This window comes from Flavobacterium aquicola (genome assembly GCF_003385115.1).
In the GTDB taxonomy this organism is placed as follows: domain Bacteria; phylum Bacteroidota; class Bacteroidia; order Flavobacteriales; family Flavobacteriaceae; genus Flavobacterium; species Flavobacterium aquicola.
Genome location: NZ_QUNI01000013.1, coordinates 1 through 57,671, shown reverse-complemented (window position 1 = coordinate 57,671; position 57,671 = coordinate 1). Strand labels below are relative to the sequence as shown.

Genomic DNA, 57,671 nt, shown 5'->3' with positions numbered 1-57,671 from the left:
TCTCCTTGGCCCCCATCATGTGTGCAATCTGTCTGTCAGCAAAACCTTTTTGTTTCGCTTCAAGCAATAATTCTTTCGGTAAAGATTGTACGGTGTAGTTCGAAATTTCTTTTTCTAAAACATACAATTCCTCGTATTGTTTCAAGAACCACATATCGATTTTAGTAATTTCATGAATACGGCTCAATGGAATTCCCATTGCGATAGCATCATAAATTACGAAAACACGGTCCCAGCTGGCAAAAGTCAGTTTTTCGATAATCTGCTCGTAGTTGGTATATCCTTTTCCGTCAGCACCAAGACCATTTCTTTTGATTTCCAATGACTGTGTAGCTTTGTGCAATGCTTCTTGGAACGAACGTCCAATTCCCATTACCTCACCTACTGATTTCATTTGAAGACCTAAAGTTCTATCTGCTCCTTCAAATTTATCAAAGTTCCAGCGCGGTATTTTTACGATTACATAATCCAAAGTCGGCTCGAATAAAGCTGAAGTTGATTTTGTAATTTGGTTTTGTAATTCATCTAAATTGTAACCTAAAGCTAATTTAGAAGCAATTTTTGCAATTGGGTAACCAGTCGCTTTCGAAGCCAAAGCTGATGAACGAGATACACGAGGATTGATTTCAATCGCAACGATATCTTCTTTTTCATCTGGCGAAACTGCGAATTGTACATTACATCCTCCTGCAAAGTTTCCGATACTGCGCATCATTAAGATGGCGTAGTCACGTAATTTTTGGAAAGTTGTATCCGATAATGTCATCGCTGGCGCAACTGTAATTGAATCTCCAGTATGAATTCCCATTGGGTCCATATTTTCGATTGAACAGATAATCACAACATTATCATTTTTATCTCTCAATAATTCCAATTCGTATTCTTTCCACCCTATCAAAGCTTTATCAATCAAAACTTCGTGAATAGGTGACATTTCTAATCCATAAGTCAGTTTTTCGTCAAACTCTTCTTTAGTATGTACAAATGCTGCTCCAGTTCCTCCTAATGTAAATGAAGGACGAATTACTAATGGGAATCCAAATTCCTGCGCTATTTCTTTTCCTTCCAAGAAAGAAGTAGCCGTTTTTGCAGGTGCAGTTGGAACATCTATTTTTTGAAGCAATTGTTTGAACTGCTCTCTATCTTCAGTAATATTGATAGCATTAACATCAACACCAATCATTCTTACCCCAAAATCCTGCCAAATCCCTTTTTCATCAGCCTCCAAACATAAATTCAAAGCAGTCTGTCCTCCCATTGTTGGTAAAACTGCATCTATCTGCGGATGCTCCTTTAGAATTTCAATAATTGACTTTGTTGTTAAGGGTTTCAAATAAACATGATCCGCCATTGAAGGATCTGTCATAATTGTAGCTGGATTGGAGTTAATTAAAATTACTTCAATTCCTTCTTCACGGATCGAACGGGCAGATTGGGATCCAGCATAATCAAATTCGCATGCTTGACCAATTACAATCGGACCTGAACCTATTATTAAAACGGACTTAATGGATGTGTCTTTTGGCATTTTTTTTATTATTGTAGTTATATTTTTATCACTTATAATTTGAAATTTGTTAGGAAAAATCAAATATCAAACTTTTATACAGCAGTACCGCTTGGGTATAAAAAAAGGCGATACTAAAAAAAGTAACGCCTTATAGATGTTTATTCAAACATTATTTTTTGTGTCTAGGTTCGCTAGAAACAGTCAATTTATGTCTTCCTTTAGCTCTTCTGCGCGCTAGAACTTTTCTTCCATTAGCTGAAGCCATTCTATCCATAAATCCGTGTTTATTTCTTCTTTTTCTTTTCGATGGTTGAAACGTTCTTTTGCTCATTGCTTTGTATATTTAAATCTTAATTATAGTATCAGTTTGTTTTCGAGTTTTGCTTATTTCAAAACCGAGTGCAAATATACAAAGACTTTTTTCACTGGCAAGTAGTTTTTAAAAAATATTTTTAAATCCTTTTACTATATTTGCAGACACAAATATACATCAATTATGTTTAACAAAATTATAAAACTTATACTAGCCGGACTTCTTGTCGTTGCTGGTATTTACGAAATTGTCGACGACTCAGTCGGAAATGGAATCTTCCTTATATTATTGACTGCAATTCCAATTTTTCTTTATTTCAAAAACGAATTCATACTACTTGCGTTTTTAAAACTAAGAAAACAAGACTTTGAAGGAGCTAAAAAATGGTTAGCTTATATTAAAAACCCAGAAACTGCATTAGTTAGAAAACAACAGGGATATTTTAATTACCTGCATGGAATTATGCTTTCACAGACAAATATTAATCAAGCAGAGAAATATTTCAAAAAAGCAATCGAACTTGGTTTATCAATGGATATGGATTTAGCTGTTGCTAAATTAAATTTAGCCGGAGTAGCAATGTCCCGCAGAAGAAAACTTGAAGCTACCGCTTTATTAAACGAAGCAAAAAAGCTGGACAAACAAAACATGCTTAAGGATCAAATCACCATGATGAAAGAGCAGATGAAAAAAATATAATTTTACAATTTTATTTACAAAAGAGCGTTCTAATTAATTTTAGAACGCTTTTTTTTATACCTTTAAGTCATATAAACGGATTTATTTGTCGTTAATCGGTAAAGTTATCAAATTGTTATAAACATTATTTATTTTTGCCAACCTATTAAATTCTAACCATTTATGCAAAGAAAACTACTCATTTTATTGTTTCTTTTCAACTTATACTCTGTATATAGCCAAGATACAATTGTGTATTTCACCGATGCAATAAAAGAAAATATTACTCCTTATAAAAGAGCATCGAATAAAGCTTACGAGAGCAATGATATAAAAGAAGGAAAAAAACTTTTTGATTCTTTAGTTAAAACAAAACTTATTGGGACAAAATTTGATGATTTCAGCATTAAAGTTTATAAAGAAAAAAACGTTAAAATTAATCGAATCAACAAACCTATATTTATTATTACCTACGCATCTTGGTGTGTAATTCCCAAGGGCGAAATTCCCGCATTAAATATACTTGCCAAAGAACATCGAAATGACCTGCAGTTCATCGTAGTTTTTTGGGACAAAAAAAGTGATTTAAAAAATATTGCCAATAAATTCAATGATGTTATCAAAGTATGTTACGCTAACGAATATTATGCTAAAGATTCACACATAATTGCTACAATAAAACATACATTAGGCTTCCCTACTTCAATATTCATTGATGAAAATAAAAACGTAGTTAACGTTAAGCATTTTGAGAATAAAATTAAATTAAAAACACCAATTAAGGAGGCTATTATAAGCAGTTATAATTACTTTAGTAAAGATATTAACGAAAACCTAGTTAATGCAGTAACTAAAAACAGAAGTTTTACCACTAATTAATTTCTAAACATATTTTTCGCCTAAAATAATCTTAGGCAAATTAGAGTTCAGCCACCTGTATTTATTAAGAATCATAACATGAGTTCCTCCGGAGACTACAATACAGTTTTCAATATATTTAATTGGAAAAACATCATCCGTGTCTCCATGAACATGAATCACATCGGGATCAGCATCTGTTCTATCCCATAAAATCACCTGCTCGATAGCCCAATCCAAATATCGCCTATCCCTTACCGAAAGAAACTTTTCATACAGCTTAAGTCTTTCATTTACTTTTTTTCCAAATGAAAATTTAGCAAGGCTTTCAATATTTTGAACCAAACTTACAGGAAGCAGCTTATAGGCTTTTGTCCTTTTGGCCAAAACCATTCTTTTAGGAAATTCCAGATTACTTTTTACACTGGAAATAATTATGATTTTGCGTGTTGAAATAAATTTTGCCATTTCCTGAACCAAAATACCGCCAAAAGAAACTCCTATCAAAACTGAATTTTCATGTACAATCTTTTGAGTCATCCGTTTGGCATATTCCTGCAAAGACTCTTTCTCATTTGGAATTTCCCACTCCAAAAAAAACATTTCAAATTCAGATTCAGGAAGTTTTATTCTTTCAAAAATTGCAGTGCTAGCCGCTAAGCCTGGCATAAAATAAACCGGAATCTTATTCATATCACATATTTTATTGAGAGAAACCTAGACAAGTTGCCCCCTTACAATCCTTAAAGTTAATTTTTTTATTCTCATCTGTCAATCACTTATGATACTTTTAATAAAAATAAAATTGATTTTTTTATAAAATAACAAAACCGTTTTAATCATTAACCACATACTCTTTAAAAATTTAGTTTAATAAGTAAATGATAAAAATCATTGTCTCTGATTATCAAATCATTACCTTTGTGTTTTATTTAAGCATATTAAACTTCATAAATATTTACAAATCATTTTATCAATGCATCAAATGGAAACGATAACAAGATTAGAAATTAAAGACAATGCTTTTGCCAGACAATTTGAAACAAAAACTGAAAGCGGCATAATTACTTTAGAATATTCATTTCAAGAAAAAAAAATATTTTTAACCAAGATTAACACCCCCGAGAATTACAATGACGAAGAATTTATTTCTAATTTTCTAAAAAACATCATGGAAACCGTCATTGAGAAAAAGCTAAAAGTTGTGCCGATTCATCCAAAAATTGTCGCTTTCTTTAAAAAAAATCCAATTTACAAAGAGCTACTTCCTCCTGGAATACGCATATAAAAAAAGAGGCTGTTTACAAAACAGCCTCTTTCCTTTTTTTAACCTAAAATTTATTTTTCAATTTCTTTCATGCTGTCCATTTTCTTGTGAGCCAAGAAACCTGTAATATCTTCAAAATGCTCAACAACACGTTTATTTCCAAATTCAAAAACTTTGGTAGCCAAACCATCAAGGAAATCACGATCGTGAGACACCAAAATTAAAGTTCCGTCAAAATCACGCAAAGCATCCTTAATGATATCTTTGGTTTTCATATCCAAGTGATTCGAAGGCTCATCGAGAATCAGCAAATTCACTGGCTCAAGCAATAATTTAATCATTGCCAAACGTGTTTTTTCACCACCTGAAAGCACTTTAACTTTCTTTGTAATATCATCACCATGAAACATAAAAGCTCCAAGAATATTTTTTATCTGTGTTCTAACATCACCAACAGCAATATCATCTATGGTTTCAAAAATGGTAGCGTTTTCATCCAATAAAGCCGCTTGATTTTGAGCAAAATAACCAATTTGAGAATTGTGACCAATTTCTACCGAACCGCTGTCAGGAGCAAATTCTTTCATTATAGCTTTGATCATTGTTGATTTTCCTTCTCCGTTTTTCCCAACGAATGCGACTTTCTGACCTCTTTCGATAACGATATTAGCATCTTTGAAAACCACATGATCACCATACGATTTCGACATTTCTTTTACAATCACAGGATATTGACCAGAACGTGCTGCGGGCGGGAATTTTAATTTCAATGCAGATGTATCCACTTCATCCACCTGAACGATAACTAATTTCTCTAGCATTTTAACTCTCGACTGAACGGCATCAGTTTTAGAAAATGTCCCTTTGAAACGATCGATAAAAGCTCTGTTATCAGCAATCATCTTTTGCTGTTCATCATAAGCTTTCTGCTGATGAATACGACGGTCTTTTCTCAACTCTAAATAATGAGTATATTTTGCTTTGTAGTCATAAATACGCCCCATTGTCACTTCAATAGTGCGATTGGTAATATTATCTACAAAAGCCCTATCATGCGAAATTACCACAACTGCTTTCGCAGAATTAATCAAGAAATCCTCCAGCCATTGAATACTCTCGATATCCATGTGGTTCGTAGGCTCATCCAGCAAAATCAAATCTGGTTTTTTCAAAAGAATTTTAGCCAATTCTATTCTCATTCTCCATCCTCCCGAAAATTCAGAAGTCTGACGTGTAAAATCTTCTCTTTCAAAACCTAAACCGATTAAGATTTTCTCTACTTCAGCTTCATAATTTACTTCTTCAATAGCATAATATTTCTCGCTTAAGTCCGAAACTCTTTCGATTAATTTCATGTACGCATCACTTTCATAATCAGTACGAACAGTCAATTGTTCATTGATTTCATCGATTTCAGCTTTCATTTTAAAGATTTCGCCAAACGCTTTTGACGCTTCCTCCATCACTGTGGCACCATCTTTAGTCAATAAATGCTGAGGCAGATAAGCAACAACGGCCTCTTTTGGAACAGAAACACTTCCTGTAGAAGGCTTACCTTCTCCTGCAATAATTTTTAAAAGTGTTGATTTACCAGCACCATTTTTACCCATAAGGGCAATTTTATCATTTTCATTTATTGCAAAAGAAACATCACTAAAAAGTGTAGTTCCTCCAAATTGAACCGAAATATCGTTAATTGTAATCATCTTAAAGTTTAAAGGTTTATAAAGTTTAGAAGTTTAATTCTCAACTTTTTTTGAAAGCGCAAAGATAGATTAATTAGATAATTAGGCAATTTGAAAATTAGATAATTTGGAAAATGTATCAATTGAGGAATTTGATAATTAGAAAATTAGTCAATTAGATAATTCAAAACAAAAAACTCCGCAAAGTATCAACCTTGCGGAGCATTATCTAATTTTCTAATTATCAAATTAAAATCATTCCTTTCTCCATTTTTTTGATTCCTCAAAAATATGTTCCAAAATAGCAGCTTCTTTTTCATCAAAATCTACATTTCTACGGCTCATTACCAACCTTGCAGTTTCAAAAGCTTTTTTAGTCACATAAGTTGTAAACCCTGCTGCTCCGCCCCACGAAAAACTTGGTACAAAATTTCGCGGGAAACCGCTTCCGAAAATATTTGCACTCACTCCTACCACAGTTCCGGTATTGAACATGGTATTAATTCCGCATTTACTGTGATCTCCCATCATCAATCCGCAAAACTGAAGGCCTGTTTTAGCAAAGCTTTCCGTTTCATAACTCCATAATTTCACTTCTTCGTAATTATTCTTCAAATTAGAATTATTGCTGTCTGCTCCGATATTGCACCACTCACCTAATACAGAATCTCCAAGGAAACCATCGTGTCCTTTATTTGAATAAGCAAAAAGAACAGCATTTTTCACCTCGCCACCAATTCGAGAATGAGGCCCCACTGTAGTAGCTCCGTATACTTTGGCTCCCATTTTTACCTGCGCATTGTCGCATAAAGCAAATGGCCCCCGAATAATGGATCCTTCCATAATTTCAGAATCCTTACCTATATATATTGGTCCGGTTGAAGCATTCAGAGTTACAAACTCCAGTTTAGCTCCTTCTTCTATGAAAATATTTTCAGGCGCGATAGCGTTTACGCTTGCAGGAATGGGCTGAGATTTTCTATCTTCTGCTAAGAATTCAAAATCTTCACGGATTGCCAAGTCATTTTTAGAAAAAATATCCCAAGTATTCTCGATAGTTATACAGTCTTCATTGTATTCCAGAATCTCATAAGTATCGAAATCTACTTCCTGCTGATCATCCGCATAAAAAGCAACAACATCATCCCCCTTGAAAATAGCCTGATTAGGACCAAGATTACTAACCATTTCTGCCAAAACATTATTTGGCAAAAAAGAAGCATTAATCATTACATTTTCCTCCAGCTCAACCATTGGAAATTTCTCTGATAAATATTCTTCAGTCACCGTTGTGGTTGTGGATCTTAAATGTGCTTCCCATTTTTGACGAATTGTCATAATTCCAACCAAAATATCGGCTACAGGGCGTGTAAAAGTAAAGGGTAACAATGCATTTCGAGCGGGACCGTCAAAAAGTATATAGTTCATAAATTAGATTATAAATTGTTAAAATGTGATTTGGTTATCAGCGCAAAGTTACAATTATTTTTAAATTTTACTGAGCTATACCTTCTCATAACAAAAGAAAGAAAACGTAATTTTATAAAAAAAGCCCCGCAAATTGCGAGGCTTTTGATGTATTTGAAAACAGCTAAAATTATTTAGCGTGTTTAGCGTATTTAGTTTTGAATTTATCAATACGTCCTGCAGTATCGATAAGTTTAGATTTACCTGTGTAAAAAGGGTGAGAAGTTCTAGAAATCTCCATTTTTACAACTGGATATTCAACACCTTCGTGAATGATAGTTTCTTTAGTATCTGCAGTAGATTTAGTGATAAAAACATCTTCATTTGACATGTCTTTAAAAGCAACTAATCTGTAATTTTCTGGGTGTACACCTTTTTTCATCTTGAAATCTTTTTTATTTGTTTAGCTATAACTTGTCTTGAAGCTTTTCTTCTAACAGAAAAGGTATAAACCCGCTATAACTTTTTGTTTTACAATATTATTTTGAGTGTGCAAATTTACACTTATTTTTTAATATACAAACCTTTGCACTGTTTTTTTTATATAACCGTAAAAATCATTTTTTACGCCTCATTATATTGGGAATTGCTATATTTGTGGATTAATTTAAATCAACTACCAATGACAAACGAAATCGTTAAAAAAAACGGAATAACTTTCGGGGTACTAATCGGAATCATTTCTGCATTAATAACTGCAACAATATACGCTGTCAATATTAATCTTTTTATATCAGGCTGGCTTGGGGCATCAATTATAGGATTATATCTTGTTATTGCTATTATTTTACTTGTAAAAACAAAAAAAGATTTAAATGGAATTTTTCCATACAAAGAAGCTTTCACAACCTATTTTATAGCCGCTGCTATTGGCATAGCAATTTCAACTCTTTTCAACATTATTCTATTCAATTTTATCGACCCATCAGCAAAAGAAACTTTAAAAGACTTAACAGCAAAATACACTTCGGAAATGCTGCAGAAATTTGGAACACCAGCCTCTGCAATCAATGAAGCCATGAAAAAATTGGATGAAAGCAATCCTTATTCAATAGTTGAACTTTTAAAAGGCTTTGTTTACAGCCTTGTTGTTAATTCAATTTTCGGCTTGATTTTGGCTGCATTCTTTAAAAGCAACACTATACATCAAGAATACAAATAATGAATTTATCCATACTTATACCACTTCTTAACGAAGAGGAATCTTTACAAGAATTGTACACTTGGATCATTTCAATAATGAATTCTAACAATTACAGTTATGAAATCATTTTTCTGGATGACGGAAGTACAGATGAATCCTGGAACATTATATCAGGATTTGCCACTGAGAATCCCAATGTAAAAGGGATTCGATTCATGAAAAATTTCGGAAAATCGCAGGCTTTGCATGCCGGTTTTGCTAAGGCAAAAGGTGATGTAATTATCACTATGGATGCCGACTTACAGGACAGTCCAGACGAAATTCCGGCTTTGTATGAAATGATTACCAAAGAAAAATACGACTTGGTTTCGGGCTGGAAGAAGAAACGCTACGATTCAGTTGTGGCCAAAAACATCCCTTCGAAACTATTTAACTGGGCAGCAAGAAAGACATCTGGAGTGAAATTGAACGATTTTAACTGCGGACTGAAAGCTTACAAAAATGTTGTTGTAAAAAACATAGAAGTATCTGGCGAAATGCACAGATACATACCGGTTTTGGCAAAAAATGCGGGTTTTGGCAAAATAGGTGAGCAAGTTGTTCAGCACCAAGCAAGAAAATATGGAGAAACCAAATTTGGAATGGAACGTTTCATTAATGGTTTCTTAGATTTAATTACCATTTGGTTTCTTTCCAGATTTGGAAAAAGGCCTATGCACTTGTTTGGCGCCATTGGATCCTTAATGTTTATCATTGGTTTTTTATCCGCTGGTTACATTGGGATTTCCAAACTATATCATATGTATAATGGAATGAAATATACATTAGTTACCAATAATCCTTGGTTTTTTATCGCCTTGACAACAATGATTTTGGGAACCCAATTATTTTTGGCAGGATTTCTGGGGGAAATTATTTTGCGAACCAAGAACAATGAGGAACGATATAAGGTTGCAACTGAGGTAAATTTTTAACCCTCCTTCATATCTTCAAAAGAAGAACAAAGCAAGAATAAAGAGTGTTAAATTAACTCCATTTAGGACAAATAAGCAAAAAGTAAGAAACCAAAATAGGTTATAAAAAACTAATTTTCGAGTTTACCGCTATAGCCCTGATAGTAGCGGAAATCCTTTTTTGAATAAATCTATTTTTTCCTGAACGGGCAGAGCGACCGAAGGAAGCTCCTGACAGTTCTTGGAAAAAAAGATTTAAGAGAAAAAGATTATAGCGGATAGCAGGATTAGCTCCTGATAAAACAGATTAACAACTTAAACTAAATATATAATGCACATAGCACAAAACATTTTAGACGCAGTAAACGAATGGTTAACTCCTACGTTTGACAATGAAACTCAAGTTGCCATCAAAGAATTAATGACAACTTCCCCAAAAGACTTAGAAGAGAGTTTTTATAAAAATCTGGAATTTGGAACAGGTGGCATGCGCGGTGTAATGGGTGTTGGGAACAACCGCATCAATAAATATACACTTGGGAAAAGTACTCAGGGACTTTCAGATTATTTGAAAATTGCATTTCCAAACCAGCCTTTGAAAGCAGTTATTGCTTTTGACTGCCGTCATAACAGTAAATCATTAGCAAAAGTGGTTGCCGATGTTTTTTCTGCAAATGGTATTCAGGTTTATTTATTTTCGGATTTAAGACCTACTCCAGAATTATCTTTTGCTCTTAAATATTTAGGCTGTCAATGCGGAATTGTACTAACAGCATCTCACAATCCTCCAGAATACAACGGTTACAAAGTATATTGGGAAGATGGCGGACAGATTGTTCCTCCGCAGGATGGCGACATTATTAATACAATTGAAAAATTAAATTACAGCCAAATCAAATTTGATGCAAACGAAGATTTGATTCAATATATTGATACAGAAGTTGATCAGGCTTTTATAAAATCGACTATCGAAAACGCAAGTTTTGGAACTTCTCAGGAAGCAAAAGATAATTTGAATATTGTGTTTACTTCACTTCACGGAACTTCAATTACTGCTGTTCCTGAAACTTTTGCTCAAGCGGGGTATAAAAATGTAAATATTGTTGAAGAACAAAGAGTTCCAAATGGTGATTTCCCAACTGTAAAATCTCCAAATCCTGAAGAACCGGAAGCTTTAACACTGGCATTGGCATTGGCAGACAAAACTAACTCTGATATCGTTATTGGTACAGATCCTGACTGCGACCGCCTTGGTGTTGCTGTTCGAAATAACGAAGGCAAAATGATTTTATTAAACGGAAATCAAACGATGATTTTGATGACCGCATTTTTATTGGAAGAATGGAAAAAAGCTGGTAAAATCAACGGAAAGCAATTCGTAGGCTCTACTATTGTTTCTACTCCAATGATTATGGAATTGGCTTCGGCTTATGAAGTTGGGTTCAAAGTTGGTCTGACAGGTTTCAAATGGATTGCCAAAATGATTAAGGATTTCCCAGAATTAGAATTCATTGGCGGCGGAGAAGAAAGTTTTGGATATATGGTTGGCGACGCTGTTCGTGATAAAGATGCTGTTGCAGCCACTTTATTAATCTGCGAATTAGCAGCTCAAGCCAAAGCCAGCGGAAGCACCGTTTACAAAAAATTACTAGAGTTATATGTAGAACACGGTTTTTACAAAGAACATTTAATTTCGCTTACCAAAAAAGGAATGGAGGGATTGGCAGAAATCAATAAAATGATGATTTCTTTACGTGAAAATCCATTAAAAGAAATTAATGGTCAAAGAGTTGTAATGGTCGAAGATTACAAATCATCTATTGCTAAAAACTTATTTACCGGCGAAGAGGAAACTATCGATATGCCAAAAGCTGATGTATTGATTTATTATACAGAAGATGGTTCTAAAATTTGTGCAAGACCAAGCGGAACTGAGCCGAAGATTAAATTTTACATCAGTGTAAAAACGGAATTGGATTCGGTTGAAAATTTTGTAAAAGTTGAGCAGGTTTTAGACGAAAAAATTAAAAATATAATTACTGCCATGCAGTTAAACTAATGGACGAAAATTTAAGAAAAATATTTCCTTTTATAAAACCTTATAAATCACATGTCATTATGAATGTGATTTATAATGTTTTATATGCACTTTTCAGCACGCTTTCATTTATATCATTAATTCCAATGATGCAGGTGCTGTTCGATAAAACTGAAAAAATAACTGCAGAACCGGTTTACAAAGGCATTTTTGATATAACAAAATATGCAAATGATTATTTATATTATTACATCACTAAATTATCTGAGGCAAGCGGTCCTCAATATGCTTTAGTTCTAGTTGTTTCGTTAGTAATATCGACTTTTCTTCTTAAAAACCTCTTCAATTATTTGGCGTCAAATCATTTAATGCACTTAAAAAATGGTGTGTTAAAAGATTTAAGAAATACGATGTATAATAAAATTATCGAGCTTCCTGTTTCTTATTATTCCGAAAAAAGGAAAGGCGACATTATGGCTCGTATGCTGGGTGATGTTGGTGAAGTTCAGAACTCTTTCTTTGCTATTTTAGAATTAGTTGTAAAAGAACCAATGACAATAGTATTTACCATCATTGCCATGTTTGCGATTAGTATTAAATTAACGATTTTTGTCTTCATTTTTATACCTCTTTCCGGATATTTAATTTCAATTATAGGAAAATCACTTAAATCAAAATCACAACGAATTCAATCCGAAGCGGGTCACTTAATTTCAATTGTAGAAGAATCTCTTTCAGGTATGAAAGTAGTAAAAAGCTATAATGCTGAAAACAGCTTCAAAAGCAAATTTAATGATTCAGTTACGACGTTATTAAAACTCTCAAACAGTATTGGTAAAAAAAATAATCTTGCTTCGCCAATGAGCGAATTTATGGGAATTGTTGTTATTGCAATTTTACTTTGGTACGGAGGTAATATGGTGCTGGTTGAAAAATTAGCAAACGGACAGCCCTTATTAGAAGGCGCCAAATTCCTTGCTTACATGGGACTAGCCTATAATATTTTGACACCAGCCAAAGCAATTTCAAAAGCAACTTATTCTGTAAAAAGCGGTATGGCTGCAGCGCAGCGTGTATTTGAAGTTCTTGAAGTTGAAAATACAATTACTGACAAATCAGACGCGATAATTAAAAAATCGTTTGACAGCGTTATTACTGTTGAAAATATCAATTTCAAATATGAAGAGGAAAATGTGCTGCATAACTTTTCATTAGAAGTTCCTAAAGGTAAAACTGTAGCTCTTGTTGGTCAGTCTGGCAGCGGGAAAAGCACCATTGCCAACTTATTGACTCGTTTCTACGATGTGCAGGAAGGAAATATAAAAATTGACGGAATTGACATCAAAGATATGACGTTACATTCTTTACGCAGTTTACTGGGTCTGGTTACTCAGGATTCTATTCTTTTTAACGACACTATTAAAAATAATATCCTCATCGGAAAACCAGATGCTTCTGATGACGAAATTATAGAGGCATTAAAAGTTGCCAATGCGTATGAATTCGTAAAAGATTTGCCGCTTGGTTTTGATACAAATATTGGCGACAGCGGTAACAAACTTTCAGGCGGTCAAAAACAAAGACTATCAATTGCCCGTGCCGTTTTGAAAAACCCGCCGATAATGATTCTGGACGAAGCAACATCAGCATTGGATACTGAGAGCGAAAAATTTGTACAAGTCGCCCTTGAAAACATGATGCAGAACAGAACTTCAATCGTAATTGCTCACCGCCTTTCGACCATTCAAAAAGCAGATAAAATTGTGGTAATGAAAAAAGGAAAAATTGTCGAACAAGGTACTCATGAGGAACTAATTGAACTACAAGGAACCTACAACAAATTGGTAACTATGCAGTCATTTGAGTCGTAATTCGAATAAAACCATAAGAAATCTAAGTAATTAGGAAAACATATTTCTTGCCCACTTAAAAAATCTACATTATTTCATTTTTAAATTTCTTTAAATCTAAAAACAATGTACCTCAATAATCCTAACATAAAACTTCCACAAGATCCAGATACAGTTGTTTGGAAATATTTGGACTTGTCGAAGTTTTTGGATTTATTAATTTCGCAAAAACTATTTATGTCAAGATCCGACAAATTTGAGGATCAGTACGAGGGTACTTTTAGTGAACCTACTTTTGAAGAAATTAAAAAACTTTCAACAAACAATCCTGATTTCTTAAATTTCTACAAAACACATCGGGAGAAAGTCGCCGTCAGCAGCTGGCATATCAATGAATACGAATCTTTTGCAATGTGGCAGATTTTCACTCAAAACAGCGAAGGATTAGCTATACAATCTACTGTAAAAAGACTTCAAAATGCTTTAGCGCCCGAAAACAATCACAAACAATATATTGGCGAAGTTAATTACATCGACTACAAAAAGGAATATATCCCGTTTGATGATATGTTTTTTCCTTTTTTATTCAAACGTAAAAGTTTTCAGTATGAGCGAGAAGTACGCATCATCACTGACGTAGCCGACAGTAATATTAAACTAAATGATGGTCTAAAAATAAACATCGACATTAGTCAGCTAATAGAAAAAATTTACATTCATCCCAAATCTGAAAATTGGTATAAAAATTTGGTTATTCAATTGGTAAAACAACTTGGATTTGATTTTGAAATAGAAAAATCAGATTTAGAAAGTGATATTTTAATTTGAAATAGGATCATAGGTTTTAACTTCCAAGTCTTTTGAAGCCAAATCGATATAATTGTAATGCAGCACATCTTTACTATCAAAATTTCCATTTTTGTTGGTATCCTCAACTGTTCTAAAGTACAAACGATTTTGAGATTCAATTAGATTCCAATCTATCAGCTCTTGAAAATCAACTGAAACTTTGGTGAATTTTTCTCCGCTGATTTTACTTAAATACAATGTTGTAATATCACTGACATCCAGTTTTCCGTCTTTATTAGTGTCCATATCCATCAAAGTATAAACCATAATTTGTTTATTAATTTTATCTGAAACCGATTTCAAATAAGTAGCAGTTTGAATCAAAACGGGTTTGTCTGTCAATGCTTTTATAGAATCTGAGCCTATTTTTTGAAATTTAAAATTTTGCAGATAACCCGTAATCTGATATTCGGATGTATTTGATATTGTGAAACTCAAATCGTTCACACTCGAAGAACCATATTTATTTTTGGCTCTTTTTTCATAAACGTTCAAATCGCCGACAGGATGAATCAAATAATTTGTTCCCTGCATTTGTATGGGCAAATCTGCAATTTTTATTTGAGTAGAATCAGCTTTAGTAAGTTCTTTTCCAGCTTTTGAAGCATCATAAATCACTTTTGGCTTTTCTGTTTCTTCTTTACAGCTGGCTAAAAGTAAAAGCGAAATTCCAATACAAACAAAATGTGATGTTCTCATAATAATCTTAATATTAAAAAATAAACTCAAATGTAATCATTTTAAAAAATGAAAAAGACAATATACCACAGATTTATTAACCCAATTTTATCTTTCGAAAATTGTTACAGTCTTGCATTTAACTTCAAATTAAAGACCCGCTCTGTCATATAATTAGGAATACCGTATTCTGTTTTAGTATACACATCCCTAACCCAAGTATTTGTAATCGCATTTTGATTATTAAAAAGATTGAAAATTTCAAATCCTAAAGACAGCTCCTTAAAGTTTTTAAAAAATTTCTTAGTAGACATTCCTACCTTTTGATCAATAAAAACTTTAGAAAAACCAACATCTACTCTACGGTAATCATTTAATCGATTCTGGTACAAATACGGATCCGAATATGACGGCGATCCTCCAGGCAGTCCCGTATTGTAAACTAAATTAAGATACAGTTTTAGACTTGGAATCTTGGGCATGTAATCCTGAAACAAAAGACCAAATTTTAACCTCTGATCAGTTGGTCTGGAAATATATCCTTTATCATCTATATTTTCTTCCGTTTTTAAATAGCCAAAACTAATCCAGGAATCGGTTCCGGGAACGAACTCTCCATTAAGCCGAAGATCTAGTCCCTGTGCAAAAGCTGCTGCATTATTATTAGCTGCATATCGTATTCTGACATTATCAAGGGTATATGTATTTACATCCGTCATATTTTTATAATAGGCTTCGGTAACTAATTTAAATGGGCGCTGCCACATTTTGAAACTATAATCGTTAGCCAAAACAATATTCAGCGATTTCTGAGCTTTGACATCAGGCTGTACGGCACCATCATAATCTCGTAATTCCCTATAGAATGGAGGCTGATTATAAAGTCCTATAGTAAACCTGAAAAGCATATCCTTTTTCCAATCGGGCTTTATTGCAAATTGGGCTCTTGGACTAAAAACAGTTTGAACCTTTCCGCTGAGATTGTCTCCAGAAACTTCCCAGCTCTGCATTCGCATACCTAAATTATACCAAATTTCAGCTGTTCCTAAATTGTCTTTGTGGCTCCACTGTGCATAGGCAGAAAACCGATCAATATCAGTAAAATTAACAGCTTTGACAAACTGATATGGAAGCAGTAATCCAGAATAAGGCACATAGGGCTCATCATTTTTAGGCACTATAATTGGCGGTCTTATTGAAAATCCTGCCGAGTCAATTACTTCCCATTCTGAAATTCTATCACGAATGGACTCCTTTGTATATTTTACTCCCCATTCAATTTGGTTTTGTTTCCAATTGTTTAGCCCTTTTATTTCTAAATTAGCAATTAAAGCATCCAGATCGTTACGTGCATGATTGAGCTGAGAACCAATTCCTCTCGAAAACTGAATATCGCCATACGAATCAGACCCTATATTAGTATCTACTTCCCCCAAACGATATTGTGCATAAATATCAAAATATTCCTGTTCAATAGTATGGAAAACAGATCCAATAAATTTTAATGAAAAAGTATCATTTACTTGATACGTCGTTTTAATTGCTCCAAAGTAAGTATTATACAAATCCTTTTCTTTTCCCTGATAATAAACCGCAAGCACCATAGGTTCATTAACCGTACCAAAATTAGTCTGACGGGTAAGAGGCTGATATAAATATTTATTTTGAGAAATATTTCCTAAAAAACTCCATTGCCATTTGTCAGAGGCTTTATAATTAATATTAGTTTGAATATCTGCAAATGTTGGTGTATAATTTGTCTGCGTCTCTTGGCTATTGACAAGCAGACTGTTATTTCTATAGCGCACCCCAGTAATTGCAGACCATTTTTTGTCTTTAGAAACGGCATCAACAGCTAGGCTTCCTCCCAGAAAACTCATTTCAAGGGATGCGCCAAACTGTGTTGGATTTCTATAAGTGATATCCAAAACCGATGACATTTTATCTCCATATTTTGCTTGAAATCCTCCTGCAGAAAAATCAATATTCTGAACTAAATCAGTATTAATAAAACTCAATCCTTCCTGCTGTCCTGAGCGTATCAAAAACGGTCGGTATACTTCGATCTCATTAACATACACCAAATTCTCATCATAATTTCCTCCTCGAACACTGTATTGCGTACTTAGTTCATTATTTGAGTTAACACCAGGCAGCGTTTTCAAGATGTTTTCGATACCAGCATTTGCCCCAGGAATAAAACGAATATCTTTGGCCTCAAAAGTAAGAATGCCTTGAACTGATTTCTTATTATTATTGATGATTACCTCCCCCATCTGCTCTTCCTGATCACTCATGTACATATTAAATACGTATACTTCTTTAGATTTTAAAGATAATTTCAGGCTTGCTTTTTTTAAAGAAACATGAGTAAATTCGACGGTAACTGTTTCATCGGACGGAACTGCAATTTGAAAAAAACCTTTATCGTTAGTTTGAGCAGTATTATTGGCGCAGGATACATTGACACCTTCAACAGGTTTGCTTTTTTTATCCAAAACAACTCCTTTAACAAAAGCAGTTTGGGCAAAGGAAGTTATTCCTGTCAACAAAAAAATAAAACAGACTAGAGGCTTAAAAATATTCAATTGGTTTTATTTTTTACAGTTTTTGATTTCTTAGAAAATGTGTTTCAAAGGTAGAAGAATTCCCTACATTATCAACTACCACCACTTTTAATTCATTATCACCCGCTGCTGCTATCCCATCATTAAAATCATAGGTCAAAAGACTTGTTTTATTGTCATATTCCATCAAAATCCATTTCCCATTAAGGTAACCATTATAAGATTTTATCCCGGATAATCCATCTGAAATACGGACTTGAAGAACCTTTTGATTATCTAAATTTTTACCTTCAACTGATTTTAAAACCTTAATAACAGGCGGAATCGTATCCATTGCCAATTTAAATTGACCTAGGGTTTTAGTACGAATTTCATAAACATTGTTTTTTTCTCTCGTAGTGTTATAACTAACTCCGCTGCCGCTTATTCGACCTATAAAAACTTTATCTTTTTTAGTAGGATCAAACGCATCGCTTTCCATTGATATGGTGAAATTAGTATGTGCAGGAACGGTATCATCATGCACCGTTAGTACATTACTACTAAATTTAAAATTTAAATCAAAGTCATTGTAGAATGTTCCTGCTGGAAAAAAAACAGAATTTTTACTTTGTTCAAAAAAACAATCTTTTGAAGATTTCACAACATAATTAGCCATTACAGCTTCCTTTTCAATTACTGCAGTAAGAGAATCATACTCCACCGGAATTGCAATTGTTGTTTTATTTCCATAAAAATCTGAAACTTCCAAACGGCAGACATTCGCTAAATTTGGAGCTACAGTAATTATCCCATTCGATTCATCGGCTTTAATGATACTTAAATTGTAAGGCGGATCCATAAACAGCTTTTGAATCCTTTGACTTGTCTTTTTATAAAATGAATAATCAATTAATGCATTTATATAACGCATCTCATCAAAAGAGTACGTATTGAATTGATATCCGAAAATAGATTTTCCGTTGTTAAACAAATCTACATTGAAAGAACCATTTTTATTAAAAGAAAAATCATCATAGTCATATGTTGTAATGCCGAAACCAATTTTACCGTTAGCAATAATTTTGTCTGCTAGATAAGTCCCATCTTTTTGCAACGATAAATTAATTGGAATGCGCCGCTGCGAATGATTTACAGTTGTTTTTGAATCTAACGGATAAACATACAAATTAGACACAATTGGTCTTTTGGTATCCTGCAGTAAAGCATCAAAACCAAAAAAAATTGGATTAATTATTTTTTCAGTTTTGGTATCTCTAAATTCAAAATGCAGATGAGGCCCTTCTGATGCACCAGTATTTCCAGACAGTGCAATTAACTGCCCTTTTTTCACAGGCATTTGATTGGGTTTAAAATACATTTCGATCTCAAAAGACTGCTCTTTATAATGTGTTTTTTTTATATAACTTTCAATTGAATCCGTCGCTTTCTGTAAATGCCCATATACTGATGTAAAACCATTTGGATGGTCAATATAAATAGTTTTCCCGTTACCAAATGTCGAAATTTTAATCCTCGACACATATCCATCAGCAACTGCATATACATTTAAACCTTCCTTCTGAAGGGTTTTCATATCAAAACCAGCGTGAAAATGGTTAGGCCGTAATTCTCCAAAGTTTCCGGATAACTTCAACGGAATATCAAGAGGCGAACGAAAATAGTCTTTAGGATATTCAGTTTGCGCAAAAAGAGTTGTAGTCAATAATAATAAAAAAATGGAGAATTTCATGATATACATTTTTGCTAAGATAAAAAAAGCAAGCAAAACCCACAAATCATGCTATAAATTTCAAATAGCAGCAAGTAGTTCTCACTAATAATAACTCCCGCACTTAACTTTATCTTTTAATTTTTACAGAAGAAACAAAGGCTCTTAATTCTATCAGTGCAAAAGTTACATTAGTAATTATAACAATTACATTCAAATTAAGCCACAATTCAAAAAAACACAATAATTTGATTTACAGATGATTGATTATTTTAACGTAAAAAAATCAATAAAATATTGTAATAATAAAAAGGAATACTAACTTTGTAAGATTAAGTAATGAATAGGAATTATAATGAGTGTGATTGCAGAAATAATTGATACTCTTGAAAATAAGATAGGAAAACTTTTTCTAAAAATACAAAGTTTAGAGAAAAACAACCAAGATTTACGTTCAGAGTTAAAAAACACTGCAGTGCTATCGCAAAACCAGTCTAAAGAGATTGAAGAGCTGAAAACACAAGTAGAAACGCTCAAAATAGCCAATGCATTATTAGGCAGTGACGACAATAAAAGAGATACAAAGCTTAAAATAAATTCAATAATTCGTGAAATTGATTACTGCATAGCCCAGCTGTCAGATTAACAAAAGAACATGGACGAAAAGCTTAAAATTAAAATATCAATTGCTGACAGAGTTTATCCATTAACGGTAGACTTTTCTCAAGAAGAAGGGCTTAGAAGCGCTTCAAAAAAAATTGATGCAATGATTAAGCAATTTGAAGAAAATTATGCTGTAAGAGATAAACAAGATGTATTGGCTATGTGCGCTTTACAATTTGCCTCTCAAGTGGAGCAAAAACAAATTGACAATGTAATAAATGGTGATGAAACCATTGAAAAATTAAACAAAATCAATTTACTTTTAGACGAATATCTCGAAAATTAAACGTTCTTTACACAGACTAAGATACTGCCTACATTAGTTCATATTGGTAAACTCAACACTAACAATTTAGAATGAGCGAATCATCACTACTATAGTATGCCACGCTTCGGCGAGGAAACTTGAACAGTGAGTTAGCTCAAAACTTGTCTTTTCGAGTTTATACAACTTCTAATGTAGGCTTTTTTTATATATAAATTTTTAATAAACATGGACATTATAGAAATAGTTATTTCAGGAATTGCAGGAATTGCACTAGGATTTGGCATTGCCAAAATCATAGAAAAAAGCAATATCTCTAATTTAATTAAAAGCGCTAAAAAAGAAGCTGCTTCAATTTTAAAAGATGCCAATCTTGAGGCTGAGAACATTAAAAAAGATAAAATTCTTCAAGCGAAAGAAAAGTTTATTGAATTAAAATCGGAACATGAACAGGTAATTTTGGCCCGAGATAAAAAAGTTGCCGAAGTTGAAAAAAGAGTCCGTGATAAAGAATCACAAGTTTCAAATGAATTATCAAAAGCTAAAAAAGTAAATGATGATTTTGAAGCGAAAACTGCTGAATACAGCTCTAAAATAGAAAATTTAGAAAAAAAACAGGTAGAAGTTGACAGACTTCATAAAAGCCAGCTGCAGCAGCTGGAAGTGATTTCAGGATTATCTGCTGAAGAAGCTAAAGACCAGCTTGTTGAAGGGTTGAAAGCTGAAGCAAAAAGCAAAGCGATGTCTCATATTCAGGATACTATTGAAGAGGCTAAATTAACAGCACAGCAGGAAGCCAAAAAAATTATTATTAACACCATTCAGCGTGTTGGAACTGAAGAAGCAGTAGAAAACTGCGTTTCTGTTTTTAATATTGAATCTGATGATGTTAAAGGAAGAATCATTGGACGTGAAGGACGTAACATCCGTGCCCTTGAAGCAGCTACAGGAGTTGAAATTATCGTTGATGACACTCCGGAAGCGATTATTCTGTCCTGCTTTGATCCTGTACGAAGAGAAATTGCCCGTTTGGCATTGCATAAATTAGTTACGGACGGACGTATTCACCCAGCTCGTATTGAAGAAGTAGTTGCCAAAACAACTAAACAGATTGATGACGAAATTATCGAAGTAGGTAAACGTACCGTTATTGATTTAGGAATCCACGGATTACATCCTGAATTGATAAAAGTAGTCGGCAGAATGAAATACCGTTCTTCTTACGGACAAAATTTATTGCAGCACTCTCGCGAAGTTTCTAAACTTTGCGGTATCATGGCCGCTGAATTAGGATTGAATGTTAAACTAGCAAAAAGAGCAGGTTTACTTCACGATATTGGTAAAGTGCCGGATGCAGAAAGCGATTTACCACACGCATTATTAGGTATGCAGTGGGCTGAAAAATATGGTGAAAAAGAAGAGGTTTGCAACGCAATTGGAGCTCACCACGACGAAATAGAAATGAAATCTCTTTTATCTCCTATCATACAGGTTTGTGATGCTATTTCAGGAGCCAGACCTGGAGCTAGACGACAAGTTTTAGATTCTTATATCCAGCGTTTAAAAGATCTGGAAGAAGTAGCATACGGATTCAGCGGGGTTAAAAATGCTTATGCAATCCAAGCCGGTAGAGAACTTCGCGTTATCGTAGAAAGCGAAAAAGTATCTGATGATAATGCTGCCAATTTATCTTTTGAAATTTCTCAAAAAATTCAAACTGAAATGACATATCCTGGTCAAGTTAAGGTTACTGTAATTAGAGAAACCAGAGCAGTGAATATTGCCAAATAAAAGCTAACTATCCCTTCTTTTAAGAGGGACTAAAACATAAAATCCAAATTCCCTTTACATAAATTGGAATTTGGATTTTTTATTTGAGTGTCAAGAATTTAAAATTCTCTTTTATTTTTTCATGCCAAATGTACAAATTACTCTTTTTTAAAATAAACTTTAAAAGTTGATCCAAAATTAAGAGTGCTTTCTACCTCAATTTTACCGCCCATATTTTCAACTTGATTTTTTGTCAAATACAAACCAACACCTCTAGCATCATTGTTTCTATGAAATGTTTTATACAATCCAAAAATAGATTCTTTATGCTTTTCTAAATCGATTCCAAGTCCATTGTCCTTTACGTTCAAAATCACAAATTCATCATTTACTTCAGCGGTAAATATAATTTTAGACTCTTTATCGGGATCGGAATATTTTATTGCGTTAGTGACTAAATTCAGCATTATACTTTCTAAATAAGCTGGTATGCAAAGTATTTTAACCGAATTTGGAACATAATTCAATACTTGGATTCTTTTTAATCTAATAGACTCATATAAAACATCCAAAACTTTATCTATAAATCCATTGATTTTTAGAAGCTGCATATTATCTTCCCTCTCGGCATAGATACTTACTAAATCATTCAGGTTTTCAATGGTCGAAAACAATTCATCTGAGACAATTTGGATATTACTTAAAGTATCCGAATCAGACAAAAGATTTTCTTTGTGTAAATCTAACAATGATTTTATATTTCCGCTGTGTGTTCTCAAATTATGAGAAACAATATGAGCAAAATTAAGCAACTTGTTATTTTGAGTATTTACAATTTCGAGCATTTTTGCCAGCTCTATTTCCTTCTCTTTCTGCTCAGATATATCGGTATGAGTTCCTACAATCCGCAGTGGTTTTCCGTTGCCGTCTCTTTCAATAACTTTTCCTCTATCGAGAATCCATTTATATTTTCCCGAACATAAAACCCGGTGGCAAGTTTCATAAAAAGGGATTTTATTATCAAAATGCAGATTGATATTTCCGTAATACTCTTCGCGGTCATCAGGATGCACTCTTTCATCCCATTCTTCGGGAGCTGCTACCAAATCAGACTCGGTTATTTCCAATATCTTCATTGATTCCGAAGAATAATACACTTTATTAGTTATCAAATCCCAATCCCAAACCCCTCTATCTGAGGCCTGTACAGCAAAATGATACCTTTCATCGGCTACTTTCAGTCTAATTTCCTGTTCTTTGACTATTGTTATATCCGAAATTAGTCCATAAAAAACCATTTCTCCTTGATCATTTTTTTTAGGAGTTGCATCGATTCGAATCCATTTGTATCCGCTTTCAGGCATCAGCAATCTGAAATCAATCTCCCATTTTTCATTACTTGAAATAGCCTTTTCATAGGAATCCAAAAACATTTTGAAATCCGGCTCGTAAATTTTATAATTAGACAGCTTATACGAATCCTCAAGAAATTCATTAATTGAAAATTCATCCAGAAACTCAATTGGTTTACTTAAAAAATCGATTGCAATTTGTTTATCAGAATTCACTCTTATCTGAAAAATTATATTCGGGAGCTGTTTTATCAGACTTTCGTATAATTTATTTAAATCTTCGGGATTTTTATTGGCTGTAAAGATCATAATTTATAAATCCTTGGTGTAATTGCAAAAATATTGAATCTTAACTTGATATTATCATAAATCAATACTTTTATTACAATTATTACTTTCTGGGATGATAAGCATTAATAACTTCCGTTAAAAATTTCCTATCTAAATGAACATAAATCTCTGTAGTAGTAATTGATTCATGTCCCAGCATTAATTGAATAGAACGCAGATCGGCTCCATTCTCCAGCAAATGGGTAGCAAATGAATGTCGAAATGTATGCGGGCTAATTTTTTTATTTAGATTAATTTTTACAGTCAGATCTTTTATAATGGTAAAAATCATTGCCCTTGTTAATTGTTTCCCTCTCCTATTCAAAAACAGTGTATCGTCAAACCCTTTCTGAATAGTAAGGTGAGTTCTCACATTGTTTTTATAAATCTCAATATACTTTTGAGTCAGGTCTCCAATAGGGACAAAACGCTGTTTATTGCCTTTACCAGTAATTTTTATAAATCCTTCGTCAAAAAACAAATCGGATATTTTTAAAGCTACTAATTCGGAGACCCTTAAACCGCAGCCATACATTGTTTCCAATAAAGCACGATTACGTTCCCCTTCATTAGAACTCAAATCAATTGCCGAAATAATCGCATCGATTTCTTCCACAGCTAATGTATCTGGTAATTTACGCCCTGTTTTAGGTGACTCAATCAGTTCTAAAGGATTATCATTTCTAAAATCTTCAAATATTAAATAAGAAAAAAAACTCTTCAGACCTGAAATTATTCTTGCCTGAGATCTTGGATTTACTTCTTTGGAAACCGCGTAAATGAATTGCTGCAGTGATTCTTCATTGATAGTTATTGGAGAAACGGAAATCGAATTTTGACTCAAAAACAAACACAATCTTTCAATATCAAAAGTATAATTGTCAATAGTATTTTTTGACAAACCTCTTTCAATCTTAAGATAGGACTGATAACTTTTTAAATACGATTCCCAATTCATACCAACAAAGTAAAGACTTTTTTGCGCATAAAAAAACCTCCCGAGGTGGGAGGTTTAAATTTTTATAAACGTAATCTAAAAATTAGAATTTATAAACAAGGCCTAAAGTTAAATCATCAAGACCTAACCCTAACTCAAAAGAATTCGTAGCTTCAGCACCATCTGCATCTGGTTTAACAGAACCATAACTTAAAACTCCTATCGAAGCCTCGAATGCAAAATGTTTAGATATAAAGTAACTAACTCCTGGTGCAACAGCAACATTAAAACCATTAGCCTTTCCATCTTCTGTACCATCAATACCATCATCAAATTTTGCAGTGGCATAGTTAACTCCTAATTCTCCAAAGAAAGAAAAGTCAGAAGCTGGAGTAGCGTAATATCTACCAAAGACTCCAAATCCAAAAGCAGTAGTTTTTTGATCATCACCAAAATCATTTGTTTCTTTTAGTGATGTGTAACCAATTGTTGCTCCTACTGCAATGTTTTCAGTTGCAAAATAACCTACTTTTGGCGTAATATTTAATTCGCTTTCTTTTACATCTCCTGTTTTCACTGAAGAAACACCTACTGCTCCCGAAATGAATAAATCCCCTTTAGTAAATCCTTTTTCTTGTGCATTTGCGAATCCAAATGCTAAAACAGCAACAGCTGTTAAAATAATTTTTTTCATTTTTTTTTGTTTGTTATTAATATAACTACAAACGTACGAAATATTCACCAAAATTCTTTCATAAAATCTTAATTAAATGTTAAAATGTAATATAAATACTGTATATATTACAATGAAATTATTGCTAACAAAATGTATATCAATCCAATACAAAGAAGTAAAATTCTTAAAAAAACAACTAAATTCTTATTTTTAACAACAAAAAAAACATTCTTATATATTTAAATAAAATGATTCTTTTGTGACACTATTCTTCTATATTAAAACGAATTATTTATTTTTACAAAAACAAAAAATTATGAAAATTGCCATCCTTAATGGTCCAAACCTAAATTTACTTGGAAAAAGAGAACCGGAAATTTACGGCTCTCAAACATTTGAAGATTACTTTGAAATTTTAAAAGCCAAATTTCCTCAGTTAGAATTTGTCTATTACCAAAGTAATATTGAAGGAGAATTAATTGGTAAAATTCAGGAACTAGGATTTAGCTATGACGGAATAATTCTAAATGCCGGAGCTTACACGCATACTTCCGTTGGAATTGGCGATGCTATCAAAGCGGTTACAACGCCAGTAATCGAAGTTCATATATCCAATACTTATGGCCGTGAAAGTTTCAGACACCAATCCTATATTTCTGGAAACGCCAAAGGAGTCATTTTAGGTTTTGGCTTAAAAAGCTATGATTTGGCGATCCAGTCTTTTTTGTAATACTTTTATAGAAAATTTAACAGAATATCCTCGATATTCTCGTAACATACTTACAAAAAAGCGTCAAACATAAAAACTAAATTTTATGAAAAACGCTTTTTTGTACTTTTTACTCCTATTATCTTTTCATTCTTTTGCCCAAATAAAAGGCACTGTCACTGACGAAAAAGGAAATCCGCTTCCATTTATCAATGTTTTTGAAGAAAACACCTATAATGGAACAACTACAAATGAGCAGGGAAAATACCAGCTCCATTTAAAATCTACCGGCAAGAATAAAATTGTTTTCCAATATTTAGGCTTCAAAACTCAAAAAATAGCCGTTCCTATTGAGAATTTAACCCTACCATTGGATGTAAAAATGATTGAAGAGAACTTCTCACTCAACGAAGTAGTAATTACTACCAAAGATAATCCTGCAAATACAATTATAAAAAAAGCAATTGCCAGCAAAAAAGAAAACACCACCAAAACAGCACGCTTCAAAGCCGATTTTTATTCCAGAGGGATTTTTAAACTGAAAAATGCACCAAAAAAGATATTCGGTCAGGAAATAGGCGACATGGATGGCGCATTGGACTCTACCGGAACGGGAATCATATCACTTTCTGAAACGTTTTCTAAAATTATTTATGAAAAACCAAATAATCTGAAAGAAGTCGTTACGGCATCCAAAGTAAGCGGAGACAACAAAGGATATGCATACAATACTGCAAGATCTTCCTTTTATGATTTTTATGACAATACGATACGTTTTGGAATCAATATGGTTTCGCCTATTGCAGATAATGCCTTCAATTATTATAAGTATAAATTGGAAAGCACTTTTGTCGATGAAAACAACCAGACCATTAACAAAATAAAGGTCATTGCCAAAAGAGATAAAGAACCAGTTTTTGAAGGTTATATTTATATTGTAGAGAATTCTTGGGCCATTTATGGAATTGATCTAGACATAAAAGGCTACCGAATGAAAGAAGATGTTATCGATGTGATGACGCTGAAACAAAACTTCAGCTACAACGAAACCAATAAAATTTGGGCAAAAAGAACACAAAGTCTTGATTTCAGTGCAGGCTTATTTGGAATTAAATTCAACGGAAAATACACTTACGTTTATAACAATTATGAGTTTGTTGATTCTTTCGACAAAAAAACATTCACAAACGAGATTACCTCAGTTGATATAAACTCAAACAAAAAAGACACAGTTTTCTGGAATGCAAATAGACCCATCCCACTAACAACAGAAGAGATTACCGATTACATCAGGAAAGACAGTATCCACAAAGTCCGTAACTCTCCAAAATACTTGGATTCAATAGATAAAAAAAATAACAAGTTTAAGTTTCTCGATCCAATTACTGGTTATACATACAGAAGCAGTTCCAAAAAATTTTCTTTGGGATATAAAGGATTACTCGATCTAAGTTCCCTTAGTTTCAATACCGTGCAGGGCTGGAATTTCGATACTGGTTTCTCCTACTCCAACTGGAAGCAGGAAGAAAAAGGACGCCGAACCAACATTGATTTAAAAATCAATTATGGATTTTCTGATGACCGTGTCCGAATTAACGGAAAATATTGGCACCAATTCAATAATCAGAATTATGCCAATATACAAGTTTCCGGAGGAACTGCTGTCGCACAGTTTAACAGAAACGAACCTATCAGTCCTTTTATAAACTCAATAAGTACGCTATTTTTTAAGGACAATTACATAAAATTATATAATCTGGAATTTGCCAAAATAGAGTATGGACAGGATATTGCAAACGGCGTTAATCTAAGAGGAAAAATTGATTATGAGCAACGAAAACCATTATTCAACACTACAGATTATACTTTTATCAACAAAGACAAACTCTATTCTTCCAATAATCCTCTAAATCCGGACGATTATATAAATTCTGGGTTCGAAAAACACAGTTTGGCCAAATTGGATTTGACTGCTAAAATAAATTTCGGCAATAAATATGCTTCAAGACCAGACGGGAAATATAATATCCGTAACTCAAACTACCCTACTCTATATTTTGGACTTGAAAAAGGATTTGCCGGAACCGAAAAGAAATATGAATTTACCAATATCAATACACAGATTAAATACAGTCACACCTTTGGCAACAAAGGAGATTTTGGATTAAGCCTAAAAGCTGGAAAATTCTTTGATGCCGAAAATATTGCTTTTATGGATTATCAGCATTTCAATGGAAATCAAACCTATGTTGGCTTATCAGGAAATTATCTGAATGTATTTAATTTAATGCCGTATTACACAAACAGTACCAACGACAGCTATTTTGAATTTCACACCGAGCACAATGACAGAGGGTTTATAATGAACAAAATTCCGTTATTGAATCTGCTAAAATCAAACTTAGTTGTAGGCTATCATTTACTTGCAGAACCAAATATCAATCCGTATTCTGAGTATAGTGTAGGATTGGACAATCTTGGTTTTGGAAAATTAAAAATGTTTCGAATCGATTATGTGCGCTCCTATCAAAACGGATTTCAAAATGAAGGAGTTATTGTGGGAATAAAATTTATGAACTAAATCAAGATTATTTAATTCATTTGGGCGTGACCCTTCGTAAAAACTACGGGTCGGGCTTTCCGTTCCCGCTTTTTTTATCCCTTGAAAAAAAGGGATAAAAAAGAGCTCCACTGCAATCCCTCACGCGAGCAACTGCCAGCGAACAAAATTTGTGTTCAAATACAGAACTCTAAATCAAAACAGCAATAAAAAAACCAATACCTTTTTTGAAGGTATTGGTTTTTCTATTTTACAATCATTTTCTAATTCGGCTCAATATGAATTAATACATGACCAAGTTCCGGAATTTCCTCACGCAAAGTATCTTTGAGTTTATGAGATAAATCATGGCCTTCTTTTACCGTTATGGTTCCGCTTACACGAGCATGAAGATCAACGTGATATTTCATTCCTGCTTTTCGGATGAAACATTTTTCAGTATCAATAATACCATCAACCTGATGAGAAACCTGCCTGATTTCTTCAACCAAATCATCGTACAAATGTTCATCCATAATTTCCCCAAGAGCAGGTCTAAAAATCAGGTAACTGTTATAAAGTATAAATCCTGAAGCAAACAGCGCCGCCCAATCATCAGCAGATTCATATCCTTTTCCTAAAAACAATGCAATTGAAATTCCGACAAAAGCTGCAATCGAAGTCAGCGCATCGCTTCTGTGATGCCAGGCATCTGCTTTTAGGGAAGAACTGTTTGTTTCTTTACTTCTTTTCATCACCAATTGAAACGAATATTCTTTCCAGACAATAATAGCTCCAAGCACAAAAAGTGTCCACGGTTTTGGCAGTTCGTGCGGAGTTCGAATGTTCATTATACTTTCATATCCAATAATCGTAGCCGAAGTAATTAAAAATCCGACAACCAAAAAGGTAATTAAAGGCTCGGCTCTTCCATGTCCATACGGATGATTTTCGTCTGCCGGTCTGCTGGAATATTTGATACCAAATAAAACCAGAAGTGACGCAAAAATATCAGCAGTTGATTCGATGGCATCAGCAATTAACGCATATGAATTCCCGAAAACCCCTGCTAATCCCTTAATAAGAGCCAAAGATGTGTTACCGATTATACTAAAATAGGTCGCTTTTACCGCTTTTTCTACATTAGACATATTTCATTTTTTTATTGTAAGCACAATTTAAATTTCTAATTTACAACCCTAAATTCTGAACCTAAACTGTATAAAAAAACGCTTAAATTATTTTTAAGCGTTTTTTAAAATTATTATTCTTATTGTTTTTCTCGAACTATTTTGGCTCCAATTGCTCTTAGTCGCTCGTCTATGCGCTCGTAACCGCGGTCAATCTGCTCAATGTTTTGAATTGTACTAGTTCCTTTTGCAGAAAGCGCAGCAATCAATAATGAAATTCCTGCACGAATATCTGGAGAGGACATTGTAGTTGCTTTCAATACTGATTTAAAATCGTGTCCAATAACTACAGCTCTATGCGGGTCACACAGCATGATTTTAGCTCCCATGTCAATCAGTTTATCAACAAAGAACAAACGGCTTTCAAACATTTTTTGGTGAATAAGAACATCACCTTTCGCTTGAGTAGCAACTACTAAAACGATACTCAATAAATCAGGTGTAAATCCTGGCCAAGGCGCATCGGCAATTGTAAGAATTGAACCGTCGATATCTGTTTTTACTTCGTAACCATCTTTATGTTCAGGGATATAAATATCATCTCCTTGTTTCTCAAGGGTAATTCCTAATTTTCTGAATACGCTTGGAATAACTCCTAGATTTTCCCAGCTTACATTCTTGATAGTAATTTCACTTCTTGTCATAGCCGCAAGACCAATCCAAGAACCAATTTCAATCATATCCGGTAAAATTCTATGCTCACAGCCTCCTAATTTTTCAACTCCTTCAATAGTCAATAAATTAGATCCAACACCTGTGATTTTGGCTCCCATAGAATTCAGCATTTTACAAAGCTGCTGTAAATAAGGCTCGCAAGCTGCGTTGTAAACTGTCGTTCTTCCTTTGGCCAAAACTGCTGCCATTACAATGTTGGCAGTTCCTGTTACTGATGCTTCGTCCAATAACATATCAGCACCTGTAAGTCCGTCTGGAGCTTCTACTCCATAAAAATGGTCTTCTCTATTGTATCTGAATTTTGCACCAAGATTGATAAATCCTTCAAAATGGGTATCCAAACGTCTGCGTCCGATTTTATCTCCGCCTGGTTTCGGGATATATCCTTTTCCAAAACGAGCCAAAAGCGGTCCAACAATCATAATAGAACCACGAAGCGAACCTCCTTCTTTCTTGAAAGCTTCTGTTTCTAAGTATCCTACATTTACTTCATCACATTGAAAAGTATATGAACCATGCCCTAGTTTTTCTATTTTAACACCCAAATTCCCCAACAGCGTTATCAGTTTATTGATATCGATAATATCCGGGATATTGTTGATTGTTATTTTTTCTGGTGTTAAAAGTACTGCACATAAAATCTGCAGTGCTTCATTTTTTGCACCTTGCGGGATTACTTCTCCTTTTAAACGTGTTCCTCCTTCAATTTTGAAAACTTCCATGCTTTTGATTTAAGATTCTTTGACTTGCAGATTCTAATTTTCTAAAATTCTAGATTCCTAAGACATTGAACTAAAAGTTCCTATAAATCTTAGAAACTTAGGAACTCAGCGTCTTAGCTTCTTTTTTATTTACTTTTTTTGAAACGGCTTTTGTTTTCCGTTTTTATTATTCTTGTTGCTTTGAATTTTTGGCTGTCCTGCAGGACCAATTTTATTAGAAATCCTTTTATTGGTTCTTAATAAATCGGTAGTGTTTAATAGTTCTTCTGAGCTTTGCAGTAAATTCAGTTTCCCGTCAGATAACTCATAAAGGTGTTCAAAAATCACATCATCTTTTACGGTATCCTTGTTCCAGCTCAAATAGGATTTTTTCATGTGATTGGCAATAACTTTTACCAATGCACTTTTCATCTCGCCTTCCTCCCATTTATTGGCCACATCAATCATGTACTTTATATTATTTCCATAATACCTGTATTTTGGAAAGTTTTGCGGATATTTTAAAACATCTGGTTTAAGCTGCAGCACTTCCCTTGAAGGTATTGGATAAGGAGAATCGGCTTTTAATTTAAAATCAGACATTATAAAAAGCTGATCCCAAAGTTTATGCTGAAAATCGGGTACGTCACGCAAATGAGGATTCAGACTTCCCATTACCTGAATGATGTATTTTGCCGTTTTATTGCGTTTTTCATCATCTTCGATAATAGTAGCCTGCTCAATCAATTTTTGCAGATGACGGCCGTACTCTGGAATGATTAAATGCTCTCTTTCAGAATTATATTCCAAATTGAAAACTACATCATTCGCATTTTCTTTTGTATATTTTTCGATCATAATTATAAGGAGACTATACCTTCTATTGTGGATAATTCTTGGTACTTATTTATTACTTCCTGAGAATCTTTGACCGTTACATCTACTGAAACACTGGTAAATTTTCCGGTTTTAGATTTTGTTGTTTTGATTACTGCTCCCATACAATTGAAGGCATTTTCCACTTTTAGGATATTTTCTTCATTAGTTGGCACTATAAATTTAAACAAATATGGTGCAGGCCAAGAATTACTGTTATCTAATTCGGTTTTCAGTCTTTCGTAAAACTCAGCAGTCTTTTTTTCGTTGTCGTCGCTCATTCTTAAATAAAAATAAAGGCAAATATACGTTTTAGATTTTAGAATTTTGATTTTAGATTTAAGATTTAAGAATCAAGAATCAAGAATTTGGATTTTTAATATTTAATTTTCTCTTTTTTATCCTTTTTTATTTCCAAAAATGCCCTATCTCCCCTTCATAGCCCTGATGGGAGGGAAAATCCTTTTATTTTTTCTTTCAAAAAATAAAAGATTTGGAAGGACAGCAGGAATCCATTTTTACTAAAAAATCCTTATCATTCGCTCCTTAAGCAACAGCCTATTTTAGTCTTAAATATTCTTTTAAAATACCAATAAGTTTGAGTATTTTTGCCGTTTAATTTGAAAACGTGCAGAAAAAAATTATTGTTATCATTGGCGGCCCTGGTACGGGGAAAAGTTCTATTATAAAAGGTTTGGTAGCCAAAGGTTATTGCTGTTATCCTGAAATTTCTCGTGAAGTTACACTTGAAGCTCAAAAACGAGGTATCGAACAACTGTTCTTGGAAGATCCTTTATTATTCAGTCAAATGCTGCTTGACGGCAGAATCAAACAATTTAATGATGCGAGAAATGAACCTAATCAATGGGTTTTCATTGACCGCGGTATTCCTGATGTTGTTGCGTATTTAGATTATATTGGTGATGATTATCCTGCTCATTTTATTGATGCCTGCAACGAAAATGTATATACTAAAATTTTCATTCTTCCGCCTTGGGAAGAAATTTATGAAAGTGACAGCGAGCGCTATGAAAACTTTGAACAGGCAAAAAAAATACAAGAACATCTTACAGATACCTATAAAAAATATGGTTACGACTTAATTGAAGTGCCAAAAGACAGCATTGATAACAGAATTCTTTTTATATTAGATAAAATTTAGCAATTTATTGAATATTCAATATTGTAAATTAGTACGAATCTAAACAGAAAATAATGCCAACAGCATTAGAAATTCTTCAAAAATACTGGCAGCACAATACTTTCAGATCGTTACAAAACGAAATTATTGATTCGGTTTTGAGTGGTCATGATACTTTTGCGCTGATGCCGACAGGCGGTGGCAAATCGATTTGTTTCCAGGTACCGGCCCTTATGAATGAAGGGGTTTGTCTGGTAGTTTCTCCTCTGGTCGCATTAATGAAAGATCAAGTCGCCAATTTGCAAAAGCGAGGCATTAAAGCCATTGCTTTGACAGGAGGCATTAAGTCTGATGAGATTATTGATTTATTAGACAACTGTCAATATGGGAATTATAAATTCCTGTATGTTTCTCCCGAACGTTTACAGTCGGACTGGATTCTTGACCGAATAAAAAATCTTCCCATAAACCTTATAACTATTGACGAAGCACATTGCGTGTCGCAGTGGGGGCATGATTTTCGTCCCGCATATTTGAAGATTTCAGAATTAAAAAAACATTTTCCTAAAATTCCATTTTTAGCTTTAACGGCCACAGCAACTCCTCGGGTAAAAGAAGATATTATTACAGAATTAGGAATGCAGCATCCTGTTCAATTTGAAAAGTCTTTTGCCAGAAAGAATATTGCTTATATGGTTTTTGAAGTAGAAGATAAACTTTTTAGAATTGAACAGATTCTTAAAAAAAATCCACAGCCTTCTATAATATATGTTCGAAATAGAAAATCCTGCCTGGAGATTTCGTCTCAACTGCAAACTTTAGGCTTTCGATCTACCTATTATCATGGCGGACTTACTTCCAGAGAAAAAGACAAAAACATGCAGCTCTGGATGGAAGAAAAAGCGCAGGTTATTGTTGCCACAAATGCATTTGGAATGGGAATTGACAAACCCAATGTAAAAACGGTAATTCATATTCAGCTGCCTGAGAACATGGAAAACTACTATCAGGAAGCGGGACGTTCCGGCCGAAATGGAGAAAAAGCTTTTGCCGTTTTACTAACTGGAAAAACAGATCTTATTCAGGCTGAAAGTCAATTTATAAAAGTTTTGCCTGATAAAACGTTTTTGACGACTATGTACATCAAACTCTGCAATTATTTTCAGATAGCTTATGGAGAAGGAATAAACGAAGAATTCATGTTTAATCTGAATCATTTTTGCCATAAATATGATTTTCCTGCACTGAAAACGTTTAATGCTATGCGATTTTTAGACGGACAGGGGATTATCACTTTGTCTCAGGAATTTTCAGAAAAAATTACTTTGCAGTTTATCATTCCGTCCAAGGAAGTTATTCGATATACCAGTTTGAACCCTAATGATGAGGAGATTATCTTAACCATCCTCAGAACGTATCCTGGGGTTTATGAAATGCAGACCGCTTTTAATCTTCCGTTAATTGCAAAAAAATCACATCATTCGGAAGCAGAAGTATTGGGTGTATTACATAAATTAAAAGACAAAGAAATTATAGAATATCATTCGAAAAACAATGATGCCGTTTTAATTTTTAATGAAATTCGGGAAGATGAGTTAACTATCAACAAAGTTTCAAAACACTTATCTCGTCAGAACGAACTCAAAAAAGAGCAATTACAATCAGTATTGAAATACGTAGCAGAAAAAAACAGCTGTAAAAGCAAAATGATTCTGGATTATTTTGGCGAAAAAACAACTGTGAACTGTGGCATCTGCTCCTACTGCATCACCTTAACAAAACCCAAAAAAGACTTTAATGCTCTTTCAAAAAAAATAATAGACTTACTGCAGATTGAAGGCTTAAGTTCAAGAGAAATTCAAAACAAGACCAAAAATACTGCAGACGATATTATCTTTGTACTGCAGCAATTATTAGAAGATGATTTTTTAATAATTCAGAAAAACAACAAATACACTTTAAAAACCTAATGGAAAAATTAAGAATTATATTTATGGGAACTCCGGAATTTGCTGTTGGAATTCTGGACACCATAATCAAAAACAATTATGAAGTAGCTGGAGTAATCACAGCTGCAGACAAACCAGCTGGACGCGGACAAAAAATAAAATATTCGGCAGTAAAAGAATATGCTTTAGAAAACAATTTACATTTATTACAGCCCACTAATTTAAAAGACGAAGCTTTTCTGGCAGAGTTAAAATCTTTAGAAGCTAATTTACAAGTAGTAGTTGCCTTTAGAATGCTGCCAAAAGCAGTCTGGGAAATGCCAGCTTTAGGGACATTTAATCTTCATGCTTCATTGCTTCCTAATTATAGAGGAGCTGCGCCAATCAATTGGGCAATTATAAACGGAGAAACAAAAACGGGAGTTACTACTTTTTTCATTGATGATAAAATAGATACCGGAGCTATGATTTTGAGCAGTGAAACTGCAATTGACGATAATGAAAATGCAGGACAGCTTCATGACCGATTGATGGATCTGGGATGTAACACTGTTATTGATACTTTAAAATTAATTGAAAGTAAAAATGTAACCACAACTATTCAGAATGATGATTCAGATATCAAAACAGCTTACAAACTAAATAAAGAGAACTGCAAAATTGATTGGTCAAAATCTACAGCAGACATTCATAACCTAATTAGAGGTTTAAGCCCCTACCCTTCCGCTTGGTGTTATTTTGCAGATAAAGATCAGGAGTGGAATGTAAAAATATATGAAGCTAAGATTATTTTTGAAGAGCACAATCAGCCAATAGGCACTTTGATTTGTACAAAAAAAGAAATGAAGATTACATCCAAAGAAGGATTTATTCAAATACTAAGCTTACAATTTCCTGGAAAAAAGAAAATGTCTGCAGCAGAATTATTGAATGGCATTACTTTTTCAGAGAATGCAAAAGTATTCTAACATCAATAAAGACAGGGGTTAAGTGCATTTCTTTCAGAATTTTAGCCTACTTTATGAACAAAAAAAGCAAGTTATTAACAAAATAGGCTGATTTTGTACAAAACACTTGCACACTCCGTATTTCCTGCTAATTTTGTTCTATTAACAATTATTTTAACCAACAATTAACATCCATTATTATGAACAAATCAGAATTAATCGACGCTATCGCTGCAGATGCAGGAATTACTAAAGCTGCTGCAAAATTAGCGCTTGAATCATTTTTAGGAAATGTAGGTGGTACTTTGAAAAAAGGTGGTAAAGTATCTTTAGTAGGATTCGGATCTTGGTCTGTATCTTCAAGAGCTGCAAGAGACGGAAGAAATCCTCAAACTGGAAAAACTATTCAAATCGCTGCAAAAAATGTTGTAAAATTCAAAGCTGGAGCAGATTTAGAAGGAGCTGTAAACTAAATAATAGCTTATTTTATATAATTAAACCTTCCGATTGGAAGGTTTTTTTATGCCTTTAAACGAATAAAATTCAAAAAGTTTGGTTACTTTATTTAATTTTTCTTAAATTTAATTAAAAATGTAGCCTTATGATTTCAGAAAAATTAAAAAAAGGATATTTACTTATTGCTGAACCATCAATAATAGGAGACTTGTCATTTAATAGATCTGTAATATTATTAGCAGATCACAATCAAGATGGCTCAGTAGGATTTATTATGAACAAACCATTGAAATACACAATCAATGATTTGATTCCTGAAATAAATGCCAATTTCAAAATTTTTAACGGTGGTCCGGTAGAGCAGGATAACTTGTACTTCATCCATAATATTCCAGACTTGATACCTAATAGTATTGAGATCTCCAATGGGATTTATTGGGGAGGCGATTTTGATTCTACCAAAGATCTCATCAATACAGGTCAGATAAAAAAGGAAAACATTCGTTTCTTTCTAGGTTACACTGGATGGGAAGAAGAGCAGCTGGAAAAAGAGATGAAAGCCAACTCGTGGATTATTGCCAAAAATAATTATGAAAATAAAATAATCGGAAAATCAACTATCCATTTCTGGAAAGAACAAATTATGGAATTGGGAGGTGAATATCTTATTTGGTCCAACGCTCCCGAAAATCCTTATTTAAACTAAACCTAAACTTTTATTTAGTGCTGTTATTAAAGTTTTAGAAATTTCCGTTGAAAATTCTTTTTTTCTATATTTTGTAATTGGCTGAATTCCTTTAATAACATTAGTCACAAATAATTCATTTGCTTTTTGAAGATCAAAAGGAGAAATAATCTCTTCGACTACTTCAATGCTTTCTATTTTTTTTGCCAATTCTAAAACCTGCTTTCTCATTACACCATTCAAACAGCCTTCAGATACTGGAGGAGTAATTAATTTATTACCATTGAGCATAAAAATATTCCCCTGTAATGCCTCAACAACATTTTTACTGTCATTTAATAAAACACAATTATCTAGTCCATTTTCATGTGCATAAATGCTTCCTGTGACGTTTATCAAACGGTTTGTTGTTTTGATTGATGACAGCAATTGCTTAGTTATGTAAAAATCTTTATACAAATCGACTTCATACTCCTGCTCATTAAACAAATATTCCTTGCTCTCTAACGGAGTTGTCTTTATCAAAAATGAAACTGTATTATCTTGTGGCAAATAATACCCTCCATCGTTTCTATAAACTGTAATTCTAGCTCTGGAAGACGATTCAGTATTATTATTTTTAACCAAAGCAAGGATTTGCTCTTCAAAGTACTCTAACGTAAAATTCATTGGAATTTCCATTCGAATCACACGCATGGAAGACATCAGCCTAAAGTAATGATCTTCTAGAAACAGGATTTTCCCATTTACAACTTTTACAGTTTCAAAAACTGCATCACCATATAAAAATCCTCTATTCTGCACTAAAACATTTGCATCCTCAGATACAAATGCGCCATTAAAATTTATCATAAAAAAAAGCCTGAAATTAATTCAGGCAAATATAAGTTATAATATACAATTCTGCTATACCGAACCTATAACATGTTTCAGATCTGAAATTTGATTTTCCCACAATTGAGTAGCCTCTTCAAGTTCTTCTTTATGAGCAAAATCGACCACCATCAAAGAAACATCTTTAGTCAGTTCATCCTCCAAGATATTCAATTCAAAAAAATATTCGGTATCCTTATTATTTTCATCAACCCATCTAAACTTAACTTTCTCTCCCGATTTTTTGGAAGCCAGCCTAGCTTTTTCTTGGGAATCATTCCAAATAAAAGTAAAAAACTCACCGCGAGAATTTACATTGTCTGCAAACCATTCAGATAGGCCTGAAGGAGTTGAAATATATTGATACAATAATTGGGGGGAGGAATTTATGGGGAATTCGATTTCGTAACGCACTTTTAAATTCATGAATACATTTTTTTTGTTTGCGAAATATATAGATTATTACTTCAAAAAAAAAACCTTTTCAAAAAAAAATTTTTTTGTTCTTTTTTGCTTGCAAACTCTAATTATTGTTTTATATTTGCACCCGCATTCAGGGATAGAAAATATCCCGAATATGGCGAGGTAGCTCAGTCGGTTAGAGCGCAGGATTCATAACCCTGAGGTCACGGGTTCAACTCCCGTCTTCGCTACAAGACCGGACAAATGAGAAAACGACTCATTTGTTCGGTTTTTTTTATGTGCTAAACCCTTGTAAACAAAGGAAGTTTGCTGTGCAATCACATTAACTCTTGGGGTTCGATATGCCATTCCATCAAACAGCAATTTTTCGGGAAATATTGAATCTATTATAAACCTTTTTATCTCCATATTGCCCTCTTTATAAACGGTTGAGAGCTTAGAAAGTGTCTTTAAAACCATGTCCAGACTGTCTTTAATATCAAGTTTTTTTCGCTCTTGTAAGCAGGATGAAAGTTCAACTTCTAGCTCGTCAAGCCTTTTTTTACACTCTTCTTTCACTTCTTTATAATCATCTGCATCAATTTTTTCAGAAAAAAGCATATCCCTAGCTTTACCAAGCTTTACATTATAACTTTCAATCTCAACAGAAATAGCTTTTCGCCTATCGTCAAAAACCGAGGTGAATTTCAAATAATTAGCCTTTAAAACATCTTGCAATATATCTTTCATCACAGCAGGAAACTCATAATTAACCAATTCTTTCTCGAATAATGAATTTGCCATACTCGCACTTTTTCTGAAACCACATTTTGGAATACAGTGATAGTAATAATAAAGCCCACCTTTTGAACCTTTTGAAGCACTCCCCGTTAAATTTCTTCCACAGTCAGGACAGATTAAAAATCCGCGTAGCGGAAGATTATCATCTGAGAGTATTTTAACATTTGGACGTTCTTTGCGAATATTACCATCCATGATGCCTTGTGCTTTGTAAAAAAGTATTTCTGAAATTATTGGCTCGTGCTGTCCTTGGACAAGATACGCCTCCTCATCCTTATATTTAGGTATAAAGACTTTACCACAATAAACAGGATTTCGCATTGCAACATGAAATGCACTCCTACTCATCTTTTTACCTTTTTTATTCATTGCCTGCCTAACCTGATCAGCAGCTAATATTCCTTTAGTAATTTCATTAAATGCCCATCTTATATTACTAGCCTCTGGCTCCTTTAGTCCAATATACTTCTTACCATCCTCTTTACTTCGATTAACATACCCAAAGGGAGCAATCCCCATTACGCGTCCTTCTTTTTTTGCTCGGCGCATTCCATAGAATGTGTTTAGTGCACGCCTATCATTTTCAACTTCAGGAGCAGCAAGATATATCGCAAGCATCATTTTATTTTCAGGAATTGAAAGATCAAGGGGTTGCTCTACAGCTTGAGGCTCAATTCCTAATCCATTAAGGAGATTATCATCTGATAAGCATCTCCTGCATTTCTACTGAATCGATCCCATTTTGTAAAAAGAACAAAATCTGGTCTTGTTTTGCGATTTTTCACCTCGACAAGAAGTTTTTCCTATTCTGGTCGCTTGAACGACTTTGCAGAATGATCTTCAAATATGACTTTATTTACATGAATATGCTGGTTCACACAGAATCTACGCAAACGTTCATCCTGATCACGTTGGGAATACCCCTTATCAGCTTGTTCATCAGTGGAAACTCTGATATATAATATTGCACTTTTCATAACTTTAGTATATTTATAAGTACAAAGCTTAAGATTAACAGTATTAAGAATACAATTTATTTGAATTTAAAGTGCTTTTTTAGAACTAGATAAGTTAAACCATGCAAAAAATCAAGAATTAAAACCGCTTCCTCATAAGTAATATCCATACCTGCTTTTTTCATCCTATCAAAAGCTTCATCATAAGATATTTTTTTTATTTCAAACTCGTTCATCTCCACAATCATTATACTGTGCTGGATTGCATAGCAATCGAATGTAATACAGCTATTACTACACCAATCTATAATGACATACTGTGGACTCTTTTGACACTCAATGTCTTTCAATTGAAATCTATAATAAATCAATTAAACTCTATTGAGCATAAATGATTCATTACATTTTTTTAATTACCAGCAATTAAAAAAATCATAATAATGTATCCTATCAATTTTTTATATACGGCACATTGAAAATCATGTTTCATACATTTGATGTAAATTAGACATACTCAGTAACTAAATTAAAGCTTTGGTTTCCTACGCTTACTGTTTCGTTTGAGCTGATTAGCAAAAGTCATTTCTTGAAAATCTTCTCCTTGCGTTTGTGGTAGTAAGCTTCCAAATGTTTCAACAATACTGTTTTCCTTCCCGTTGTAACTCGTTTCTTCCTTCCCTAAAAAGCCAAACAGGCTGTGTGACTGACTTACATGGTCATCTGCAGGGAAATTTTCCTTGGAAGCTGAGCTGTTTTTTAAAGACAGATTTGCTTTATTGCCGTTATCCCACCAGTCGTTGAATATATTGGCAGAGAGGTTTTTACCTAAATCTGAGCCATTCCACACGGTTTTGGAAGCGTGGTCAATAAATGTAATACCATAAATACATCCTTGGGCATTACAGCGCAGTACTGTACTTATCCCTTGATTTATCAGCTGTTTTTTAAAATCAGTCTGGTTATCTGCAGTCTGCATGACCCGCTCAATTTTGTTTTTAACCGAATCCCTCACAGGATTATCTTTTAGTTTTTTTCTGCACTCAGCGTAATGGGAATTCAGTTGTACATAACCTGCACTTTTTCCAAACAGAGAAGCCTTGAAGGGATTGCTTGCTTTTTCTCCCTGTTTATTTAACGCAAAATACACCAGTCCCGCTCTAGTAATTCCGTTATATTCACCCCTGACTTCTTCAGCAGTAATATTGAAAAGAGAAAGCAGGGCATTGTATGTTCCGAAAGTCTGAAACGAATAATATTTTGGAAGAAGGCGTATTACAGAAGCCATCTGACTTTTTATATCGCCTGCCCTATAATCAACTGGTTTGAATATTTGATTTTGTGAATTTTCCTTTTTCTCCGTAGCTGAATGCAGACAGTATTCGCTTTCCAATGCTCGACAGACATCCATCGAACGTCTTTTCTCAAATTTATCGGAGATTTTCCTGCCTTCTTCATCCACGCAGACTGATACGATATGAATGTGGGTTCGCTCAATATCGGTATGTTTGAATAACACAAAGGGCTGTTGTCCATAACCGAGCTTTTCCAAGTAAGACTGGGCAATACTCTTATAGTCCTCATCACTTACTTTATCCTTCGGATCAGGATTTAGGGATATATGCAGTATTGGATTTTCAGTTTTTCTATTGGCTTCTAAGTACGGTTCAAAGGATTTCAGTATTTGACTAAGAGAATAACTGCCATCCGCTGTCTGGATTATTCTCTCTGCATGCAAAATCTGGGCATTTCCTGTTTCTACTTTGCTTTGATTATAAGCCAATGCCCCGTACAAGTTGCTTCCTCTTCCAATTTTCGCAATCATTCTTTCATGTGTTTTTCTTCAAATTCTGTAGTTAGCTGAATAATTTTTTGCGATAAAACAGCTAATTCTGCTGTTTGCTTTTCAAGGTTATACAGGTAGGCTGAAGCCTTTTTTCTGAAAAATTGCGGTATAGTATTTTTACAACCTGATTGTAATTTGTTCCCACAGCCCTGAACTGCCCAAATAAAGTGGTCAGGCGCATGTAATAATCCATTCCTGCTTTATCGATCTTCACTGTATTAATACCTTTTTGAAAAATACAGGCTGTAATAAAGTGTGCTATCACATTCATTTGTGAAGCTTCATACAATGACAAAAAACGGGCATTTTCCTCTGCTGTAAGACTAATTGAATAACGGTAAACAGCAGGATCTTTCTTGGGATGCCTGTCTCCTTTGTGTGGTTTTGTTTTACTGTTATTTTCCATAGCGGTTATTGACTATTGATATTAGTTACCAATATATTTTATTATCAGCTGTGATAAGCATTTATGGTAGTTTCTGGAAGTGTTCGGCTTAGTGTTTCTTAATAGAAAGAACATGTTTTTACAAAGCAAAAAATTGTATGAAACCCTAAAAATCATTATATTTAATGTATGAAAAAGACAAAAAAACACAACGAAATCCCCAATCTTCACCCCAAATTCTTTTGGGATTTTAATTTTGATAAGATTGATTGGGACGGAGGATATAAAATGGTAATTGCCCGCATTGTAGAGCGTGGCGGTCAGGATCAAATTGACAAAATAGTCCGTTTTTATGGTCGGGAAAAAGTGATTACGGCTGTCCGTGACGAAATTTACTTTCTGCCCAACTATGCCATTGAAGATGCCCTTAAATTCTTTCCTGAACTCAAAAAAGAGGAAATGTATTGTTATCTCAACCGCAAAGACAAACCCTATCACTGGATTTAGTTTCTATTTAGTGTTTGACTTTTGTACAGACAAATAAAAAGAAACCCAAGTTATGACGGGATTCTCAGATAAACCAAAAGACTACGGCATAATGTTTTGCTCGTTCCTCACAAACCACCCTTCGGGACTTATTCCGTTTCCTTTTGGTTTGTCTGAATCCCGTCAAGTGAAATTGCTTTCTTTTTCTTTTTTTTTGGTTTTTCTGTTTTCTTTTGAAATGTATTTATTGATTTAGATGTCTATAAAACAGTATCTGCTTATTTATTAGGAAGAAATATTCATACCTGCACGCTAAACTACAAAAGCATAAAACTATAAAAGCAGATGGGAAGAAATACAGATTTATCGTTTTACAATTGCATCTGATTAAAGAATTGAATACAGGTTTATAGTTTTAAAAGCATTTATGCTTAAAGGTTGGCTTTTACAAAATATACAGAACTATAAGAGGCTTTCACACCTGCAGACCTGCTTGCACTCTTGAATTCAAGAATGCAGGCAGGAATAAAAACCTGAATTCCTGAATTCCTGAATTCTTGCATGCCAACATACCTGCATGCTTACATACCTGCATGCTTACATACCTACATACTTGAATGCAAGAGTTTCTGAGCACTTGTCTGCCTGATTGCCTGCATACATCCATAAATAAGTATATATAAGCTAATTATTGAGTCAGGATTCCTGAGACTTTAAGAAAAGATGGGACTGTGATGTATAATCCTATATCCATCATAATTTCTAAAACAATACTCTATCACACTACAATAAAAAAAGGGCATCAAGCCCTTTCAATAAATCCATTCCAATAATATTTTCGAAAGAAAATAGCAAGTTGTGTTTTGAGATGCTTGAAATGAATTCAGCATCTCAAAACCACTTGCCCTGCCGGGGGCTGGAAAACGCCTCCAAAGTCGCCGTTTTATTAAAATTATAAATGGAAACAGTTAATTGGAAGCGTTCTCATTTTTTTCATTTAAATGTTTTCTGTAAAGTATGTCAAGTAACTCAGACTCTTCAAATGGGATCATCATTTCTATTATTTTCAAAAGACTTCCAACATATCTTGTAGTACTTAAATTACTATCCATACTGACTTCAATTCCTTCTAAAGCAAATTTTGCCGTTTTGAGTAAGTCCATTATTATGCAGAAGAGGTCTCTATAACCATCCACATTTATTTCGAGACTATGAATATCATTTCTTATTTCTAATATTGGTTTGAGTAATATAAAATAATGCTCAGGGTTTTCAATTAGGTCATTTAATTTGATTTTATCTTTTTCCATAATCTTTGTTTTTAAGTAAGCGTTTGATTGTCTCCACTTATTTTATCAGCTTTTTTATCCTTATCAAATTTCAATACATATTTATGCATAGCGTCGAGAGCCTCTCCTTCGGTACAAGGTAGTAACTGCACTGCCATTTCTAAAACACTTATGAGATACATTGTGGGATCTATAATCTTTCCGGAATTATTACTCCCAGCATTATAAAGAGTATGCAGACAAATTTTTAATAAATCCTTTATTGAACCAAGCAGATCAGAATACCTCTCAAAGGTTATATTGGCATTAAATCGATAATCTTTTTATTATCAGATTTTAAAGTAGTAAAGTAAGCGTATGTGGTTATTTCTTCGATGAAATCATCCAGCTCTATATCTTTTTCATAATTTCATAATTTATACATTATCCGTTTTATCATTTTTACTTTCTTGATCATTCAGTATCTCCAAATACAGCTCGTGCAGGCTATCCAATCCTTCAGCCTCACTGCATGGCAGAAGTTGTACTGCAATTTCTAAAATGCTCGTAAGATGGAAAGTCGGATCTTCAATCTGACTGGAATTTTCTAGACCAGAATTTTCCAATGTATGCAATGCTATTTTGAGCAGATCCTGTACAGCATAAATCAGATGTGTGTAGCGTGCAAATTTTATATCGGCGTAATAAATGCCGTCTCTGTTTTTCTGTGGGGTCAAGGTTCTAAAAAAGGAACTGTCTTTGAGTTCTTTGATAAAATCATCAACCTTTTTATTTTCATTTGTTTTCATAATTTCTAATTATTTTATTTTATCGGATTCATTTTCAACTTCATTTTGTCGGTTAATTTCATTTTGAATCAAAATTTCCGCTTCCTTTTTAAAATTTCTACATCTTTCTTCCACAACCTGATAATATAAATAATCAACATCGTTAGCCTTGCTAAAACGTAACGTGTTGGGCTGTTGCTTGAGAAGTTTAAATATGGATTTATCTTCCCGGGTTTGTCGAGGAAAAAAGTCTGCTGTTATAGTAGTAAAGTATTCGCAGAGATTAAACAAATACTCTAATGCAAAATGATTTGGAGTATAGCCTATAAAGACACGGATCAAAGACAAACAGATTTGCTCCACTATTTGATGAAGAGCGGACATTTTTACTTCATCCGAACTCGAAGCATCATCATCATTATATACCCACCCCCAGATCGTAGCAATATTATTATTCCTCCATGCTATATAATGCGATGTGGATTTCAAATTTCTTTTTGGAGTTTCGCCAATATTTAAATAAGGAGGCTTGTTAATATCTTGAAATAACAGCTCTCCGTTCTGCGTGATCTGCCAAAAGAAAAACTGCTGGTCTTGGCAGGGGTCTTTAAGACTATTTATGTGGTGTATAAGAACTGTCGCACTCAAAGCCCCCTGAGTCTTTGTTTTTATCTTATCACTTATGTCATTGCTCGCATTTTCTTTAGTTACCTGCACAAAAACTAAGAGATATAAATGAATATGCTCCTTTTGTAATTCTTTATCAGGATAAATTTTCCTACTCAAACTATAAGTTGTTTTGCGTCTGCCAAAACAATAAACAGCAGATGTTTTAATGTGGCTTGTAATTACTTCCATCAATTCTTTTTGATTTAAAATTTCAATTGCATTCATAATTTTAAATTTTTTAATTAATACTTGTCTGAAAAATTGTATTTTTGCTTAATACACAGGCAAGTAAGCAATTACTTGTTCAGTACCGTATCAATTTAACCTGTACCGTACATAACTGTTTATGTATCACACATAAATCTTATTTTTTTAATTCGTAATTATTATCTTTGAGCTATGAGTACATTAGCAAAACCAAATCACATCGGTCGAAAAATAAGCCGTATCCGTGAATTAAAAGACATGAAACAGGAAGCTTTAGCTCAAGCCTTGGGTACAAACCAGCAGGCTGTTTCAATTATGGAAAACAGCGAGACAATAGAAGAAGAAAAACTTATGGAAGTAGCAAAAGCTTTGGGTGTAAGTGTGGAAGCGATTAAGAATTTTTCGGAAGAGGCGGTCTTAAATATTATTGGAAACACATATCACGATAATGGCATAGTCAATGCTGGCACTAATTATAATTGTACATTCAATCCACTTGACAAAATCGTAGAATTATACGAACGTTTATTAGTAGCTGAAAAAGAAAAAAATGCCTATTTGGAAAAACTAGTCGATAAAAAATAGTGCAAAATTTATTTTCATAAGAGAAAGCTTCACAAATTTTGAAATTGTGAAGCTTTTTTTGTTTTTCATAGTTTGGAAAAAACGGTGCAACTGACCATCAAATTCCTATTTTAATTGACCATTACAAATTAACAATCACACATTTTCAAAATCAATTTACCATCATAAAAATCAATCAATTACAATTAGATTTGTATTGAAAACTATATAAGAATTAAATGGTCGATTAAAATTGGAATGAGGTGGTCAACGACACTGGAATTTGCAATATTACCTATAAAAAGCTCAAAATAAAGAACCCGAAACCTCTTTACCTTAAAAAATACATTTATTACTCTTTTTTTGAAAAATTAAAATTAAGGTGTGTGTTTTTTAAGAAATAATCCCCAAATTTTATTATTTTAGTGACATTTATATCTCTTTACTATATATTATTTTGAAAATACTCCATACAGCTGATTGGCATATCGGCCAGCTATTCCACGAATACGATCGAAGCTATGAACACCAAAAGTTCTTAGATTGGCTAATTGAAATTATAAGAATTGAACAAGTAGATGTCCTACTTGTGAGCGGTGACATTTTTGATATTTCCAACCCATCGGCTACGTCTGTAAAAATGTTTTATACTTTTTTGAATGAGGCTACCAAAGCAAATGCAAATTTACAAGTAATCATTACTGCCGGAAATCACGATTCTGCATCACGTTTAGAATCTCCAAAACCATTATTGGAATCATCCAATGTTCACATTATTGGTGTGGTTGAAAAAAATATTGATGGCAAAATTGATTATGAAAAGCTGCTAATTCCAATACGGGATTCTTCTGGAAACATAAAAACATGGTGTCTTGCAGTACCATTTTTGCGTATGGGAGACTATCCAGCTATAACAGACTGCACCAATCCTTATACTGAAGGTGTTGCTGAATTATATAAAGAAGCATTTGAATATGCCGAGAAAATAAAACAAGATGGACAAAACATTATCGCCATGGGGCATTTACACACCCACCATGCCGAAATAACTGAATTGGATAAAACCGAAAGACTCATAATGGGAGGTGTAGAATGCATTCCAGCTACTGCTTTTCATCAAGATCTCAAATATGTTGCCTTAGGACACATTCACAAAGCGCAAAAAATAGGAGGCAAAGAGCATATCCGCTACTCGGGCAGTCCACTACCCATGTCCTTTTCAGAACTTAATTACAAACATCAAGTAATCATTTTCGAACTCGATCAAGAAATCAAAAACCTCGAAGCTATAGAAATCCCACTATTTGTAACGCTTCAAAGAATTCCGCAAAGTCATCAACCACTACATGAAGTCGTAGCCATGTTAGAACAGTTACCTCAGGTGGACTCAGCTCCCAAAACAACTCCCTACCTCGAAGTAAGAGTATTGCTCGAGGGGCCGGAACCCGCATTGCGCCATAAAGTAGAAACTGCATTGACTGGCAAAAAAGTAAGGCTTGCAAAAATTGATGTAAAATATCCTGATTACGCACAAGAAGCTCCAGAGTTTATTACACCTGAAAAGCTGAACGAGCTACAGCCTCTTGATGTATTCTCAAAAATATACCAGTCCAGATACAACAGCATAGTACCAACCGAAATCCTACAACTCTTTCAAGAAGTAGCGCAGGAAGCTAACCAAACAGTCGAATAAAATGAAGATACTAGCTATACGCATCAAAAATCTGGCTTCATTAGAAGGAAACACCGAAATCGATTTTACAGCCGAGCCGCTATCCACGGCGGGAATATTTGCTATTACCGGCTCCACTGGTGCAGGCAAATCTACTATATTAGATGCACTCTGTCTTGCTTTATACGGCAAAACACCCCGATACCTACAAGCAAAAGAAATTGGAATAGAAATCAAAGATGTGCAAGGCAGCACGCTCAGCCAGGGAGATGTTCGCAGTATCCTACGAGACGGGACAGCTGACGGATTTGCCGAGGTCGATTTTGTGGGCATAGATGGGCAACACTACCGTGCGAACTGGAATGTCAGACGTGCAAGAAATAAAGCTGAAGGAAGTATTCAATCTGATTCGGTCACACTAAAAAACATCAGTTCTAATATAGAAATCCCAGGCAGAAAACAGGAAACCCTAAATGAAATAGCACGCCTTGTCGGCCTAAATTTTGAACAATTTACCAGATCTGTATTATTGGCGCAAGGTGATTTCACCGCATTTATGAAAGCCAATAGAGACGAAAAATCCTCGTTACTCGAAAAGCTTACTGGAACGCACATCTATTCCGAAATCTCTAAAAAGATTTACGAAAAATACAAAGTGGAGGAAGTGCTACTACGCGACCTCAATCTTCGTAAAGAAGGAATTATTACCTTGACTGAAGATGAACTAAAAGCCCTTTCAGATGAACAAGACACGCTGGAAAACCAGATCAAAAGTCTGGAAAAAAACATCGAAAAACTAACTAAAGAAATTAGCTGGCATGAACAGTTTACCAAACTGGAAACCAACCAAGAGGAAGCCCAACTAACATTACAGCTTACAAACGAGACTAAAACATTGGCCGCACCACGAAGGCAAAAACTGCTCATGGTGGAACAAGCACAGCAAACTAGAAGCTGGGCGGATGCCCTTAAACATACACAGCAGCAACATGCCGAAAAAACAATAGCCTTTACAGCACTAAAAGCGACCATCGTCAAACTGCAGGAGCAAAAAGAAAGCCTTGAAAAACAGCTTGAATTGGCAGAAAACCGTCTTTCAGAAAAAAACAAAGCCCTTACCGATGCATTGCCTCTCTTAGAACAGGCAAGGAAACTAGACATCTTTTTAGCTGAGAAAAAAGAACAAGTAGAAAAATGCAAGGAAGAAGCTGAAAATGTTACTGAAGCTAACAACAAACACCAAGCAGTATTAACTGCTAAGCAAGAAGAATTTACCAATCTTGCTACCCAAATAAAAGCTGTTACCGACTGGAAAACTGAGAACACAGACCGCAGCCCGATTGCCGAAAATAAAAACCTCATCCTTTCCAAACTGCAGGATGCTCAAAAACTTTTGGAAATCCTGCGAACCTCCGCTACAAATCTGACTCAATTACAAGACAAAATCCAAACAGACGAAGCTCAAAAGAAAACTTTTAAAAACCATTGGAATCAGCAACTACAAGGCTTGGGAAATTTAAAGAAAAGCTACGACACTCAGTCCAAAGAGCTACTTTTAACCCCTATTGAAGCCTTAAACCTCGACAAAACCGAAACAGACCGACAAGTAGAAAACACTATAAAAGCACAAGCCCACTGGCAACTTTTCCATAATGCACTAAAAGAATTAGAAATTTTAAACCAGAAGCAATTACAAGATCAATCCGATTATCAAACAAAACAGGAAACATTACAAAAACTAACCCAACAACTGCCTATTGAAAAGGCTCAAAAAGACACGGCTTACCAACTCTTGCAACAAGTCCGCCTGGCATCGGCCGAAAATGTGGAAACACTCAGGGAAGCTTTGATTGACGACGAGCCATGCCCTGTATGTGGCAGCACCATTCACCCTTATGTGGCGCATAATCCGCAATTGGAAAATGTTTTGACACAACTGGAAAAATCCTATCTGGAAAAAGAACAAAGTTATTTGGCCAGCCACAGCAAGCACAATGTATTGGAACAGGAAGGGAGTACACTACAGCAAAACATCCAACGCCGTAACGAAGATATTCAAACAAGGCAATCGGAATTAGAAACCAAAAAGCAAGCTTGGGAACAATTCGATAGTGCTCAACAAAGTCAAGCCATAACCGATGCAAAAAAAGCAGACTGGATTGAAGAAAAATTACAAGTCCTAAAAACAAAACAAGCCGATCTATTGGTGCAAATACAAGTCTATACAGACAAAAAGCAACAACTGGAAGCAACCAAAACCAAAATAGACGAATTAAAGGAAAATACAGATGGCTTCGCCAACCAAATACAAGAAATCCAAAGCAAGCTGTCTGTTTATAACGAACAGCAAAGAAGTAATACAAAAGAACGAGACAAAGCCAAAATTGATCTTAGCGGCGTAGAACAGCTCCTCTCTCCCTATTTTACTGCCTCTGACTGGATGGAAAACTGGAAGTCTGCTCCTGTAGCTTTCGTTGAAAGCATAGATGTGTTTGCCCGCAACTGGAAAGAAAACACGGAAAAACTAGAGCAACACACACGCCAAAAAGCAGTACTCGAAGCCACATTAAAAGAACTGGAAAATCAAACTAAAAGCCTTGCATTAGAGATGAGCAAAAAAACGGAGGCCCATCTTGTGCAACATAACATCCATCTGGATCTGGCCCAACAACGCAATGCCTTATTTGCAGGACAATCTGCTGAAGAAACTGAAATACAACTAAAACAGGCTCAAACCGATGCACAGCAACAACTTGAACAACTAAAAACAACCCAGCAGCAACTTACTATTGACAGCACCAAAGCCCACACCCAAAAAGATGAACTAACCGCCACATTAATAGCTTTGGAAACCGAAACCCAAAAAGTATTACAAAAAATACAGGATTGGCTTAATGATTATAATCAAAAAAACGATCAATCTCTAAGTATTGAAACACTCCAAGAGTTATTAACGTTAAACAGCGATTGGATCACTACAGAACGAGCTACATTGCAAACTATTGATGAAGAAGTGACCAAAGCCAGTAGCATTCTTACAGAACGAAAACAAGCTTTCGATAATCATAAACAAAATGGTACATCTGATCGACCACTCGAAGAACTTACCAACCTGAAAACTATTGCAAAATCAGAAGCAGAAGAAAAAAAACATAAAAAAGGGGAAAATAACTTCCGCCTGCAACAAGATGAATCTAATAAAAACAAAATTGGCGACCTGCTGAAAAGTATAACGACACAAACTGCCATTACAGAAAACTGGAGCAAACTCAACGAAATAATAGGCTCTGCCGACGGTAAAAAATTCCGTCAAGTTGCACAGGAATACACACTTGATGTATTATTAGGATATGCTAACATCCACCTCCAAGCACTCACCAGCCGATACAAAATGGAACGTATTCCTTCATCGCTTAGTCTTCAGGTGGTAGATCAAGACATGGGCGATGAAGTGCGAACCGTTTACTCACTTTCAGGTGGCGAATCATTTTTGGTATCCCTTGCCTTAGCCTTGGGTCTTGCCTCTTTATCATCCAGTCGTATGAAAGTGGAATCTTTATTCATTGATGAAGGTTTTGGCTCCCTCGATCCTACAACACTCAACATTGCCATGGATGCTTTGGAAAGACTGCACAATCAGGGTCGAAAAGTGGGCGTCATCTCCCACGTACAAGAAATGACGGAAAGGATTCCTGTGCAGATTAAGGTAAGCAAACAACAAAGTGGAAAAAGTAAGGTGGAGGTGATTGGGTATTAATTATAAAGTAAATTACAACATAAAATAACGAATTATGTTAGAATCAATAATTATTAAGGATATCGCAACTTATGATTCTGTAGGAATAAAAATGAATAATCTTAAAAAGATTAACTTCATATATGGCGCGAATGGATCTGGAAAAACAACACTATCTAAATATATACACAATAGTTCAAATTCTATTTATGCAACATGCAATCTTGAATGGAAAGGAGGATTAACTGTAAATACTCTTGTTTATAACAAGGATTTTCGTGACAGAAATTTCGGAAAAGGAAAAATAGATGGAGTATTCACGCTTGGGGAAGCGACGAAAGAAGAAATAGAAAAAATTGAGAAAATGCAAAAAGATTTGGCTGAACTCAAGACAAAAGGCATTGAAAAGAAAGCTAGCCTAGATAAACAAGAGCAAACAAAGCAACAAGAAGATAATGAATTCAAAGAAATTGTATGGACAGATGTTTACAAAGAAAATGAAGATGATTTCAAAGATGCATTTAGAGGATTTATAAAAAAAGAAACATTTAAGGATAAGATATTATATGAGTATGACAACAATAAAGATTCATTGCAAACAATTGAAGATTTAAAAGAGAAGGCACAAACTATATTTGGAAAAACGCCCATAGCATTATCCATCATCTCTTCTATCGATTTTGAAAAATTGTTAGAAATAGAAACCGATAAAATATGGAATAAAAAAATTATTGGTAAAGCAGATGTAGAGATTGCTGGTTTAATTCAAAAACTTAATTTAAATGATTGGGTAAATGAAGGGAAGAATTATATAATTGAAAATGACACATGCCCTTTCTGTCAACAAAAAACAATTACCGAAAATTTCAAAAAACAGTTAGATGATTATTTTGATGAAACATTTATAAAAGATATTGTTAAGTTAAAAGATTTATCTACAGAATACAATAGAATTTCAGAAAACATAAAAAATCTTTTAGAGCAAATAGAAACTCAAGAAAAAGAAAAAACTGATACCAAGCTTAATATAGAATTGTTTTCGCCGTTATTAAAAACGTTGATAAGTCAACTAGCAGCTAATAAAGAATTATTAAATAATAAAGCTAAAGAACCTAGTAGAAGTATCACGTTAACTTCAACCAGAAAACAATTAGAAAATATTCAAGAAACAATCAGTAACTGCAACAGTGATATAAAATCACATAATGATATAGTTGCCGATTATACAAATCAAAGAAACAATTTAATTAATGCTATTTGGAAATATTTAATAGAGGGACATCACGGCACGATAGAAACATTCGTAAAAAAACAACAAGGATTATCAAAAGGCATTGATGCAATAAAAAAACAGCATCAGGATCTTAAGGAAAAATATACAGAACTAAATAAAAAAATAAGAGAGGCTAATAAAAATGTCACTAGTGTACAACCTTCTGTTGATGAAATTAATCGAATACTAAAATCTTACGGTTTTTTAAATTTCGAAATAGTTCCTTCTCAAACTGAACCCAATCAATATCAAATTCTAAGGCAGGATGGCACTACAGCTGAATCTACACTAAGCGAAGGAGAAGAAACTTTTATCACATTTCTTTACTATTTACAGTTAGCAAAAGGTAGCACTCAAGAAGACAATATAACTGAAGAACGAATTCTAGTTATAGATGACCCTATTTCAAGTCTAGATAGTAACGTACTTTTTGTAGTGAGTTCCTTAATTAAAGAAATAGTTAAATCTATTAAAAAAGATTTGGGCAGTATAAAGCAAATGATTTTACTAACTCACAATGTGTATTTTCATAAAGAAGTATCCTTTGTAGATGGAAGAACACCAAAAAATGGTGATACAAATTTTTGGATTGTACGAAAAAACAATAACTTATCTAGTCTTCAGTCTTACGAAATGGAAAACCCAATCCAAAGCTCGTATGAATTACTTTGGAAGGAATTAAAAAATACCCAACAAAACTCAGGTATCACAATTCAAAATACAATGAGAAGAATTATAGAAAATTATTTCAAGATTTTAGGAAAGTATGCTGACGATGATCTCATTAAAAGTTTTGACAATCATCAGGAACAGGAAATATGCCGTTCGTTAGTTTGCTGGATAAATGATGGTTCTCACGGATTACCTGACGATTTGTACATAGAACAACAGGAAACAATACTCGAAAAATACCTTGATGTATTTAAACAAATTTTTGTCAAAATGGGACATGAAGAACACTATAAAATGATGTATCGAGAACAAGAAGGCGAGCTAGCAATTGTAGCTTAACTATAATTTTATCTAAAAATGAAAGCAGGAAATTTAAAGGGAGCACTTCTCGAATATATTGTTCGTCAATTATTAAAGAGTTGTGGCTTTACGAATGTCAAAGCCGACAATCTTTTCTCCTTTGAACGAGGTGGACTGTTTTTTATCAATGGCAGAGGCGCAGCTCATGATGCCGACATTATTATGAACCCACCAATACAGATGCCTTTTGCCTACCCATCGCAATTATTATTTGAATGTAAGGCATATGGTAGTACTACTAGCCTCCCAATAGTACGTAATGCTTTAGGATTACGAAATGATATAAATGAATTCGAAATTGTGACAAGAGACTCTCTTCGTAAACGACAAAATAACAGACGAGCTACTTATGCTATAGATACTAGGACTCGATTTTTATATCAAGTAGGTGTTGCATCCGTTAATGAATTTAGCAAACCATCTGTCGAATATGCAACCAATAATAAAATCCCTCTATTGTCATTAAGTTGGTTTCTAAGTTCTCACACAATTAATGCTTTTAATAGTATCGATCAAACATTAATTAATAGTTTTAATCCCGAAGATGTACAAAATCTTTATGATTTTTTTAAAGACCGAAAAGGCAACTTCCATAATGAAACATATAGAAAAACTAGGGATTTTCTTAGATCGAACAATATTTTAGGAAATATAGTTACTGAAGCTAATGAAACTATTAGATATTCTTATGTAGGCCTTCTTGAAACAGGCGATATAGTATTTTTATTTGCACAATCAGAAGACAATATACTCAATCATCTGAATGGGTTTGCTACTTTGAAAGCTGAAATCCATTGGTCAAGCGATAGACCAGATGTTTGGACACTTACAATCTATAATAGTAGAAATAGAGTTCAACGATCTGATTTTGATTTTTACGTTCCTAAACGAATTTTCAATCACTGGAAAACCTACAATCTCGATAAGAACGCAGCGCTTAACATTAAACAAGAGTTTTTCTCAAGAATATTTGTATTTAACCAACAAAACAATCTAGAAATTCCATTCTCTATAATCAATATAGATAGAGAATGGTTGGAACAAATTAGAAATAACGAAAATGGGTAAACTAATTCAATGGTTTATAAAAAATAGCTGATCATGTCTAAACCAAATCTCTTCGATTTCAACTATACGCTTGATCTTCCAGATCAGGCGAAGTTTCCTTTGAATTTGAGAGAACAGGCACGAACAGTCAGTGATATTTTGCTAAACGATATTCAAAATACGGAAGACTATATCATACTTACTGGTTTTACATCCCTTTCCAATTTGATTGATGTTTTTGGCACTAAGGATTACCCCCAATTACAAACACTCCGTATTGTAATTGGCTTTGATCCTGATGAACGTGTTGGAAAAAGGCTTCCTCACTACTCTTTGCCTACTGAAAATGAATTACCCCGAGGCAGAGCCGTCGAGGTATCAAGCGGAAGAGAGTAAATTTTTAGTTTTATGAAAACCTTAGGTTTTCAAACTTTCCTCTTCAACCCCGAGGCAGAGCCTCGAGGAATTCAACTGATTAAAAACTACTGGGTCAAACAAAATGTCAGTATCAAACTATGCGGGCCAATTCTAAATATCATTGAAAAGATACAGGAAGGCAAATACAACTTTAAAGTAAAAGACAGGCTGCATGCAAAAATCTATGTGGGCGATACAGCCGCAATATTGGGTTCCTCTAATTTCAGCAAATCTGGAACGCGAATACAAACTGAAGCAAACATTCGAATTCAACCAACCCTTTCTAAAATAGAAAATGAGCAATATGATGATATCAAACGTATTGCGGAGTATTACTATGAAGTTGCTAATGATTATAATCAAGGTCTTATAGATCTTTTTAAAAAACTGCTGAAAGACGCAACCTGGCAAGAAGCATTAGCAAGAGCCATTGCAGAAATATTGGAAAGCAAATGGATGAAAGATTTTCCAGTATTATACCAAGCACTAATTACCCACAACCTATGGCCATCACAAAAAATGGGCATAGCACGAGCCATGAAAATCATACAAGATCAGGGAAGGGTACTAGTAGCTGATCCGACAGGAAGCGGCAAAACAAAATTTGCAACGGCCTTGGCCTACACCCTCTTTCACTGGTTATGGGAAAATGGATTGAAAGACCGATCCAATGCATTAATCATCTGTCCCAAGCAGGTTATGGAAAACTGGGAAAAAGAACAATCTCATTTCAGCCTTTATAATAAGATAGAATCTATGGGCAAGTTAAGTGTTGGTAATGATAAAAATCAAAAAAGCCTGCAGAAAATGATTGAGATTTCAGACATCTTAGTGATAGATGAAGCTCATAATTATCTTCATCCAAATTCAAAGAGAAGCCAAGCAATTGCACCTAAAGGATCTAGCCATGTAATCCTCTCTACCGCTACACCAATTAATAAAAAAGCTGATGATTTGTTACGTTTAGTAGAACTGCTGGACATTGACAATTTGAGTGATGATGATTTGACTACTTATCTCGAGCTTAGAAAAAACAGGAAGAAAAATATAGACAAAAAACATCTGGAGCAACTCAAAGGATATATCAACCAATTCATCGTAAGGCGTACAAAAAGGGAACTCAATAAGATGATAGAACGTGAGCCGGAACAGTACCGAAACAGACATGGTAAAACGTGTAAATATCCTAAAACCCTATCAGAAACCTACTCAACTGGAGAAAACGAAAATGATAAAGAAATTGCCCACCAGATCTTAACGTTAATACAACAGCTAAAAGGAATACATTATTTACAAGTACTAAGAATACCTGATTTTTTAAAGAAGGAAGACGAAAAAGTCAATTATATCAACCAAAGATTTACTTCGGCCACAGCTCTTGCAGGCTATATGATAAGAGTGAACCTCCGCTCTTCCCGCTGTGCTTTATATGAATATCTCTACGGAACTGCCGAAGCAAACATAAGATTTTCATTAAAATCTACTAAGAACACTTCTGGAAATATTTTAGCAAAAATCGAAAAATGTGGTTTAAAACTACCAAGACAATACGTCGAAAATCATCTTTTAGGCGAAAGCCATCTATGGCTTTATGATCAGGTAAAATATAATGAAGCCTGTACAACAGAAATCTCCATTTATAAAAAAATTGGTTCATTATTAGAACAGCTAAGTGAAGAGCGGGAATCAAAAAAAGTACAAGTCCTTATTGACTCCGCTATGAAGAACACTAAACCACTCTGCACTGAAAGTGCAGAGGTTTGTTTTACGAGGGACTGAAAGTCCCTCATTTTTTCATTCGAGAATGAAATTTGAATTATCAT

General features: G+C 34.0%; 52 protein-coding genes, 1 tRNA gene and 1 pseudogene (1 of these 54 running past the window's edge). 27 read left to right on the top strand and 27 right to left on the bottom strand.

All coding sequences use genetic code 11. The features are described 5' to 3' along the window. A protein-coding gene (gene carB / locus C8P67_RS17945; RefSeq protein ID WP_115814647.1) for a carbamoyl-phosphate synthase large subunit crosses the window boundary here: on the bottom strand, positions 1-1,528 show its 5' portion. It extends 1,328 nt beyond the left edge of the window; the window shows 1,528 of its 2,856 coding nt (coding positions 1-1,528); its start codon is at positions 1,526-1,528; the stop codon falls past the left edge of the window. 151 nt (positions 1,529-1,679) lie between these two features. Next, positions 1,680-1,841, bottom strand: a complete 162-nt coding sequence (gene rpmH / locus C8P67_RS17940) for a 50S ribosomal protein L34 (RefSeq protein WP_008464848.1) — start codon at positions 1,839-1,841, stop codon at positions 1,680-1,682. 165 nt (positions 1,842-2,006) lie between these two features. Here rpmH and C8P67_RS17935 point away from each other — a divergent pair, with 165 nt between their 5' ends. Both C8P67_RS17935 and C8P67_RS17930 read left to right on the top strand, forming a co-directional pair. Next, positions 2,007-2,522, top strand: coding sequence for a DUF2892 domain-containing protein (locus C8P67_RS17935; RefSeq protein WP_115814565.1), 516 nt, complete (start codon positions 2,007-2,009; stop codon positions 2,520-2,522). A gap of 162 nt (positions 2,523-2,684) precedes the next feature. After that, positions 2,685-3,380, top strand: a complete 696-nt coding sequence (locus C8P67_RS17930; RefSeq protein ID WP_115814564.1) for a TlpA family protein disulfide reductase — start codon at positions 2,685-2,687, stop codon at positions 3,378-3,380. A gap of 3 nt (positions 3,381-3,383) precedes the next feature. On the opposite strand, the gene C8P67_RS17925 is transcribed toward C8P67_RS17930, so the two are convergent. Beyond that, a complete protein-coding gene (locus tag C8P67_RS17925; RefSeq protein WP_115814563.1) occupies positions 3,384-4,052 on the bottom strand; it encodes an alpha/beta hydrolase in 669 nt (222 codons plus the stop codon). Positions 4,053-4,335: 283 nt separating this feature from the next. On the opposite strand from C8P67_RS17925, the gene C8P67_RS17920 reads away from it, so the two are divergent. Continuing rightward, positions 4,336-4,647: a GNAT family N-acetyltransferase gene (locus C8P67_RS17920; protein WP_115814562.1), complete on the top strand. Its 312-nt coding sequence runs from the start codon at positions 4,336-4,338 to the stop codon at positions 4,645-4,647. A gap of 50 nt (positions 4,648-4,697) precedes the next feature. Here the strand turns inward: C8P67_RS17920 and C8P67_RS17915 are convergent, their stop codons facing one another. The 3 genes from C8P67_RS17915 to C8P67_RS17905 all read right to left on the bottom strand — a co-directional run bounded on the left by C8P67_RS17915 (position 4,698) and on the right by C8P67_RS17905 (position 8,160). Then, on the bottom strand, positions 4,698-6,332 hold the full coding sequence (locus tag C8P67_RS17915; RefSeq protein ID WP_115814561.1) for an ABC-F family ATP-binding cassette domain-containing protein: 1,635 nt from the start codon (positions 6,330-6,332) through the stop codon (positions 4,698-4,700). Between the two features lie 234 nt (positions 6,333-6,566). Next, a complete protein-coding gene (locus C8P67_RS17910; protein WP_115814560.1) occupies positions 6,567-7,739 on the bottom strand; it encodes a GlmU family protein in 1,173 nt (390 codons plus the stop codon). Positions 7,740-7,908: 169 nt separating this feature from the next. Then, the gene (locus tag C8P67_RS17905) at positions 7,909-8,160 is read right to left on the bottom strand and encodes a type B 50S ribosomal protein L31 (RefSeq protein WP_115814559.1); all 252 of its coding nucleotides are present in this window, start codon (positions 8,158-8,160) and stop codon (positions 7,909-7,911) included. Positions 8,161-8,400: 240 nt separating this feature from the next. On the opposite strand from C8P67_RS17905, the gene C8P67_RS17900 reads away from it, so the two are divergent. The 5 genes from C8P67_RS17900 to C8P67_RS17880 all read left to right on the top strand — a co-directional run bounded on the left by C8P67_RS17900 (position 8,401) and on the right by C8P67_RS17880 (position 14,591). Next, positions 8,401-8,940: a DUF4199 domain-containing protein gene (locus C8P67_RS17900; RefSeq protein ID WP_115814558.1), complete on the top strand. Its 540-nt coding sequence runs from the start codon at positions 8,401-8,403 to the stop codon at positions 8,938-8,940. Next, the gene (locus C8P67_RS17895) at positions 8,940-9,896 is read left to right on the top strand and encodes a glycosyltransferase family 2 protein (protein ID WP_115814557.1); all 957 of its coding nucleotides are present in this window, start codon (positions 8,940-8,942) and stop codon (positions 9,894-9,896) included. The genes C8P67_RS17900 and C8P67_RS17895 overlap by 1 nt, the downstream gene beginning before the upstream one ends. Positions 9,897-10,206: 310 nt before the next feature. Then, entirely contained in the window at positions 10,207-11,934 is a 1,728-nt protein-coding gene (locus C8P67_RS17890) for a phospho-sugar mutase (protein WP_115814556.1), read from the top strand. Then, complete coding sequence (locus C8P67_RS17885) at positions 11,934-13,784, top strand: ABC transporter ATP-binding protein (RefSeq protein ID WP_115814555.1); 1,851 nt, start codon at positions 11,934-11,936, stop codon at positions 13,782-13,784. Before C8P67_RS17890 ends, C8P67_RS17885 begins: the two co-directional genes overlap by 1 nt. 105 nt (positions 13,785-13,889) lie before the next feature. Further along, positions 13,890-14,591 carry a DUF2971 domain-containing protein gene (locus C8P67_RS17880; protein WP_115814554.1) on the top strand — a complete coding sequence of 234 codons (702 nt, stop codon included), beginning with the start codon at positions 13,890-13,892 and terminating at the stop codon, positions 14,589-14,591. On the opposite strand, the gene C8P67_RS17875 is transcribed toward C8P67_RS17880, so the two are convergent. The 3 genes from C8P67_RS17875 to C8P67_RS17865 form a co-directional block, all read right to left on the bottom strand. After that, positions 14,583-15,311 carry a hypothetical protein gene (locus C8P67_RS17875; protein WP_115814553.1) on the bottom strand — a complete coding sequence of 243 codons (729 nt, stop codon included), beginning with the start codon at positions 15,309-15,311 and terminating at the stop codon, positions 14,583-14,585. The two genes, C8P67_RS17880 and C8P67_RS17875, sit on opposite strands and share 9 nt — an antisense overlap. Before the next feature lie 104 nt (positions 15,312-15,415). Beyond that, the gene (locus tag C8P67_RS17870) at positions 15,416-17,878 is read right to left on the bottom strand and encodes a TonB-dependent receptor (RefSeq protein WP_245980498.1); all 2,463 of its coding nucleotides are present in this window, start codon (positions 17,876-17,878) and stop codon (positions 15,416-15,418) included. Positions 17,879-17,891: 13 nt separating this feature from the next. After that, entirely contained in the window at positions 17,892-19,589 is a 1,698-nt protein-coding gene (locus C8P67_RS17865) for a M23 family metallopeptidase (protein WP_115814552.1), read from the bottom strand. 334 nt (positions 19,590-19,923) lie between these two features. Here C8P67_RS17865 and C8P67_RS17860 point away from each other — a divergent pair, with 334 nt between their 5' ends. From C8P67_RS17860 to rny, 3 genes are all read left to right on the top strand, one after another. After that, the gene (locus tag C8P67_RS17860) at positions 19,924-20,214 is read left to right on the top strand and encodes a hypothetical protein (protein ID WP_115814551.1); all 291 of its coding nucleotides are present in this window, start codon (positions 19,924-19,926) and stop codon (positions 20,212-20,214) included. A gap of 9 nt (positions 20,215-20,223) precedes the next feature. After that, positions 20,224-20,517: a cell division protein ZapA gene (locus C8P67_RS17855; RefSeq protein ID WP_115814550.1), complete on the top strand. Its 294-nt coding sequence runs from the start codon at positions 20,224-20,226 to the stop codon at positions 20,515-20,517. 207 nt (positions 20,518-20,724) lie between these two features. Then, the gene (gene rny / locus C8P67_RS17850; RefSeq protein ID WP_115814549.1) at positions 20,725-22,287 is read left to right on the top strand and encodes a ribonuclease Y; all 1,563 of its coding nucleotides are present in this window, start codon (positions 20,725-20,727) and stop codon (positions 22,285-22,287) included. A 137-nt stretch (positions 22,288-22,424) separates the two neighbouring features. On the opposite strand, the gene C8P67_RS17845 is transcribed toward rny, so the two are convergent. From C8P67_RS17845 to C8P67_RS17835, 3 genes are all read right to left on the bottom strand, one after another. After that, entirely contained in the window at positions 22,425-23,927 is a 1,503-nt protein-coding gene (locus C8P67_RS17845) for a PAS domain-containing sensor histidine kinase (protein ID WP_115814548.1), read from the bottom strand. An 82-nt stretch (positions 23,928-24,009) separates the two neighbouring features. Beyond that, positions 24,010-24,906 (bottom strand): site-specific tyrosine recombinase XerD, encoded by an 897-nt coding sequence (gene xerD / locus C8P67_RS17840; protein ID WP_115814547.1) that lies wholly within the window; start codon positions 24,904-24,906, stop codon positions 24,010-24,012. Between the two features lie 82 nt (positions 24,907-24,988). Further along, positions 24,989-25,579 carry an outer membrane beta-barrel protein gene (locus C8P67_RS17835; protein ID WP_115814546.1) on the bottom strand — a complete coding sequence of 197 codons (591 nt, stop codon included), beginning with the start codon at positions 25,577-25,579 and terminating at the stop codon, positions 24,989-24,991. A 298-nt stretch (positions 25,580-25,877) separates the two neighbouring features. On the opposite strand from C8P67_RS17835, the gene aroQ reads away from it, so the two are divergent. Beyond that, positions 25,878-26,291, top strand: a complete 414-nt coding sequence (gene aroQ / locus C8P67_RS17830; RefSeq protein ID WP_115814545.1) for a type II 3-dehydroquinate dehydratase — start codon at positions 25,878-25,880, stop codon at positions 26,289-26,291. A gap of 85 nt (positions 26,292-26,376) precedes the next feature. Further along, positions 26,377-28,851 carry a DUF5686 and carboxypeptidase regulatory-like domain-containing protein gene (locus tag C8P67_RS17825; protein WP_115814544.1) on the top strand — a complete coding sequence of 825 codons (2,475 nt, stop codon included), beginning with the start codon at positions 26,377-26,379 and terminating at the stop codon, positions 28,849-28,851. Between the two features lie 242 nt (positions 28,852-29,093). Here the strand turns inward: C8P67_RS17825 and C8P67_RS17820 are convergent, their stop codons facing one another. The 4 genes from C8P67_RS17820 to C8P67_RS17805 form a co-directional block, all read right to left on the bottom strand. Further along, the gene (locus C8P67_RS17820) at positions 29,094-29,960 is read right to left on the bottom strand and encodes a cation diffusion facilitator family transporter (protein WP_115814543.1); all 867 of its coding nucleotides are present in this window, start codon (positions 29,958-29,960) and stop codon (positions 29,094-29,096) included. A gap of 119 nt (positions 29,961-30,079) precedes the next feature. Next, complete coding sequence (gene murA, locus C8P67_RS17815) at positions 30,080-31,396, bottom strand: UDP-N-acetylglucosamine 1-carboxyvinyltransferase (protein ID WP_115814542.1); 1,317 nt, start codon at positions 31,394-31,396, stop codon at positions 30,080-30,082. 129 nt (positions 31,397-31,525) lie between these two features. Beyond that, positions 31,526-32,233 carry a DUF4290 domain-containing protein gene (locus C8P67_RS17810; RefSeq protein ID WP_115814541.1) on the bottom strand — a complete coding sequence of 236 codons (708 nt, stop codon included), beginning with the start codon at positions 32,231-32,233 and terminating at the stop codon, positions 31,526-31,528. A gap of 2 nt (positions 32,234-32,235) precedes the next feature. Continuing rightward, complete coding sequence (locus C8P67_RS17805) at positions 32,236-32,532, bottom strand: DUF493 family protein (RefSeq protein ID WP_115814540.1); 297 nt, start codon at positions 32,530-32,532, stop codon at positions 32,236-32,238. 347 nt (positions 32,533-32,879) lie between these two features. On the opposite strand from C8P67_RS17805, the gene C8P67_RS17800 reads away from it, so the two are divergent. The 5 genes from C8P67_RS17800 to C8P67_RS17780 all read left to right on the top strand — a co-directional run bounded on the left by C8P67_RS17800 (position 32,880) and on the right by C8P67_RS17780 (position 37,450). Beyond that, the gene (locus tag C8P67_RS17800) at positions 32,880-33,413 is read left to right on the top strand and encodes an AAA family ATPase (RefSeq protein WP_115814539.1); all 534 of its coding nucleotides are present in this window, start codon (positions 32,880-32,882) and stop codon (positions 33,411-33,413) included. Between the two features lie 53 nt (positions 33,414-33,466). Beyond that, on the top strand, positions 33,467-35,362 hold the full coding sequence (locus tag C8P67_RS17795) for a RecQ family ATP-dependent DNA helicase (RefSeq protein WP_115814538.1): 1,896 nt from the start codon (positions 33,467-33,469) through the stop codon (positions 35,360-35,362). Next, positions 35,362-36,309 carry a methionyl-tRNA formyltransferase gene (gene fmt, locus C8P67_RS17790; protein ID WP_115814537.1) on the top strand — a complete coding sequence of 316 codons (948 nt, stop codon included), beginning with the start codon at positions 35,362-35,364 and terminating at the stop codon, positions 36,307-36,309. Before C8P67_RS17795 ends, fmt begins: the two co-directional genes overlap by 1 nt. A gap of 179 nt (positions 36,310-36,488) precedes the next feature. Beyond that, a complete protein-coding gene (locus C8P67_RS17785) occupies positions 36,489-36,761 on the top strand; it encodes an HU family DNA-binding protein (RefSeq protein WP_077375548.1) in 273 nt (90 codons plus the stop codon). 128 nt (positions 36,762-36,889) lie between these two features. Then, complete coding sequence (locus tag C8P67_RS17780) at positions 36,890-37,450, top strand: YqgE/AlgH family protein (RefSeq protein ID WP_115814536.1); 561 nt, start codon at positions 36,890-36,892, stop codon at positions 37,448-37,450. On the opposite strand, the gene C8P67_RS17775 is transcribed toward C8P67_RS17780, so the two are convergent. Both C8P67_RS17775 and C8P67_RS17770 read right to left on the bottom strand, forming a co-directional pair. Further along, positions 37,442-38,281 carry an aminotransferase class IV gene (locus C8P67_RS17775; protein WP_115814535.1) on the bottom strand — a complete coding sequence of 280 codons (840 nt, stop codon included), beginning with the start codon at positions 38,279-38,281 and terminating at the stop codon, positions 37,442-37,444. The genes C8P67_RS17780 and C8P67_RS17775 overlap by 9 nt on opposite strands. A 54-nt stretch (positions 38,282-38,335) precedes the next feature. Beyond that, positions 38,336-38,728 (bottom strand): START-like domain-containing protein, encoded by a 393-nt coding sequence (locus C8P67_RS17770; protein ID WP_115814534.1) that lies wholly within the window; start codon positions 38,726-38,728, stop codon positions 38,336-38,338. 153 nt (positions 38,729-38,881) lie between these two features. Between C8P67_RS17770 and C8P67_RS17765 the strand changes: the two genes are divergently transcribed. Beyond that, a tRNA-Met gene (locus tag C8P67_RS17765) sits at positions 38,882-38,955 on the top strand. Here the strand turns inward: C8P67_RS17765 and C8P67_RS17760 are convergent. The 5 genes and pseudogenes from C8P67_RS17760 to mobA all read right to left on the bottom strand — a co-directional run. Next, positions 38,915-40,024 (bottom strand): recombinase family protein, encoded by a 1,110-nt coding sequence (locus C8P67_RS17760; protein ID WP_245980506.1) that lies wholly within the window; start codon positions 40,022-40,024, stop codon positions 38,915-38,917. The two genes, C8P67_RS17765 and C8P67_RS17760, sit on opposite strands and share 41 nt — an antisense overlap. Positions 40,025-40,308: 284 nt before the next feature. Continuing rightward, entirely contained in the window at positions 40,309-40,482 is a 174-nt protein-coding gene (locus tag C8P67_RS22375; RefSeq protein ID WP_245980497.1) for a recombinase family protein, read from the bottom strand. A gap of 56 nt (positions 40,483-40,538) precedes the next feature. Further along, the gene (locus C8P67_RS22180; RefSeq protein WP_170141487.1) at positions 40,539-40,697 is read right to left on the bottom strand and encodes a hypothetical protein; all 159 of its coding nucleotides are present in this window, start codon (positions 40,695-40,697) and stop codon (positions 40,539-40,541) included. Positions 40,698-40,987: 290 nt separating this feature from the next. After that, a complete protein-coding gene (mobB, locus tag C8P67_RS17755; protein ID WP_115814533.1) occupies positions 40,988-42,283 on the bottom strand; it encodes a conjugal transfer protein MobB in 1,296 nt (431 codons plus the stop codon). A 68-nt stretch (positions 42,284-42,351) separates the two neighbouring features. Further along, positions 42,352-42,710: pseudogene (gene mobA / locus C8P67_RS17750) on the bottom strand (conjugal transfer protein MobA); the annotation flags it as partial. Positions 42,711-42,878: 168 nt separating this feature from the next. Between mobA and C8P67_RS17745 the strand changes: the two are divergent. Continuing rightward, positions 42,879-43,196 (top strand): DUF6922 domain-containing protein, encoded by a 318-nt coding sequence (locus C8P67_RS17745; protein ID WP_115814532.1) that lies wholly within the window; start codon positions 42,879-42,881, stop codon positions 43,194-43,196. A gap of 947 nt (positions 43,197-44,143) precedes the next feature. Here C8P67_RS17745 and C8P67_RS17735 read toward each other — a convergent pair. The 4 genes from C8P67_RS17735 to C8P67_RS17725 form a co-directional block, all read right to left on the bottom strand. Next, positions 44,144-44,485 (bottom strand): hypothetical protein, encoded by a 342-nt coding sequence (locus tag C8P67_RS17735; RefSeq protein WP_115814530.1) that lies wholly within the window; start codon positions 44,483-44,485, stop codon positions 44,144-44,146. Positions 44,486-44,496: 11 nt separating this feature from the next. Then, on the bottom strand, positions 44,497-44,646 hold the full coding sequence (locus tag C8P67_RS22175; RefSeq protein ID WP_170141486.1) for a hypothetical protein: 150 nt from the start codon (positions 44,644-44,646) through the stop codon (positions 44,497-44,499). A 234-nt stretch (positions 44,647-44,880) separates the two neighbouring features. Then, entirely contained in the window at positions 44,881-45,252 is a 372-nt protein-coding gene (locus tag C8P67_RS17730) for a hypothetical protein (RefSeq protein ID WP_115814529.1), read from the bottom strand. 9 nt (positions 45,253-45,261) lie between these two features. Further along, entirely contained in the window at positions 45,262-46,125 is an 864-nt protein-coding gene (locus tag C8P67_RS17725; RefSeq protein WP_115814528.1) for a hypothetical protein, read from the bottom strand. 174 nt (positions 46,126-46,299) lie between these two features. Between C8P67_RS17725 and C8P67_RS17720 the strand changes: the two genes are divergently transcribed. The 7 genes from C8P67_RS17720 (at position 46,300) to C8P67_RS17690 (ending at position 57,627) form a co-directional block, all read left to right on the top strand. Next, entirely contained in the window at positions 46,300-46,692 is a 393-nt protein-coding gene (locus C8P67_RS17720; protein ID WP_115814527.1) for a helix-turn-helix domain-containing protein, read from the top strand. A 436-nt stretch (positions 46,693-47,128) separates the two neighbouring features. Continuing rightward, positions 47,129-48,364 (top strand): exonuclease SbcCD subunit D, encoded by a 1,236-nt coding sequence (locus C8P67_RS17715; RefSeq protein ID WP_115814526.1) that lies wholly within the window; start codon positions 47,129-47,131, stop codon positions 48,362-48,364. A 1-nt stretch (position 48,365) separates the two neighbouring features. After that, complete coding sequence (locus C8P67_RS17710; RefSeq protein ID WP_115814525.1) at positions 48,366-52,100, top strand: AAA family ATPase; 3,735 nt, start codon at positions 48,366-48,368, stop codon at positions 52,098-52,100. Positions 52,101-52,134: 34 nt separating this feature from the next. Further along, positions 52,135-54,363, top strand: coding sequence for an AAA family ATPase (locus C8P67_RS17705; RefSeq protein WP_115814524.1), 2,229 nt, complete (start codon positions 52,135-52,137; stop codon positions 54,361-54,363). Positions 54,364-54,381: 18 nt separating this feature from the next. Next, entirely contained in the window at positions 54,382-55,452 is a 1,071-nt protein-coding gene (locus C8P67_RS17700) for a hypothetical protein (protein WP_115814523.1), read from the top strand. 33 nt (positions 55,453-55,485) lie between these two features. Continuing rightward, positions 55,486-55,827, top strand: coding sequence for a hypothetical protein (locus tag C8P67_RS17695; protein WP_115814522.1), 342 nt, complete (start codon positions 55,486-55,488; stop codon positions 55,825-55,827). Positions 55,828-55,839: 12 nt separating this feature from the next. Beyond that, complete coding sequence (locus C8P67_RS17690) at positions 55,840-57,627, top strand: SNF2-related protein (RefSeq protein WP_115814521.1); 1,788 nt, start codon at positions 55,840-55,842, stop codon at positions 57,625-57,627. The last annotated feature ends 44 nt before the right edge of the window (positions 57,628-57,671 follow it).

Bases quoted from the DNA above. Each gene is read 5' to 3' on its own strand.
- rpmH (WP_008464848.1), bottom strand. From the start codon at position 1,841: ATGAGCAAAAGAACGTTTCAACCATCGAAAAGAAAAAGAAGAAATAAA.
- C8P67_RS17935 (WP_115814565.1), top strand. From the start codon at position 2,007: ATGTTTAACAAAATTATAAAACTTATACTAGCCGGACTTCTTGTCGTT.
- C8P67_RS17930 (WP_115814564.1), top strand. From the start codon at position 2,685: ATGCAAAGAAAACTACTCATTTTATTGTTTCTTTTCAACTTATACTCT.
- C8P67_RS17925 (WP_115814563.1), bottom strand. From the start codon at position 4,052: ATGAATAAGATTCCGGTTTATTTTATGCCAGGCTTAGCGGCTAGCACT.
- C8P67_RS17920 (WP_115814562.1), top strand. From the start codon at position 4,336: ATGCATCAAATGGAAACGATAACAAGATTAGAAATTAAAGACAATGCT.
- C8P67_RS17915 (WP_115814561.1), bottom strand. From the start codon at position 6,332: ATGATTACAATTAACGATATTTCGGTTCAATTTGGAGGAACTACACTT.
- C8P67_RS17910 (WP_115814560.1), bottom strand. From the start codon at position 7,739: ATGAACTATATACTTTTTGACGGTCCCGCTCGAAATGCATTGTTACCC.
- C8P67_RS17905 (WP_115814559.1), bottom strand. From the start codon at position 8,160: ATGAAAAAAGGTGTACACCCAGAAAATTACAGATTAGTTGCTTTTAAA.
- C8P67_RS17900 (WP_115814558.1), top strand. From the start codon at position 8,401: ATGACAAACGAAATCGTTAAAAAAAACGGAATAACTTTCGGGGTACTA.
- C8P67_RS17895 (WP_115814557.1), top strand. From the start codon at position 8,940: ATGAATTTATCCATACTTATACCACTTCTTAACGAAGAGGAATCTTTA.
- C8P67_RS17890 (WP_115814556.1), top strand. From the start codon at position 10,207: ATGCACATAGCACAAAACATTTTAGACGCAGTAAACGAATGGTTAACT.
- C8P67_RS17885 (WP_115814555.1), top strand. From the start codon at position 11,934: ATGGACGAAAATTTAAGAAAAATATTTCCTTTTATAAAACCTTATAAA.
- C8P67_RS17880 (WP_115814554.1), top strand. From the start codon at position 13,890: ATGTACCTCAATAATCCTAACATAAAACTTCCACAAGATCCAGATACA.
- C8P67_RS17875 (WP_115814553.1), bottom strand. From the start codon at position 15,311: ATGAGAACATCACATTTTGTTTGTATTGGAATTTCGCTTTTACTTTTA.
- C8P67_RS17865 (WP_115814552.1), bottom strand. From the start codon at position 19,589: ATGAAATTCTCCATTTTTTTATTATTATTGACTACAACTCTTTTTGCG.
- C8P67_RS17860 (WP_115814551.1), top strand. From the start codon at position 19,924: ATGAGTGTGATTGCAGAAATAATTGATACTCTTGAAAATAAGATAGGA.
- C8P67_RS17855 (WP_115814550.1), top strand. From the start codon at position 20,224: ATGGACGAAAAGCTTAAAATTAAAATATCAATTGCTGACAGAGTTTAT.
- rny (WP_115814549.1), top strand. From the start codon at position 20,725: ATGGACATTATAGAAATAGTTATTTCAGGAATTGCAGGAATTGCACTA.
- C8P67_RS17845 (WP_115814548.1), bottom strand. From the start codon at position 23,927: ATGATCTTTACAGCCAATAAAAATCCCGAAGATTTAAATAAATTATAC.
- xerD (WP_115814547.1), bottom strand. From the start codon at position 24,906: ATGAATTGGGAATCGTATTTAAAAAGTTATCAGTCCTATCTTAAGATT.
- C8P67_RS17835 (WP_115814546.1), bottom strand. From the start codon at position 25,579: ATGAAAAAAATTATTTTAACAGCTGTTGCTGTTTTAGCATTTGGATTC.
- aroQ (WP_115814545.1), top strand. From the start codon at position 25,878: ATGAAAATTGCCATCCTTAATGGTCCAAACCTAAATTTACTTGGAAAA.
- C8P67_RS17825 (WP_115814544.1), top strand. From the start codon at position 26,377: ATGAAAAACGCTTTTTTGTACTTTTTACTCCTATTATCTTTTCATTCT.
- C8P67_RS17820 (WP_115814543.1), bottom strand. From the start codon at position 29,960: ATGTCTAATGTAGAAAAAGCGGTAAAAGCGACCTATTTTAGTATAATC.
- murA (WP_115814542.1), bottom strand. From the start codon at position 31,396: ATGGAAGTTTTCAAAATTGAAGGAGGAACACGTTTAAAAGGAGAAGTA.
- C8P67_RS17810 (WP_115814541.1), bottom strand. From the start codon at position 32,233: ATGATCGAAAAATATACAAAAGAAAATGCGAATGATGTAGTTTTCAAT.
- C8P67_RS17805 (WP_115814540.1), bottom strand. From the start codon at position 32,532: ATGAGCGACGACAACGAAAAAAAGACTGCTGAGTTTTACGAAAGACTG.
- C8P67_RS17795 (WP_115814538.1), top strand. From the start codon at position 33,467: ATGCCAACAGCATTAGAAATTCTTCAAAAATACTGGCAGCACAATACT.
- fmt (WP_115814537.1), top strand. From the start codon at position 35,362: ATGGAAAAATTAAGAATTATATTTATGGGAACTCCGGAATTTGCTGTT.
- C8P67_RS17785 (WP_077375548.1), top strand. From the start codon at position 36,489: ATGAACAAATCAGAATTAATCGACGCTATCGCTGCAGATGCAGGAATT.
- C8P67_RS17780 (WP_115814536.1), top strand. From the start codon at position 36,890: ATGATTTCAGAAAAATTAAAAAAAGGATATTTACTTATTGCTGAACCA.
- C8P67_RS17775 (WP_115814535.1), bottom strand. From the start codon at position 38,281: ATGATAAATTTTAATGGCGCATTTGTATCTGAGGATGCAAATGTTTTA.
- C8P67_RS17770 (WP_115814534.1), bottom strand. From the start codon at position 38,728: ATGAATTTAAAAGTGCGTTACGAAATCGAATTCCCCATAAATTCCTCC.
- C8P67_RS17760 (WP_245980506.1), bottom strand. From the start codon at position 40,024: ATGGGGATTGCTCCCTTTGGGTATGTTAATCGAAGTAAAGAGGATGGT.
- C8P67_RS22375 (WP_245980497.1), bottom strand. From the start codon at position 40,482: ATGAAAAGTGCAATATTATATATCAGAGTTTCCACTGATGAACAAGCT.
- C8P67_RS22180 (WP_170141487.1), bottom strand. From the start codon at position 40,697: ATGAACGAGTTTGAAATAAAAAAAATATCTTATGATGAAGCTTTTGAT.
- mobB (WP_115814533.1), bottom strand. From the start codon at position 42,283: ATGATTGCGAAAATTGGAAGAGGAAGCAACTTGTACGGGGCATTGGCT.
- C8P67_RS17745 (WP_115814532.1), top strand. From the start codon at position 42,879: ATGAAAAAGACAAAAAAACACAACGAAATCCCCAATCTTCACCCCAAA.
- C8P67_RS17735 (WP_115814530.1), bottom strand. From the start codon at position 44,485: ATGGAAAAAGATAAAATCAAATTAAATGACCTAATTGAAAACCCTGAG.
- C8P67_RS22175 (WP_170141486.1), bottom strand. From the start codon at position 44,646: ATGTATCTCATAAGTGTTTTAGAAATGGCAGTGCAGTTACTACCTTGT.
- C8P67_RS17730 (WP_115814529.1), bottom strand. From the start codon at position 45,252: ATGAAAACAAATGAAAATAAAAAGGTTGATGATTTTATCAAAGAACTC.
- C8P67_RS17725 (WP_115814528.1), bottom strand. From the start codon at position 46,125: ATGAATGCAATTGAAATTTTAAATCAAAAAGAATTGATGGAAGTAATT.
- C8P67_RS17720 (WP_115814527.1), top strand. From the start codon at position 46,300: ATGAGTACATTAGCAAAACCAAATCACATCGGTCGAAAAATAAGCCGT.
- C8P67_RS17710 (WP_115814525.1), top strand. From the start codon at position 48,366: ATGAAGATACTAGCTATACGCATCAAAAATCTGGCTTCATTAGAAGGA.
- C8P67_RS17705 (WP_115814524.1), top strand. From the start codon at position 52,135: ATGTTAGAATCAATAATTATTAAGGATATCGCAACTTATGATTCTGTA.
- C8P67_RS17700 (WP_115814523.1), top strand. From the start codon at position 54,382: ATGAAAGCAGGAAATTTAAAGGGAGCACTTCTCGAATATATTGTTCGT.
- C8P67_RS17695 (WP_115814522.1), top strand. From the start codon at position 55,486: ATGTCTAAACCAAATCTCTTCGATTTCAACTATACGCTTGATCTTCCA.
- C8P67_RS17690 (WP_115814521.1), top strand. From the start codon at position 55,840: ATGAAAACCTTAGGTTTTCAAACTTTCCTCTTCAACCCCGAGGCAGAG.